Below are 46,200 nucleotides of genomic sequence, written 5' to 3' on the forward strand. Positions count from 1 at the left end.
ATTTAACAAGATTATCAAAAAAATCAAGAGAATACTTGCAATATGACGGGGAATTTCTCGCCGAAATTGATATTTCCTCTTCGGTGCCATATTTCTTATATTTATCTATGAATTGCTATCTAAATAACAATCTAACTTTTCTTAATAAATTCCAATATACTAATCTATACACTTATATGTTCGATGAAGTTGTGGGAGATATTGATAAATTAGAGCTTCAGCAGTTTGGGAGTTCTATTTTAAAAGGGCGATTATATGAGCAAATTAGCGAAATTATTTTTAGTCAAGCATTCTACGAATCTAAAGGTGTTGATTTTAATAAAGTAATAAAATATTACCAGCACGAATTTAAAGATATGTTTGGTTATTATTTTGATGGAGAAATGGAAGATTTGAAGAAATTCTCAAAGAAAAGAGTTCTTGCAATGCTATTTGCAAATACATCTTTGTATAAGTTTGAACAATTAGTTTTTAAAGAGCTATTTCCTTCTGTATTAAAATTCATTAATGAGTTTAAAGACGTTCAGCAATATAAAGATTGCGAGGACATAATATGGACAAAAAAAGAAAGTCATAAAAAATTATCTTATTTCTGTTTTCAGTTTGAGGCAAAAGTTATGATTGATAATATTGCTAGAGATTTTGATAAATTACACAAAGGTAAAGCTCCAGTGTTTACTATACACGATTGTATTTTAACAACTTCAAGTTATGCTGACGAACTTAGAGAATTTATGAAAAGTAGATTTGTTCAGTTGTTTGGTGTGGCGCCAAATTTAACTTTAAAACATTCTGAGTTTAATAATGCATATAGAAATGTGTCTTAATAACAAACCCTCCTTTTGGAGGGTAAGTATTTTAATTAGTTATTAAGATTAATTTTGAGCGTCTTGTCGCATTTCTTCACATATTTCACATGCTTCTTTGTAAGTATAATCTTTTTCATCTACGTATTCTTCAATACATTTGTCCATGTTTGATTTACAGGAACTTAATAGAGTTAAGATTAAAAATAATTTAAGAAATTTCATAAGTATCTTTTAAGTTGTGTTTTTATTTAGTTAAGTTAAGTAAATGGCAGTTGTTTTTTATTAAAAAATCGTTTGACCAAAATTCTTGATAATTTTCTGTAAATGCATAAAATTTATAGTTGCCATCAGGTAAATAAAAAGTGTAAACTCCGTATTTTGTATCGCAGTTTGGTTTAATCGTAGAGTTGTAGTTTGTTATAAACCTTGTGTCTTCGTGTTTTTTTTCGCTATCAAAAATTCTAAATACAATTCTATTTGTAAAATTAGCATTAGAATAAACTGTAAAACATTTTGGGTATTTATATTCAGGTATAATACTTAAAGGTTGGTTATTCAATATTGTTATTTCATAAGTTCCCAAATCACTAGTTTTCGAATCAGGATATAAAAAAGATAAAAAGTAAGTTGATTTTTCTTCATTATAATCAATTTTATTTTGGTAATTAATTTTATAGATTAAATTTAAATCTCCAATATAATATTCAATTTTGCCGTTATTTATTAAAACAAATCTTTTAACAACTATTTTGCCTTTTTCTTTTTTTGAAAAATCATAATTAAAACTTGAAAATGCTTCATACCAACCATTTTTTAAAGAATCTATATCGTAATTTTTAAACTTTTTAATATATTTAATATTTCTTGCTGTTTCTTTTTTTAATTCACTGTTAGTTTTATTTGTAATTTTTTCAGAAATTTTCATAAAACGAAAACCACTATTTAAAACAAATGTTTCAGTGTTTTTAAATTTTATTAATTCAAGCTCTTTACTTGTGTAGTTTCTGTTGTAATTATAGTTTTGAGTTTGTTGAAATGAATCATTTTGATTATAATATGTTACTGGCTCCCCGTAATCTATTAATTTCGATTGTAAATCATTTGAGTAATTTTTATTTATGTTATTCATATAATTAGAAAATTCATCTGAATACTTATTGAATTTATCTGTATTTTTATCAGAATTAGAATAATCAATATTTTCATTATTTGTGTTGATTTTTATATCACTACCAAATGTTTTATTTTGAAGTCTTTGTTGTAAAATTGGAATTATTTTAGTTGCTTGTTCTACTCCGCATCTGTAACCTCTTCCATATTCTTTTTCATGTTTTTTATTGTCATTTGGTGTGTAGGCTGGTGAGATTGTGCATTTTTGTTGGTCAGGGCTTCCTGCTTTATAAATATCTATATTTTTAGCCTCTTTTAATGTTTCGTTCCAACCGTCTTTTAATCCTTTTGAAAAAGATGACTCTTGGGTTTGGCTTAATATTAGGTTACTGAATAATAATGCAAAAAGTTTTATAAAATTTTTCATAAATGGTTTTTTTATTTTGTGTAAATTTCAAATATTTATTTTGAGTTTTTTTACGGTTTTCCGTAATATTCTAAAATACTTTAGCAATAATAGTAAAAATATCAAAATAACACAAATATGTGTCTGTTTTTATTTCTTTGAATGCGCAATTTTATTGCGTGTTAAATGAAAAGGAAATAAAGTTAATAAAGTCAGTCGGGCAAAAAATCAGAGAAAGAAGAAATGAACTCAATCTTTCTCAAGAGATTCTTTCGTTTGATGCCAATATCCCTAAAAACCAAATTGGTAGAATTGAACGTGGTGAGATTAATACAAGTATTGCCACATTATATAAAATTAGTGAAGCCTTAAAAATAGATATTACATATTTCTTTATCTAACCACTTTACTGAGTATATTTATAATTACTCTATTAAAACTATTTTTATCTTCTTCATTTTTAGCTAGAAGTAGTAATGGTTTTAATATATACGTACTACCTTTGATAGGGTCTAACTGTTGTTAGTCTAGTTATAAAAGTTTTTTTTAGTGTCCCCCGTTATAAAATAGGATTGTTTAAATTAGATTAAATTGAGTTAAATAAAATAAAGTTTTCTTAAAGTAATTTTAAAAGCACCCTGTTAAACACCCTAAAAACAAAAAACCCTTAAAATCATAATGAAATTAAGGGTTAAAAGTGGTACCTCCAGGGATCGAACCAGGGACACATGGATTTTCAGTCCATTGCTCTACCATCTGAGCTAAGGTACCTTGAATAATTCTGTAATATTACTTCCTTATTGCGGGTGCAAATATAGAACGATTTTTATATATTCCAAAATAAAAAATAAAAAAAATCAATTTCGTACATTTGCAATTCTAATATTTAGATATGATACTTACTATTGATGTAGGAAATACAAACATTAAAGTGGCTGTTTTTAAACAGGTTAACTTGGTTGAAAAGTTTGTTTTTCAAAAAAAAGAATTTAAAAATAATTTTGAAAATATTTTAAAAAAATATTCAAATTGTACAAAAGCAGTGCTTTCTTCGGTCGGAAAACTAGATGAAAATGATTTTTTGTGGCTAAAAAACCATTTAAATTTACTTGAAATTAGTCATGTTTCTGCTTTTCCCTTCAAAAATTTATATGGAACTCCAAAAACTTTAGGTGTAGATCGAATGGTTTTAGCTGCTGGAGCTGTTTTATTGTATCCAAATCAAAACATATTAATTATAGATGCAGGAACTTGTGTCACGTATGATTTTGTAACAAAAAATAAGGAGTATTTAGGTGGTGCCATTTCTCCAGGTTTGCGTTTGCGATATGAGTCACTTCATAATTTTACGGCAAAACTACCTTTATTAACAAAAAAATATCCTGAAAATTTTATTGGTAACAATACGGAAGAAGCTATTCATTCGGGAGTAGTAAATGCTTTATGTTATGAAATTGAAGGCTTTGTTTCTGAATATTCTGTTAAAAATGAACAATTTACAATAATTTTAACAGGCGGAGACGCTAATTTTTTGGCTAATCGATTAAAAAGTGTCATATTTGCCGATGAAAATTTCTTATTGAAAAGTTTACAACAATTATACACTTATAGTTTACAAAATGATTAAAAAAATTGCCTTAATAGTTACTATACTACTTGCAAATTTCGGTTTCGCTCAAGAAAACACTCCATCACCTTATTCTTTTTACGGAATTGGAAGTACTAAATTTAAAGGTACAAATGATATAATAAACATGGGAGGAATTAGTGTTTATTCAGATAGCACACACATTAATGTGTTGAATCCTGCAACATATTCTAATCAAATGTTAACTAGTTTTCAAGTAGGTGTTACAACTTCGTTTTATAAATTAAATGCTGGATCTCAAACTGAGAAAGCTCAAAAAACTACTTTTGATTATTTGGTAATGGGTTTTCCTGTTTCTAAAAAATTAGGTATCTCTTTAGGTTTGTTGCCTCAAAGTGCTGTTGGGTATAGGTTTGTAAATGATAATGCTTTTAGTAGATATTTAGGGAGTGGTGGAGTAAACAAAGTGTATTTAGGTTCTGGATATAAAATCAATTCTAAATTTAGTATTGGTTTTGATTTTCAATATTTATTTGGTTCAATTAATACAGAATCTCAAAAATTTCAAACTAATATTCAGTTTGGTTCAAGAGAAATAAATGAATCTTCGTTGTCAGGTATTGCTTTTAATGCAGGTTTAACATATAATACAAAACTAAACAGTAAATTAAACTTTATGTCTAGTTTGGTGTATTCTCCAGAAGCAAAATTATCATCAAATAATGTGAGATATGTATCTTTAGTTTCTTTTTTGTCTAATGGAAGTACTGAACAAGCCTCGGCTAATACAGAAGTTAATGTAGCGGATACTAATTTAAATATTCCTTCAAAATTAGCTATTGGTGTGGGTGTTGGAAATAGAAAATGGTTTTTTGGTGGAGATATTACTTTTTCAGGAACTGGAAGTCAAATTAATAGATTCGATAATTATTCAAATGTCTATTTTGAAAATGCAACAAAAATTGCATTTGGAGGTTTTTTTATTCCGAAATTTGATTCATATGATAATTATTTAGAAAGAATTACCTATCGTGGAGGTTTTAAATTTGAAAATACTGGTTTAGTAATTAATAATACTGCAATAAAAGATAAATCATTTACTTTAGGATTTGGATTGCCAATATCTGGAACTTTCTCAAGTTTAAATTTAGGTATGGAATATGGTTCAAGAGGAACGACAAGTAATGGATTAGTAAAAGAAGATTATTTTTCTATTAACCTAGGATTGTTGTTTAACGATAAATGGTTCAGAAAAACATTATACAATTAATTGAAATGAAAAAAATTGTTGAATACATATTTGTTCTTGCTTTCTTTTTGTTTTTACAAAGTTGTGAAAGTAATTTAAAAGACGTTCAACGAATTTATAAAACTTCATTTGTACCAACTGGTGAAGCCGATTCAATTAATTTGAAATATACTGATTCTGGTAAAGTAAAGTCAACGGTGCAAAGTTTGAAAATGGTTGATTATTCTACAGCTAAGAATCCGTTTGTGGAGTTTCCAAATGCTGTTTTGGTTACCCTGTATGATAATAAAAACAATAGAACAACTGTAGTAGCTGATAAAGCTGTTTCTTACAAAAGAACAGAAGTTATTGATTTAATTGGTAATGTGAAAATCACTACTTTCGATGGGAAAATACTAGAAACCAATCAGTTGTACTTTGATCAAAAAAACGAGTGGTTTTTTACTGAAGAATCATTTAAGTTTAAAGATGCTGATGGAAGTTTTTTGCAAGGTGTTGGAATAGATTTTAGTAAAGATTTTAAAATATTCAACATGCAAAACAATAACGGTGAAGTTAATAATATGAAATAAAATAAAAATGAAGTACTACAAATATTCTCAATATTTATATTTAGTTGCAGCCATTGTGTTTTCAATATCTGTAATATATAAAGTTTTCAATAAACAAGATTATGGATTGCAAGCAATTATTGCTGTTGGATTCCTAATTATGTACTTCGTTAGAAGAAGTTTTTTAAAGAAAATGGAAAACAATCAAGAAAACAAGTAAAAAAAATTAGCAATACTATTTTATTATTAAATAGATAATTGTATTTTCGCCCACTGAACAAAAAAATAACTCAATATAAAAATGGCAATTTTATCAAAAATTAGACAACGTTCTATCTTATTAGTCCTAATCATAGCATTAGCATTATTTTCATTTGTATTAGCGGATGTAATTAAAAGCGGTGGATTTAGTGGAGGTTCAAATAATATTGGTTCTATCAATGGAACAAAATTTGAATACCAAGAATTCATGAGTAAAGTAGCTAATGTTGAAAAACAACAACAAGGAATTAGCAATACACAAGCTTTAAATTCAGTTTGGGAACAAGAAGTGAGAAAAGCTTTATTATCTGAACAATATGATAAAATTGGTTTATTACTTGGGAAAGAACAATTAATGGCGGTTATCAAAAGTGACCCACAATTGTCTCAATCTCCTCAGTTTTTAAATGCGGCTGGTAAATTTGACGATAAAAAATTCGCTGAATATATTAATTCTTTGCAAAGTGCTCCAGACCAAACACAGTGGAATCAATGGAAAGCATACGAAATTCAAATCGAAGATTTTGCTAAAGAGCAAATGTATAATACTTTAATTAAATCAAGTGTTTATACAACTAAAGCTGAAGGAAAATTAAAGTACGAAAGAGATAATAATAAAGTTGATTTTGATTACGTAGCATTAGCTTTCTCTACAGTAAGTGACGAACAAGTTAAGGTAACTGACGAGGAGATTATTGCTTACATGAAGAAAAATCCTAAGAAATACAAATCAGATAATACAAGATCAGTAGAGTATGTATTAGTTGAAAACAAACCATCTGCAGCTGATGAAGCGGCAATGAAATCTAAAATTGATGGTTTTGTAAATGGTAAAACTGAAATGGTAAATGGTGTGAACGAAACAGTTCCTTCATTTGCTTCTGCAACTAACCTTGCTGATTACGTTAATAAGTATTCAGAAATTAAATTTGATTCAACTTACGTAGCTAAAAAAGATATTAATCCACAATTTGCGGAACAATTATATGCTTTAGCTCCAGGTCAAGTTTACGGACCATATACAGATAATGGATATTCAAAACTTTCTAGAATTGCTGCAAGAAAATCTGGTGCATCTGCAAAAGTAAGTCATATCTTAATTGCTTACAAAGGTGCGATGCAAGCTGCGCCTTCAGTTAAGTTAACTAAAGAAGAAGCAAAAGCGAAAGCTGAAGGTTTATTAGCGCAAGTCAATGCAAATCCTTCAAGTATCGGAATGTTAGCAATGATGAACTCTGATGATCAAGGTTCAAAACAAAATGGTGGTGTTTACGATAACGTTGCTCCAAAACAAATGGTGAAACCTTTCGATGATTTCTTATTCGGTAATCCTGTTGGAAAAACTGGAGTTGTTGAAACTGATTTTGGTTTCCATGTTATGAAAGTTGATGGTAAAAATGATGCAGTATTATTGGCTACAGTTGCATTAAAAGTACAGCCTTCAGAACAAACTGAAGATGCTAATTATAATAAAGCTTTAAAAGTTGAAGCTGATGCTTTGGCAAATGGATTAGAAAAAGCAGCTAAAACTTCTGGCTTAACAATTGCTCCAGCAGCAAGTGTAAAAGCTTTCGATGAAAACGTTGCAAACTTAGGTTTACAAAGACAAATTGTAACTTGGGCTTTCAATGAAGATACTAATGTTAATGATGTAAAACGTTTTGATATTGTTAGTCTTGGATTTGCAATTGTGAAATTAAAATCTAAAAATGATGATGGACTTTTGCCTTTAGATCAAGCAAAACAATCTGTTGAGCCATTAATTAAAAATGAGAAAAAAGCAGCTATACTTAAAAAGAAAATGACTGGAGCAACTTTAGAAGCTATTTCTAAAGCTACAGGTTCTACAATTTCTCCAGCTGTTGGTGCTTCAATGGCATCGCCAGTAATTCCTAACTTAGGTTATGAACCAAAAGTAGTTGGTGCTGCATTAGGTTTAAGTGCTGGGAAAACATCAAAAGTAATTGAAGGTAATTCAGGATTATTTATGGTAAGAACTAAAGCTATGGTAAAAGCTCCTGCTGTAAAAGATTATAAATCACAAATAGATCAATTGAATCAACAAACTAAAGGTTCTGCTCCTTTTAGAGTAGTTCAAGGTTTAAAAGATAAAGCCGATATTGTTGATAATAGAGGTAAATTCTAAAACTTAAATTGAAAAATAAAAAAAGGGCTGAGTTTTTCAGCCCTTTTTTTATTTTTGTAAATGAAATAAAAAATGAGTACAATACATACACTTCTTAGTTTTTTTAGATTAACTTCCAAATCTAAGCTAGAAGAGGTTAAATTAGAAGATAATCTAGAGATGAAAAAATTTTTAATTGTTGGTTTAGGAAACATTGGTGCCGAATATGTAAATACTAGGCACAATATTGGTTTTAAAATATTAGACTATTTCGCAAATCAAGAAAATATTTCTTTTCAAACTCAAAAGTTAGGTGAAGTAGCTGAGTTCAAAGTAAAAGGGAGAACTGTTTTGTTGTTAAAGCCAAATACCTATATGAATTTAAGTGGTAAGGCTGTAAAATATTGGTTAGATAAAGAAAATATCGACAAAGATAATATGCTTGTTATTACGGACGATTTAAATTTGTCTTTCGGAAGTGTTAGAATTAAAACAAAGGGCTCTGACGGAGGTCATAATGGGCTCAAAAACATGCAGCTTTTGTTGAATTCAACAGAATACCCGCGTTTTAGATTCGGAATTAGCGATGCTTTTAAAAAAGGTAAACAAGTTGATTATGTTTTAGGAGAATGGTCATTAGAAGAAAAAGAAGCTCTTAAAGAAAGATTAATTATTTCATCTGAAATAATTAAATCATTTGCTCTTGCCGGGTTAAACAATACTATGAATTTATTTAACGGGAAATAAGTCTTTTCTGTTTTTGCTATTGACTCCATTTTTCTTAAATAAGAAAACTAATTATCTGTAATTTAGACAAGAAAGTTAAGGTAAAATAAATTAGTTATTTACACTCTTTTTTTTTTTCAATAATATATAAAAAAAATGAGCTCGATAATTAAATATCGAGCTCATTTGTGTGAACTCTATTAGAAAGCATATCTGTTTTCTAATAGAGTTTTTTTATTGAATAATAGCTTATTCTTTAATGATTTTTTTCATTGTTTTCTTCTCACCATCTTGAATTGTTAAAATGTAAACTCCAGATTGAGATTGGTTTAATTGAATTGCTTCGTTAAAAAACCCATTGTTTGTGAATGATTTAGTATAAACTTCACGACCTCTAATATCATGTACATTTATTTTAATTTCATTTGTTGAATCAGAAGTAAATTGTACGTTAAATACACCATTACTTGGATTTGGGTAAATTGTTATTGAATTTTCAAAGTCAACAGATGGGTTTGACAATAATGTTGCATCTGTACCAAAATAGTAAACTCCGTTAATACCATTTGCAAAAGTTCCAGTTAAGGTATAAAAAGTACCAAAAGTTCCAGTTGTTGTTGCTAATGTTGTAGCTGTTCCTTGTTTAATAACTTTTAAGGCTGTTCTACTGTTACCAGTTGCAGTTTCCCATCCAGCAATTTCAGCTTCAGTGAAGTAGAATTTAGCTGTACCAGTACCTGAAGTATTATTGTTTGCAGTTGCTACAGTTAAAGATTTAGCCATTACTTTTAAGTTATTAGCAGTATTTGAACCATAATTAACAGCTGCTGCTCCAGCAGTTGTAATACTTCTGTTTACTTCTACTGAAGTACAGCCATGGTCGAAATTATTTACAGTAGCATCTAGCATTAATTTTCTAGATGTTAAATCTGAAGCATAAAATGTTCCTGCAGCAGGAATTAAAGCTTGGTATTTAGTTGCAGTATTAACTTCTGTTTGAACTGAAGCTGCATTCAAAGTTGTAATAGAAATATCATCTAACATGATCCAGTTTTGATCAAAAGTGTTATGATGTCTGAATACTAAATAAACTGTTTGTCCTGCGTAAGAAGATACATTTGCAGTAATAGTGTTTCTTTGCGCTGGACCAGCTAAAATAGAATTGTTTATTACAGGAGTTTGTGCGTTTAATGTTGCTACAGTGAATGTTGATGGATTTACTGTTGTAAGGTACACTGAATAACGCTCTTGATAAAACGCTCCTGTTTGTGATGTACCAATTCCAAAACTTAATGTTGAAGTTCCTGTTGGAATAGTAAATGCAGTACCTGAATATATAATATTATCAGGATTTAAACCTGTGCTAGGCGAAAGCCATGAACGAGAAAAAGCAAAATTACTATTAAAACCAACTGCGGTTGTACCAGCTGAACTAGCAGCAATTCCCCAGTTGTTACCATCAGCGTCTAAATCTTTAATAGATCCTATTGATGAAGCGCTTGGGTCAAAAGTCTCTGATATAACAGTTGTGTTTGAATTTAAAACAGGGGCAACATCGTTATCGTTAATTGTGAATTTTAGAGTGTTGTAATCTGCAATAAGTACTGCGTCTCCACCACCTGCATTAACAGTAGCTCCAATAACTACAGTTTCTAATGATTCTGCAATTCCGTCATGAAATACTCTTACTGTTAAAATTTGATCTGCAGCTGATCCTGTAGGGAAAGTCACAGTTGGATTTACAATTTGGAAATCTTTTAAATTTGTTGCCGTTGTTGCAGCATTTACATTGAAAGTAACAATAGTACTTGCAGTAGGAGCTTTTGTTGTTCCTATATTAAAAGTATAGTCAGTAAAATTACAATTAGTAGCTTCAGTAATACTACAAGTTGTTATACTTGGTTTGAAATAAATTCCACTTAATGCTGGTGCTGTTGCTCCTAAAGATGCATTTAGTGTAGATCTTCTAGCTGCAGCACTCATAATAGTTTGCATTCTAGCTTTTTGTCCAGCTGTAAAAGTATCCATACAAGCATCTGGTGTATAGTCCATGTAGTTTTGAACTTGATCATTACCAGGTGCAGGACAAGAATTTACAACTCCACACGCATAATTTGGAGCAGCAGATGCAGGAGTATCTGCTACGTAATCTTCATTTGTTGCAACATTTGTTGCAACAGCAGGACAACCGTCATCACCCCAAATATGTCTTAATCCTAACCAGTGACCAACTTCGTGCGTCATAGTTCTTCCTTCGTCGTAACCAGGGTTTAATATGAAAGTACCGTCGTTAAGGTTTTTTGTTCCCATAGAATCAAAAGCACATACTACTCCGTCGGTATTTGCTGCTCCGCCCGAAGCATTTAAACCACCTAAGCCAGTTGCGTCAGGAAATTGAGCATAACCTAATAAACCACCTAGACCAGGAACTGTAGGAGGGGCGGCATCTAAGGCTTGACCTCCTGGGCGAATAATCCACATGTTTAAGTATTTAGTAGGGTCCCATTGTGTTACTGCTTTCATTGCTTCAACATCAGATCTTAGTTCCCAGTCTGGACCACCTGATCCATTTGCAACATTATTTGTATATGGAGCAATTTCTCTTCTGATTATACCAGTAGTTGGTTGACCACTTGGATCTCTTTTTGCTAAAATAAAATTAATTTCAGTATCAACAGCAAGACCTGTAGTATTGGCACCTCCTGGAGTACTAGCTAATCTTCTATAGTCATTATTCATAACTGTTAACTGAGAGATGGCTTGCGCATCCGTAATGTTTTCTCCAGTTCCTACACAATCACCGTTGTGAACAATATGAATTACAACAGGAATATTGTAAACAGCAGTAATGCTCTTGTTATTTCTTATTCTTTCTGTTTTTTGTTTTTCAACTTCAGTAGCTAACCATGACTCAAATTGTTGCGTATTTAAACGATTTGGATATTTTTTTTGTAGCTCTATTTCGTTTATTTCAGTTAAACATCTATGGATGTTGGTGTTTATCTTGTTTTCGGAAGATAAGGATTTTTTACCAAACTGGACAGGATCCACTTGGGTTTTGGTTTGAGCATTTAAACTTACAGATGTTGCACCCATAAGTAAAAGAGACCAAACTAGATTAGTAGTCTTTTTCATGTATTTGTTGATTTAATTAAAAATTATTGTAAAATTAATGGTTTTTTTTTTTAAAATAAAATATTTTAAAATTTTATTTTAAATTTTAACTTTTGAATGCCTTGATTTTGAGTATTTTGAGTGTTTTTAACTTTTTTGTTCATTTTAGTAAAGTTTTTGACATTGTAATTTTAATTAAAAAGTTTACTTGTTTTTATTTTTGAACAAATTTTTATAATTATTTATATTATCCAATTTTGTTGTTTAGAATAATTATTATCAATTAATTTGCATAAAAAATTCAATTGAAAATTTATACTTCTATAAATGATTTTTCCACTTCCAAAAAAACAATTGTTACTTTGGGAACCTTTGATGGTGTTCATATTGGGCACACTGCTATTTTAGATAAAATATGTAAAGTAGCTTATAGTGAAGGTTTAGAAAGTGTTATTCTTACTTTTTTTCCCCATCCAAGATTAATTGTTTCAAATAATTACGATATCAAATTGTTAAATACAATTGAAGAAAAATCTGTTTTATTAGAGAAAAAAGGAATTCAAAATTTCATTATTCACCCTTTTGATAAACTTTTCTCAGAATTATCTCCAAGAGAATTTGTCACCCAAGTTCTAGTAGAAAAATTAAATATTCAAAAAATAATTATTGGTCACGATCATAAATTTGGAAAAGACCGTGCCGCCGATTTTAACGATTTAATCAACTTCGGAAAAGAATTTGGTTTTGAAGTAGAAGAAATTTCAGCGCAACAAATAAACGAGGTTTCTGTAAGCTCTACTAAAATTAGAAATTCACTTTTAGAAGGAAATGTGTCTTTAGCTAACGACTATTTAGGTTATCCATATGTTTTAACCGGAAATGTTGTAAAAGGCAATCAATTAGGAAGAACCATAGGATTTCCAACGGCAAATATTGAAATTCCAGAAGAGTATAAATTGATTCCTAAAAATGGCGTTTATGTTGTTACAGTCAATGTAAACAAACAAACAGTTTTCGGAATGATGAATATTGGAATAAAGCCTACTTTAGGCGAAAATAAATTATCAATTGAAGTGCATTTATTGAATTTTGACAAAAATATTTACAATCAAAAAATTCAAGTAAATATTCTAGAAAGATTAAGAGATGAACATAAATTTGAATCTTTCGAAGCCTTAAAGTTACAATTAGAAGTAGACAAACAAAATACTATTCAATACTTTGAAAATCTAAAATGATCAAAAAATGGCTTTCTGAAAATATCGATAATTCGGGATTAGTAATTTTTAGAATTTTACTAGGATTATTGGTCATGGCAGAAGGATTTGGGGCTATTTTATTAGGTTGGGTAGAAGCCGTTTTCATTCAAAGTAAGTTCACTTTTAATTTTATTGGTTTCGATTTCTTGCAATTCTTACATGGCGAAAAAATGTATACCTACTTTTTCGTTATGGGGATTTTAGGATTACTCATTACTTTAGGTTTTTTTTACAGATTTGCGATGGTTGCTTTTACTATCATGTGGACAACCGTTTACCTTATTCAAAAAGAATCGTACAACAATCATTATTACTTTTTAATTCTCATTTGTATTGTCATGATTTTCTTACCTGCAAATGCTAAGTTAAGTGTTGATGCGAAATTATTTCCTAAAATAAAACAAACAAGAATCCCAAGATGGATGCCATATTTGCTGCTTTTCCAATTGTCGATTTTATATTTTTATGCGGCAATTGCAAAATTATATCCAGATTGGTTAGATGGAACGTTTTCTAGAATTCTTCTAAACGGAATAACTCAACGTCAATTTCTTTTAGATATCTTCAATCAAAAATGGTTTTTATTAACGTATGCTTACGCTGGAATTCTATTCGATTTATTAATTATGCCAGCTTTATTTTGGAAGAAAACTAGAAAATTAGCCATTATCGCTTCTTTCGGATTTCATCTTTTTAATGAATATTCCTTAAAAATCGGAATTTTCCCCTTTTTAGCGTTGAGTTTTATGGTTTTACTTTACGATTCTATTCCGCTTAAGTTTCTTAATAACAAAGAAGAAATTCTTCCAAAAAACAATTTCAATACCAAATTTTTTATGCTCTTTTTTGTGCCGTTTTTTATCGTACAAATCATTTTACCATTACGTCATCATTTCATAAAAGGCGACGTTTTGTTTACTGAAGAAGGGCATAGATTAGCATGGAGAATGATGCTTCGCGAAAGAAAAGGAAACCTAAATATTAAGGTTGTAGATAAAAAAACAGGTTTGTCTCATTATTATAATTACGGAACTGAATTAACATCAAAACAAATCAAAATTTTGAGTAATTCGCCAGATGTAATTTGGCAATATTGTCAGAGAATTAAAAAGGAATCTAAAAAACCCATTTCAATTTTTGTGGAATGTTCTGTTTCCATAAACAGACGTCCTTACTATAAATTAATTGACGAGAAAACAGATATGGCAACGGCAACATTTGATTATTTCGGACATAATCAATGGATTTTACTTCAAGATTTAAATTAATTTTTCTAAAACAATCGTTAAAAATTCAATTGATAATCAGATAGATAAATAATTATTTGTACTTTTATAATAATCAAAAAATTATCTACTATGAAATCGCAACCAAACTTCAGATTACAATGCGATTCTAAAATTCATTTAAAAACAACTAAAATCGTTATTTATGAAAAATCAAGTTGAAATTAAAAACGGAATCTTAATCTTTGTTGGTATTGGTCTTTTCTTCCTACTAATGGATTTATTGGGTTTAGCAAACAAAAATTACCTTAGAATTTTAAATGCTTTTATTGTGCTTTTCGGAATTATGAAAACCATTAAAAGTAATTATGCAAACGGAACAACCGAATATCTAGAAAATTTAGTTTCTGGCTTTAAAACAGGAATTATAGGAGTAATTTTGGGTATAGTTGGATTGATTGTTTTTGTCTACATCAAAGGAGGCGAAAGTTATTTAGCAACCTTGTCGGATACATTCTTTTTTACTGGAAAAACCAACTTAATTATGTACTCAGCCGTACTATTTTTTGAAGGAATTGCCTCTTCATTAATTGGTTCTTTTGTAATTATGCAATATTGGAAAGATGTTCCTGCAATATCAAAAATATAAAATCTTATCACATAAGTTTTTTCTTCAAATGTAAATTAGTACTTTTGAGCCATTAATTTATGATTTTATGAGTGTTACTAAACATAACTGGACGAAAGAAGAAATAATTGACATCTACAACAAACCTTTAATGGAATTGTTATACGATGCAGCATCAATACATAGAGAACACCATGATCCAAATACGGTTCAGGTTTCTACACTTTTATCAATTAAAACTGGCGGATGCCCGGAAGATTGTGGATATTGTCCGCAAGCGGCTCGCTATCACACGGATATTGTAGGAAACGATTTAATGTCGGTTTCTCAAGTAAAAGCACAAGCATTACGTGCGAAATCTTCTGGTTCATCTAGAGTTTGTATGGGTGCAGCTTGGAGAAACGTGAAAGATGGCGCTGAGTTTGATCAGGTTTTAGAAATGGTTCGTACCATTAATAAACTAGATATGGAGGTTTGTTGTACTTTAGGTATGATTACCGAAAATCAAGCACATCGTTTAGCAGAAGCTGGATTATATGCTTACAATCACAATTTAGATTCTTCTGAAGAATATTATAAAGAAGTCATTTCAACTCGTGGTTTTGAAGACCGTTTAGAAACTATCGAAAACGTTCGTAAAACTAACGTAACAGTTTGTAGTGGTGGAATTATCGGAATGGGTGAAAGTATTTCAGACAGAGCAGGAATGTTAGTCGCGCTTTCTACATTAAATCCACAACCAGAATCGGTTCCAATTAACGCCTTAGTTGCTGTGGAAGGAACGCCATTAGAAGATGAAAAACCAGTTGAAATTTGGGAAATGATTCGTATGGTAGCGACTACAAGAATTGTTATGCCAGAAACGCAAGTTCGTTTATCAGCAGGAAGAACAAATATGAGTAGAGAAGGACAAGCGATGTGTTTCTTTGCTGGTGCGAATTCTATTTTTGCTGGAGATAAATTACTAACTACGCCAAATCCGGATGTAGATGAAGACATGAAAATGTTTGAAATGTTAGGTTTAAATCCGCAAAAACCATTCATCAAAAAGATGCAACCAGAAACGGTTGAAGCAGCAGATTCAAAATTTGAAGCTTTAGGTGAAAAACCAAAATGGACTAGACCAGACCATAAAATTGAAAGAAATTTAGAAGCTTCTGGAAAGAAGTAATTTTAAAATAAGTCATAAAAAATCCCAAACCAACGTTTGGGATTTTTTTATTCTGGTAAAGAGCAACTACTTACTAACCACAAATAAATATTGAAAAAACTACTACTATTTTTTTTGCTACTCTTTTTTCCAGTTTATATGAATAGAAATTCCGTGTCAAACGAAGTGTTTTCTAATACAATTTCTTCTATGATTTTTTCAATATTGTTATGGTAATTTACAGGAATAATTCTATTCGATAACGTCCACATTTCAATTAAATTAAAATCAAGTTTTTTAGAAGTTAATACGCCCATTTCTTTCAAAGCCAATGCATTACATTCTTGTTCGATTTGTTTTTTGATAGGAATTACGAACAATTTCTTTTTTAAATATAACGCTTCTGAAGGCAATTCGAAACCGGCATTACATAAAACGCCTGGGCAATTGGCAAAGGAATTTAAAAATTCGTTTTCATCAATTGGAAAAACGGTGCAATTATGCGCTGTGTAAGAAGTTTCCGCATGTTTAGAAAATATCGTCCAATTCGCAGAAGTTCGTTTTAATTCTTTAATAATTTTTATATCAGAATACGATGGCAAATACACTACATAGTTTCCTGAAGTAGAAGTTTTTAAGTTTCTAACTTTTTTTCGAATCACCGGATTAAAGATGTTTTCATTATATTCATCAAAATGAAATCCATATTTTTTTATAACGGGTGCGTAATTTTTAAAAATCTTCCAACTTAACCATTTTAATTTTTTAGGTTTTGGAGTTTCTTCAAAAAACAATGACGATTGATGTGATAAAGAAATGATATTTCCACCTTTTAATTTGCAAGCCCAAGCAGAAATAGGTTCATAATCGTTAATGATTAAATCATACTTATAAACGTTGAGTTTTAAAATTTGATATAGAAATTTCAAGTAATTGTTCTTGAAAAAAGTTTTCAAAAAAGAAACATTTCCATTGCTTCCATAAAACAAAGAAATACCTTTAAAATCGTGTGTAACAGGAAAGCCCAAATTTATTTGCGATTGACTTCCACTTGTTAAAATATCCACATCTCCATAAATTTGTAAAATCGGAATGATTTCTTGCGCTCTGGCTAAATGACCATTTCCTGTTTTTTGTACGGCGTATAAAATTTTCATAATTTATTTAGTTAAATCCAACAACTTCTTTTATCAATTCATCTATATTTTTCATTTCAATATCGTTCATTTCGTGCTCTAACTCGTCTCGAAAATCATTTTTATCGAAAGTGTAAATTTTCCATTCGGCATTGTGATATTCTAAAGCGGTCAGATTTTCAATCCAATCTCCACTATTCAAATACATGCAACTTCCTTTTTTGTTTTCCACTTTTCTAATTTGTGGCTGATGAATGTGTCCGCAAATCACATAATCGAATTCATTTTCAATGGCTAATTCCGTAGCTGCATCTTCAAAATTTCCTATAAATTTTACGGCTTTCTTTACGTTGTTTTTAATTTTTTTAGAAAACGAATATTTTTCTCTTCCTAATTGAGTTAAAAACCAATTCGATAACACATTCAAACGAATTAAGAAATCGTAACCCCAACCGCCTAATTTGGCAATCCATTTGGAATGTTGCACAGAAGCATCAAAAACATCACCATGAAAAAACCAGGCTTTTTTCCCGTCAAGATTCATGATTTTTTTATTCGTCAATTCAATATTTCCGAAATTCGTATCAGCAAATCGGCGTAAAAATTCATCGTGATTTCCCAAAATGTAAACCACTTCGGTTCCTTTTGTAGCTAAATCGATAATTTTTTTAATAACCTTTAAATGAGGTTTCGGGAAGTAACTTTTTTTAAACTGCCAAATATCAATGAAATCACCATTAATAATTAGTGTTTTTGGAGCAACAGATTTTAAATAAGAAAGTAGTTCTTTCGCCTGACAACCATAAGTTCCCAAATGCGTGTCGGAAATTACTACAACATCAACTATTCTTGCCATAATACGTTCTGTATTGTTTCGGCAAAGTAAAAGCTTGTTTGTTAAGTGAATAACATCTGAAAATTAAATAATTGAAGTAAATTAAAACTCTTAATTAAATTTATGTTAATTAGGTGTCTAGTTTTTTTTCCACGAATTTTCGAATTGACGCTTGGTAAGTTTATTTAAAATGTTTTAATTTGAAAATTCGTGGCTAAAAGAATGTTACAGGCAAATTTTATCATGCCCAAAGCATCTATTTTGTTTTAAGAAATAGTATTAAAAGTGACAGTTTCAATTTACAAAATCTATCACTTTCAACTTATTTCTTTTTACTTTTTCCTTGGCTTTTTCAAAAATTTAAAGCGTTACAATTTGCAACGTTTCTCTACTAATTTGTTTTACCAATACTTTTTTGTCTTTTTCTACAACTTCCGCAGAAATAGCATCAAAATGGCGAATCGTATATAAGGAAACATTCTCATTATAGGAAACTTTGAATTTTTTTGATAAGATGGTTTTTAACTCTTGAAATTTGTCAAATTTGTCTTCCACACAAACAGAAAAACTAATCGCCGAATTCTGAATCAAACTTACTTTGATTTTATATTTATGAAACAAAGCAAAAATTTCACTAATGTTTTCTTCCATAATGAAAGAGAAATCAATAGAAGAAAGGGAAATTAAAACCTGATTTTTCTTAACAATAAAACAAGATGTTTTTGGTTCTAAATCCACGCCTTTGCTAACTTTTGTTCCAGGTAAAGTCGGATTAATAAAAGATTTTACGAATAAAGGAATTTCTTTTTTCTGTAAAGGTTGTAAGGTTTTCGGGTGAATTACACTTGCACCATAAAAAGCCAATTCTATCGCTTCTCTGTACGAAATTTGATTTAATAAAACGGCATTCTCAAAATACCTTGGATCGGCATTTAAAACTCCAGGAACGTCTTTCCAAATCGTTACACTTTCTGCGCCTAAACAATACGCGAAAATCGCAGCCGTATAATCAGAACCTTCACGACCTAAAGTAGTAGTAAAGTTATTTTCATCCGCACCAATAAATCCTTGAGTCACAAATAAAGATTTCTTTCTGTTGATTTTCGAAATTAATTTCTGAGTATGTTCCCAATCTACATTCGCATCACGGTAATTATTGTCTGTTTTTATGTATTGACGTACATCTAACCATTGATTAGAAATACCAGCAAAATTTAAATAATGACTTACAATTGTGGTTGAAACTAATTCTCCAATACTAATAATTTGATCGTATACAAAAGGATAATTTGGCGATTTATTACTTCTTACAAAATATTCTAAATCGTCAAAATGAGCATTGATATCAAAAAACACTTCATGTTCTTCATCTTCAAATAAATCTAAAAGAATTTGATTGTGGTATTTTCTAATATCTTGAAGCGAAGCATATAATTCGTTAGACTTGTCAAAGTAATTTTTAATCACAATTTCTAACGCGTTTGTGGTTTTACCCATCGCTGAAATTACCAATAACACATTTTCATGTCCTACTGTTTTTAATACTTCCAATACATTTTTTACTCCAGCCGCATCTTTTACTGATGCACCACCAAATTTGAAAATTTCCATGCTATTATCTTAAGTTGTGTTTGTTAGTTGTTTAAAAAAGCTTCAATTCCGTTTTCGTCCATGTGAACTACTCGCCAATCTGATAAAACTTTTGCGCCACTTTTTTCATAAAAGTCAATGGCTGGTGTATTCCAATCTAAAACATTCCATTCTATTCTGCGAACATTGTCTTTTTTACCTTGTTTGATAATTTCAGAATATAACGCATAACCAGCGCCAGTTCCTCGATTGTTTTCTTTAACAATTAAATCTTCTAAATGAATGGTTTTTCCTTTCCATGTTGAAAATCGGTAATAATATAAAGCTACGCCAATAATTTCCTCGTTGACTTCCGCTACAAAAGTATGAAATAAAGGGTTTTCAGAAAAGCCATCTCGTACTAAATCTTCCGTTGAAATCACAACGGCATCAGGTTCTTTTTCATAAACGGCTAATTCTGTAATCAATGCTAAAACATCGTGCATGTCTTCTGGTGTTCCTTTTCTAATTTGTAACATATATTTTGATATAATTGTACAGTTTGTAAAGTTGAAAATGTTATAAAACTATGCAAATGTACTTAATAGCTTTTGTTTTGAAAAAAGAATTTAAAAATATAACAAAAATTTATATTTTTAAATTAAATTTTAATTTTTCGTTGTTTTAGGGCTTTTTTTAAAATTTTTAAACACCTTAAGGATTTCATATAAATTTGTGTAAATTTGCGAAACAATTCAACTCAATCGATTTCGTAATGGAAGAAAGAAATAAAACCTTAGGTGAGTTTATCATCGAAAATCAAAATGCATTTCAATATTCGTCTGGCGAATTATCCCGAATTATCAATTCTATTCGTTTGGCTGCGAAAGTGGTAAACTATAAAGTAAATAAAGCAGGTTTAGTAGATATTGTAGGCGCAGCAGGTGATCAAAATATTCAAGGGGAAGACCAACAAAAACTGGATGTGTATGCGAATGAGGTTTTTATTCAAACGTTAATCAACCGAGAAATTGTTTGCGGAATTGCTTCTGAAGAAAACGACGATTTTATTACTGTGGAAGGTTCAGATAAAAGTCATAACAACAAATATGTCGTATTAATGGATCCGCTTGACGGTTCTTCAAATATTGATGTAAACGTTTCTGTGGGAACTATTTTTTCTGTGTATCGTAGAGTTTCACCAATTGGAACGCCAGTAACTTTAGAAGATTTCTTACAACCTGGTACGGCTCAAGTAGCTGCCGGTTATGTAATTTATGGAACTTCAACCATGTTAGTGTATACAACGGGTCACGGAGTAAACGGATTTACTTTAAATCCAGCTATCGGAACGTTTTATTTGTCACATCCCAATATGAAATTTCCAGAAAACGGAAATATTTATTCTGTGAATGAAGGAAATTATATTCAGTTTCCTCAAGGTGTAAAAGATTATATCAAATATTGCCAAGCGGAAGAAGAAGACCGACCATATACTTCACGTTATATTGGAAGTTTGGTGTCCGATTTTCATAGAAATATGATTAAAGGCGGAATTTACATTTATCCAACAAGCTCAAAAGCACCAAAAGGTAAATTACGTTTGTTATACGAATGTAATCCAATGGCATTCATCGCCGAACAAGCTGGTGGAAAATCTTCAGACGGTTTCGGAAGAACAATGGAAATTGTCCCAACAGAATTGCACCAACGTGTGCCGTTTTTCTGCGGTGTAAAAAACATGGTAGAAAAAGCAGAAGAATTTATGGAGCAGGCGAAATAAGTTATTGTTTTTTTTTTTTTTGAAAACTAGTATAAAAAGTTAAAAGTAGAGAGCGACAGTAATGTCGCTTTTTTATTTCCCTAAAATTCTGTAAGTTTGAAAAACCATTTTAACCTACAAATATGCAAGAATTTTTAATATACTTCAATATGGGATTAAAGCACGTGCTAGACATTGGTGCCTATGATCATATTTTGTTTCTAATTGCTCTAATGGTTCCGTACGCCTTTAAAGATTGGCAACGTGTATTGCTTTTAGTTTCTCTGTTTACTATCGGACATACTTTAGCGTTGTTTTTATCTGTTTTCGGAATTGTAAAAATTCAAGTGAATGTGGTAGAATTTCTTATTCCAATAACCATTCTAATTACCGCTATTTTTCATTTGTTCACCGCAGGAAAATCGGGTAAAAAAGAAAGCATCACTTTTGTGGCCTTGGTAACGGTGTTTTTTGGATTAATTCACGGTTTAGGATTCTCTAATTATTTCAATACGATAATGGTTGGAACCAGAGCTGAAAAGCTTGTCCCGTTATTAGAATTCGCCCTAGGAATCGAAGCTGCTCAAATAATCGTGGTCATAATTGTTTTAATAATCGCCTATATTGTACAAACTGTTTTTAGATTTTCAAAAAGAGATTGGGCTTTGGTTATGTCAGCATTTGTAATTGGTGTAGTTTTGCCAATGATTATTCAAAGTGAAATTTTTAATTAAAATTATTTCACAGAGCTACACATGGATTACACAGAGTTCACAAAATTATTTTTAATTCAACATATTGTGTTCAAAAAGTATTTAAAATAAAAACTTTGCGAACCTTTGCGAAGAACTTTGCGTTTCTTTGCGGTAAAATTTAACATGAAAGAAAAGAAAAAATTAAAATACGATCAAGCCTATTTGCGCATCGCAACCGAATGGGGAAAATTATCTTATTGCAAACGCAAACAAGTTGGCGCAATTATTGTTAGAGATAGAATGATTATTTCTGATGGATACAACGGAACACCAAGCGGATTTGAAAACTGTTGTGAAGATGAAGAGCATTTAACGAAATGGTATGTGCTTCACGCAGAGGCAAATGCGATTTTAAAAGTAGCACGTTCCACACAATCTTGTGAAGGTGCTACTTTATATATAACACTTTCACCATGTAAAGATTGTAGCAAATTAATTCACCAATCAGGAATTAAACGAGTGGTGTATTTAGAAGAATATAAAGACACTTCTGGTGTCGATTTTTTAAGAAAAGCCGGTGTAGAAGCCGAACATTTACAAGTAATAAATGAATAAACCGCAAAACAAATATTATGTTTTTATTCCTGTAATTATCGCCTTGTCTTTTGCAGGTGGTTTGCTATTGGGGAATAAAATCGATGTTTTGAAAAATGCCAGAATAGGAACAAAAACGGAAGGAAAATTAAAACTAAACAAGTTAATCGACTTCATCGATAACGAATATGTAGATAAAGTCAATACCGATTCAATTGTCGATTTAACCGTTACTGGAATTTTAGAAAATTTAGATCCACATTCCACTTATATTCCAAAAGAACAATTGGCTTCCGTAGCAGAAAGTATGGAAGGGAATTTTGTGGGAATTGGCGTGAATTTCTATATGTACAAAGATACATTGACTGTCATTAAACCTATTCCAAACGGACCTTCAGCCAAAGTTGGCATCAAACCTGGCGACAGAATTTTGTTCGCCAACAACAAACAACTTTTCAAGAAAAAATACCAATCCGAAAATTTATTTCCCATCCTTAAAGGAGAAGTAGGTAGTCCAATTAATTTAACTATTTATAGAAAATCGGAAAATAAAAAATTTAAAGTTACTGTTACACGAGATTTAATTCCTGTGAAAAGTATTGATGTGGCGACAAAAATCAACGACAAAACAGGATATATTAAAGTCAACCGATTTGCTGAAACCACTTATGATGAATTTCACAAAGCTTTAGTTTCCTTAAAAAAACAAGGCGCAAAAGAATTAATCGTCGATTTAAGAGAAAATGGTGGTGGGTATTTAGAAATGGCGGTCGCAATGGCCGATGAGTTTTTAAAAGACAAGCAATTAATCGTTAAAACAAAAAATAAAAAAGGAACAGAAGATTTATCGTATGCGACCGAAAAGGGTGTTTTTGAAACCGGAAGATTATATGTTTTAATTGATGAAAATAGTGCTTCCGCTAGTGAAATTTTTGCGGGTGCGATTCAAGATAACGATAGAGGAACTATAGTGGGTCGTCGTTCTTTTGGAAAAGGTTTGGTGCAACGTGAAATGAAAATGAATGACGGTTCTGCGGTGCGATTAACCATTGCCAGATATTACACACCTTCAGGAAGAAGCATTCAAAAACCTTATGAAGACAAAGGCGAAAAATACTTCAACGAATTTGAAAAACGTTTCTTAAGCGGTGAATTATACGAAGCCGATAGTATAAAAGTGGCTGATAGTTTAAAATTTAAAACGAAAAAAGGCAGAATTGTATACGGCGGTGGCGGAATTATTCCAGATGTTTTCGTACCAATAGAAAAAAATCACAATAAAGAAGGTTTAGAATTATTGCTTCAATCCGAGATTATGAGTTATTACGCATTTGAAAAGTTAGATCAAAATAGAGGGTTTTTCAGTAAAATGAATAAGCAAGAACTTAAAAAGGAATTGTTTAAAAATGATAAATACTTCAATCAGTTTAAAGAATATGTGACTTCAAACGGTTTGCTTTTTAACTTATCGGACCAAAAAGAACAAGTGCTAACGTATTTGTTTGCCGAATTTTCTAAGCAATTGTTTAACGATACTTCTTATTATCAAATTGTACTTCCAAGAGACAAAATGATTACTAAAGTTTTAGACAAACAGAAATAATTTAAGAAAATATTTATATACTTTGTCTTTTGCTTAACTTTTAGGCATTATTTAAGGTTTAATTTTGAATTTCTAAACTTAATGTATGAAAATTAAAATTACGCTATTTCTTTTCTGTTGTTTTCAAATTTGTTTTTCTCAAAATATAAATGGAAATGTTCGAGCTACTAATTTACCAATCAGTAATGTTGAGGTAATAAATAGCAGTAAAAAAGAAGTTGTAACTACTAATTCCGAAGGAGTTTTCGAAATCAAAGCTGCAACAGGAAATTGGATTACATTTTACCATAAAAATTACGATGTCGTAAAAATATATGTGGATTCGTTATTTGATTTTTCTAAAACTTTAGAAATTAAATTATCCGAAAAATCAACACAAATTGAAGAAGTAATTGTAGAAAAAAAACAGCCTTTTCTGAAAGGATTAAAAACAGGAATGCCTGTAATTCCTTATAATAAGCCAAGTGTGAATTTTTCTGACGGAACAGTTTATACACCCTTCGATATTATAGCTATTGGGAAATTAATTGGAGGAATATTCAAAAACAAGAATAAAGTTTCATTTAAGCCAAAAGAACCAGTTCAATTCAGAACTTTTACCGCTCAAAGTTATAGTGCGGATTTTTTAATCAATAGTTTGAAATTGAAACCAGAAGATGTAGAAGGATTTCTGAATTTTTGTAGTTTCGATTCAAAATCAAAAGAAGCGGTTGAAAATTCCGATAAATTAGTTTTGTTACAATTTCTAATTGCAAAATCTGAAGAATACAAAAAAGTAAATCAAAAAGAATAGCTTATTCTTTTACAGTATCATGAACCTGAACAGGTTTGTTATCATTCCATAAAGTTAAAATGTCGGTAGCTGCACTGGCGCCACTTCCAGCTGCAATAACTAACTGACTTCTGTGTCCAGCTAAAGTTCCAATTGCATAAATGCCTTCGGTTACCAAATGATCGTTATTTTCTAATTGAATTCTGTTTTTCTCTGGAGCTGCTTTTTTATGCGGAATAATGTAGTTTTCCAAACCTTCAATCGTAAACGGATTTCCAGCGCCAATTCCAATCATAATTATTTTTGATTGATAGCTGTTTTTGTTTGTAGTAATTGTGAAATTTCCAGATTCTCCAGAAATAGTTAAGACTTTCTCGTTTTCAATTTGAGAAATATGTGGATAACTTTCAGATAAATGAGCTAAACTTTCCTCTAGCAATTCACTACCTAATTTTTCTGAAGCGATTCCGTAAGCGTTATTAAAAACAGCTTTCTGTAATGAGGAAGTTTTCTGATGTGCAATAAGTCCAATTTTTCTATCAGCCATAAAAGGTTTCTCTTTTGCCGATCCAAAAATTAAAGCGGCAGAAACACCTGAAACGCCGCCACCAATGATTAAAACGTCAAACATGTTATTTGGTTTGGTCAACTACTTTTTTGGCAACCATAAAAAGGGTTACGATTAGTATTGCGCAAAAAGAAGCCACAATTCCAATGATAGCAATTGTACTTTCTCCTTCAAAAGGTTTTTCGAAATTAATTTTTGTAGCATTAAAAACAATAGTAATTAATGATAATGCGATAATAATGTAGGTAAATATTTTCATTCTATTTTTGTTTTTTAAACTTATATAAATAATCCTTTAACGTTTGCGGCAAATAATTTTATCGAAATGGCTAATAAAATTACACCAAAAACTTTTCTAATAATTCCTAAACCGTTTACGCCTAATAATTTTTCAATTTTTCCGGACGATTTTAAAACGCCATACACTAATATGACATTAATTAAAATGGCAATAATAATGTTTATTTTGTCATAAGCTGCACGCAAAGATAATAATGTAGTCATGGTTCCAGCTCCAGCAATTAATGGAAAAGCAATCGGAACAATTGAAGCTGTTGTTGGATTGTCTTCTTTGTATAATCGCACACCTAAAATCATTTCTAAGGCTAAGAAAAACAACACGAACGAACCTGCGACAGCGAATGAATTGGCGTCAATACCAATTAATTTTAAAATTTCTTCACCTACAAACAAAAAGGCAATCATAATAATTGCGGAAACAATGGTTGCTTTCTCTGATTGGATGTGTCCAATCTTACTTCGTAAATCGACAATAATAGGAATACTTCCTAAAATATCAATTACAGCAAATAAAATCATCGAAATTGTAAAAACTTCTTTCCAGTCGATACTCATAGTTGTGGTGTAAATATTTTTGCAAATATAGGTATATTGTTTAAAAATGCATTTGAATTTAACGCTTCATTATAAAACTTCTAATTTTTGGTTTCCTTTTTCTAACTTCAAATTACTATCTTTGTTGACTAAATTAATAAGAATGTTTCAACTTCAAAAAACCATAGTTTCCGAAGAAATTTTAGAAAAAGACTTCGTATGTAACTTATCTGCTTGTAAAGGAGCGTGTTGTGTAGATGGCGATGCTGGTGCACCATTAACTAAAGAAGAAACGCAAATATTAGCTGATATTTATCCGAAAGTAAAACCATTTTTACGCAAAGAAGGTATTGCTGCTATTGAAGCGCAAGGTACACACGTTATTGGGACAGATGGAGAATTAGAAACGACATTAATTGGTGGAAAAGATTGCGCTTATGTAATTTTTGATAAGAAAACGGCACTTTGCGGTATTGAGCAAGCTTATAATCAAGGCGAAGTAGATTGGAAAAAACCAGTTTCTTGTCATTTATATCCCATTCGTGTTAAAGAATATTCCGATTTTTCAGCCGTGAATTATCATAAATGGCACATTTGTTCAGATGCGTGTGCTTTAGGTGCAGAATTGCAAGTTCCAGTTTATAAATTTGTGAAAGAAGCCTTGGTGAGAAAATTTGGAATGGAATGGTATGAAGAATTAGAAAAAGTCGCTCAAGATTTAAAAAAATAAAGGCTAAAAAAATACCTCAAAAATCGTCTTAGCAAGTGTAATATCAGCTGGTTAAGACGATTTTTTTGTTTTGTTTATTGAAATATAATTTATTGATAATTAAATAGTTATGAAAATAATTTTTAATTTTACAAAACTTTCGGATTGTTAAAAACTTAGTCGGATTGTGAATAAGTTTGACTTTCATAATTCAATTGATTTCTTCAAATTTGTAAAGTCAAAAAAACAGAGAAAGCATCTCGTTAAATATAAAAAAATCAATTACTTATGTCAAACGTTGAACCAATTTTACAAGAAAACAAAAACAGATTCGTGATTTTCCCAATCAAACACCACGATATATGGGAATTTTATAAATCAATGGAAGCTAGTTTTTGGACAGCGGAAGAAATTGATTTGTCTCAAGATTTAAATGATTGGAATAATAAATTGAATGCTGATGAGAAGTATTTTATCAAACATATTTTAGCTTTTTTCGCCGCTTCTGACGGAATTGTAAATGAAAACTTAGCTGAAAACTTCGTAAATGAAGTGCAATATGCGGAAGCCAAATTCTTTTATGGTTTCCAAATTATGATGGAAAATATCCATTCAGAGACGTATTCGCTATTAATTGACACTTATGTAAAAGATGAAGCTGAAAAAGCTGATTTGTTCAACGCTTTAGAAGTTTTTCCTGCGATTAAGAAAAAAGCGGATTGGGCTTTAAAATGGATTGAATCAGATTCTTTTGCAGAACGTTTAATCGCGTTTGCAGCCGTAGAAGGAATTTTCTTCTCTGGTGCATTTTGTTCTATTTATTGGTTGAAAAAACGTGGTTTAATGCCAGGTTTAACCTTTTCAAACGAATTGATTTCTCGTGATGAAGGTGTACATTGTGATTTTGCAGTGCATTTACATAATCATCACTTAGTTAATAAAGTATCTAAAGAACGCATCAGAACAATTATTGTAGATGCTTTAAATATCGAAAGAGAATTTATTACAGAAAGTTTACCTGTTTCTTTAATTGGGATGAATGCCGGATTAATGACACAATATTTAGAATTCGTAGCAGATAGATTATTAGTAGAATTAGGTTGCGAAAGAGAATACAATACCACAAATCCATTTGATTTTATGGACATGATTTCTTTACAAGGAAAAACAAATTTCTTTGAGAAAAAAGTAGCCGAATATCAAAAAGCAGGTGTAATGAACACAGATTCTGACGCGCAAAAAATTACTTTTGACGCAGATTTTTAATCTGAACTAGTTTCAGATTCTTTAATAAATAATACAGAATTCCCTCAAATCCTGCTATTAATTTTTCCTAAAATGTAAGTCTTTTGTTGTTTCGATAAAAGGCAAGCCTTAATTTCTGGCCAAAAATAATTAATACAAATAACCCGAAGCAGTAAAGGGATTTGCTGGTTCACAAAACAAAAACTATGTACGTAATAAAAAGAGATGGCCATAAAGAGCCAGTAAGTTTTGACAAAATCACAGACAGAATAAAAAAACTGTGTTATGGTTTAAACGATTTAGTAGATGCTGTAAAAGTAGCTATGAGAGTTATTGAAGGATTATATGATGGCGTAACCACTTCAGAATTAGATAACTTGGCAGCAGAAACAGCAGCTTCAATGACCATTGCTCATCCAGATTACGCACAACTAGCAGCTCGTATTGCCATTTCAAATTTACATAAAAATACCAACAAATCTTTCTCGGAAACGATGAACGAAATGTATCATTATGTAAATCCAAGAAACAATCAGGCAGCGCCGCTTTTATCAGAAGAAGTTCATAATGTAATTCAAGAAAATGCAGAATTTTTAAATTCTCATATCATATATAACAGAGATTTTAACTACGATTATTTCGGATTTAAAACTCTAGAACGTTCCTATTTATTAAAAATTAATGGTAAAATTGTTGAACGTCCTCAACACATGTTAATGCGTGTTTCTGTTGGGATTCACTTAAACGATTTACCTGCTGTGTTAGAAACTTACGACTTAATGTCGAAAAAATTCTTCACACATGCTACGCCAACTTTATTTAATGCAGGAACACCAAAACCTCAAATGTCATCTTGTTTCCTTTTAGCGATGCAAGACGATAGTATTGATGGAATTTACGACACGTTAAAACAAACGGCAAAAATTTCTCAATCCGCTGGTGGAATTGGATTGTCTATTCACAATGTTCGTGCAACAGGTTCATACATTCGTGGTACAAACGGAACTTCTAATGGAATTGTTCCAATGTTACGTGTGTTTAACGACACGGCTCGTTATGTAGATCAAGGTGGTGGAAAACGTAAAGGTAGTTTTGCGATTTACATCGAAACTTGGCATGCCGATATTTTCGATTTCTTAGATTTGAAAAAGAATACTGGTAAAGAAGAAATGCGTGCGCGTGATTTATTTTTCGCGATGTGGACGTCAGATTTATTCATGAAACGTGTGCAAGAAGACGGATTATGGACGTTAATGTGTCCAAATGAATGTCCAGGTTTATACGATGTGTATGGTGAAGAATTCGAAGCACTTTATACTTCTTATGAAGCTGCTGGAAAAGGTAGAAAAACCATCAAAGCGCACGAATTATGGGAAAAAATTCTAGAATCGCAAATTGAAACTGGAACGCCATATATGTTGTACAAAGATGCAGCCAACAGAAAATCAAATCAGAAAAATTTAGGTACGATTCGTTCTTCGAATTTATGTACTGAAATTATGGAATATACTTCGAAAGATGAAATTGCAGTTTGTAATTTAGCCTCTCTTTCGTTACCAATGTTCGTAGAAAATGGAACGTTTAATCATGAGTTGTTTTACACGGTTACAAAACGTGTGACTAAAAACTTAAATAAAGTAATTGATAGAAATTATTATCCTGTAATTGAAGGAGAAAATTCTAACAAACGTCACCGTCCAATTGGATTAGGCGTACAAGGTTTAGCAGATGCTTTCATTATGTTAAGAATGCCTTTTACAAGTGATGAAGCTAAAAAATTAAACCAAGAAATCTTCGAAACGATGTACTTTGCAGCTGTAACAGCTTCAATGGAAATGGCTAAAGAAGAAGGACCGTATTCAACTTTTAAAGGTTCACCAATTTCACAAGGAGAATTCCAATACAACCTTTGGGGCTTACAAGATTCAGATTTATCGGGTCGATGGGATTGGACTAATTTAAGAAAAGAAGTGATGGAGTTTGGAGTGCGTAACTCGTTATTAGTGGCGCCAATGCCAACCGCTTCAACTTCTCAAATTTTAGGAAACAACGAAGCATTTGAACCTTATACTTCTAACATTTATACACGTCGTGTTTTATCTGGAGAATTTATCGTGGTAAACAAACATTTACTAGAAGATTTAGTAAAATTAGGCTTGTGGACAGAAGAGTTAAAACAAGAATTAATGCGTGAAAATGGATCGGTTCAAAACTTAAATATTCCTCAAGATTTAAAAGAATTATACAAAACCGTTTGGGAAATGTCTATGAAAGATATTATCGATATGTCGCGTCACCGTGGGTATTTCGTAGATCAATCGCAGTCGTTAAACTTGTTCATGCAAAATGCAAATTATGCGAAATTAACATCAATGCACTTTTACGCTTGGCAATCAGGTTTAAAAACTGGAATGTATTATTTACGTACGAAAGCAGCTGTTGATGCGATTAAGTTTACCTTAAATAACGACAAAAAAACAGAACCAATTGTATCCACGCAACCTAAAGAACAATTAGAAGTGGTACAGGCTGTAGAACCAGTTGCAGCATCTGTAATGTCTGCTGAAGAATACCGCGCCATGATTGAATTAGCAAAAAATGCTGGTCCAGATGATTGCGAAATGTGTGGTTCTTAATTAGAAAAACATAATAAACAGATTATATAAAACAGCCATTATTTTTAATGGCTGTTTTTATGTAAATAAAAACCTATAAAAACCTTGTTATTTCGTTTTTTTTTTTTTTTCTTTGCGGCGGGCGTCCAAAAAACTAATAAAATCAATTTAGAAAAAAAAATGAAAAAAAAAATTAATTTAAAAGTATTGTCTTTTGCGGTTATCTTTTTTGCAGTGATTATGTTGTCATGTTCAACAGAAGAAAATTCAAATAGTAATGAGACTAAATTCAGTTCGATGAATGAAATGATTTTAGTAAAAAGTAGTACAAAACGAGTAACTTCACAATTCGCAGATTTGGGGGTTTCTAAGATTAACATAAAAAAAGATGATAGTTTTTTGTCAAGAATAGGAAACGAATCCACAGAAGTAACATTTGAAGATGTGAAACCTTTTTATATTGACAAAAATTTAATTCATTTCAGTGATTATACATTTGTAATATCTGGAGATAAATTTATATTAAATGAAAATAATTCATTTTATTTGTCTGTTGAGAATGGTGATTTGTATTTAAATACGCCTGATAAAAAACTAAATGTTATGTTAGAAAATGATTATAGTTTTGAAAAAGAGTCTTCTTTGCTTATTTTAGCATTTAATGAATTAACTTCTAAAGAGTCAAGATTGAATGGAGTTAGTGGAAATGGAAGAAGATACCCTGCGCCATGTGGATTTTGGGATAAATATGAAGTTGTTTCTTTGGGGTTTACAGGTTATGAATCTCAAATGAATAACTATAATGCGACTCATGGTTCAGGTGCTTTGGGTGCTGGATGTAGAAGTATGGGGCCTACGACTACATCTTGTATGTTTGATAATCATGTTTGTGCTACAACCAAAAGCTTTTGTTGCGATTAAATTTATTTATTATGACTTTTATATTATCACCAATAGGAAAAATTGTACTTTTTATTTTGCTAACTATATTAATAGTTTCAGCACTTTACAAAATAAACAAATTAGAGACAGGATTAGTAAAAATAATATGGATTATTGCTTGTGTAGTTTTATTTCCAATTGTACCAATTATTTATCTTTTAATCAATTTTAAAAGGAAACAAATTTAATTTAAAGATGGCGGGTTTTTTGTGAAAAATAAAATTATGACATTAGAAAAATATTAATAAGCAAATACAAAAAACAGTCATTATTTTTAATGGCTGTTTTTTTATACCTTTGTTAAAAATAAAATCATGGCAAAAGAAAAAGGAGTTTATACAGGAATAATTGAACAAGACGCTGACGGAAATTTTTTCTGCGGTCCATATATGTTAGATTACAAATTAGTCGTTTCAAAATTTAAATTGGGCGATGAAGTAAATCTGAAAACAGTTATTGAAAATCCTAGCGATAAAAGTTATGAAAAATATCCGAAAAAATCGAGTTTATTTTTCTTATCAAACTTAAAAGAGTAAATTTTAAAAGCCTTCAATTCGAAGGCTTTTTTCGTATAAATTATTATCTTCGTGCTTCAAACTTCAAACTTCAAGCTTTTATGATGCAATGGGAACAACTTTTGTCTTTAAAAAGACAAGGCGACACAAGTAAAAGATTACGAAAAGAACAAGACGACACGCGTTTAGGTTTTGAAGTGGATTATGATCGAATTATTTTCTCTTCAGAATTTCGTTTGCTTCAAGATAAAACACAAGTGATTCCGCTTTCAAAAACGGATTTTGTACATACACGTTTAACGCACAGTTTGGAAGTTTCGGTTGTGGGTCGTTCTATTGGAAGATTAGTTGGAAAAAAAGTATTAGAAAAATATCCGCATTTACAAGAAATTCACGGGTATCAATTAAATGATTTTGGTGCCATTGTAGCCGCAGCATGTTTGTCGCACGATATTGGAAATCCACCTTTCGGACATTCAGGTGAAAAAGCCATTGGAGAATATTTTTCTTCAGGAAGTGGACAAAAATATAAATCGGAACTATCTCCAAAAGAGTGGCAAGATATTATTGATTTTGAAGGAAATGCGAACGGATTTTCTATCTTAACTTCAAGTAGAGAAGGCGTAGAAGGAGCCTTGCGATTATCATACGCGACTTTAGGAACTTTCATGAAATATCCAAAAGAAAGTTTACCTAAAAAGCCAACATCAAACATTTGCGATAAAAAATACGGATTCTTTCAACAAGACAAAAAATTCTTTCAAGAAGTCGCAACCGAATTAGGGATGATTTCTAATAAAACAAATCCTGATGTGGGGTATTTTCGTCATCCATTAGCTTTTTTAGTGGAAGCTGCGGATGATATTTGTTATACAATAATTGATTTCGAAGACGGCATAAAACTCGGATTAATCAACGAAGATTTTGCTTTAGAATATCTTATCAAATTGGTGCAAAAATCTATCGATTCCAAAAAATATAACGAACTAAAAACCAAAGAAGATCGTATCAGTTATTTGCGTGCTTTGGCTATTGGAAGTTTAATTAATGATGCTGTTTCTGTCTTTATGGAAAACGAGTCAGACATTTTAAAAGGTGCGTTTTCAGTTTCCTTGATGGATAAAAGTCAGTACAAAGCACAAATATCAGACATTATAAATATTAGTGTAAAAAACATTTATCAGTCAAAAGAAGTAATCGAAAAAGAAATTATCGGCTATAAAGTAATTCATACTTTGCTAGATGTTTTTACTAATGCTTACATCAATATGGCTAATAATTCGGCAACAAATCATGATAAATTGATCATAAATATTTTGCCGGAAAAATACAAAAGTAATAAAAAAACCATGTATGATAAATTGTTAAACATCTGTCAATTTGTTTCTTTGTTAACCGATGGGAAAGCTATTGAGATTTATAAAATCATAAATGCTACTAAAATATAATTAATTAAATGCGAGGAAAAAGTTAAATAACTGTAAAAAATTTGGTTTTGAATGATAATATGTTAATTTTGAAAACTTAACAAATTAACAACCTACTTAATTATGAAAAAACAGTTACTTTTTGTTTTTGCATTTTTTGTATCCTTAGGGTTTTCGCAAAGTCCTAATCAAAAAATTCAAAGTTATATTAATGAAAATTATAACAAATTAAATATTAGCACTTCAGATGTGTCTAATTGGATTATTGAATCAGAAACAAGTTCTGAAACAACAGGTATTACTAATTATTTAGTAATGCAAACTTATAATAATGTGAAAATTGATAATTCGTATATCTATTTTTGGATTAAAAATGGAGCGGTGATTAATTCACCAGAAGGATTTATTACAAACGTTTCTTCAAAAATAAATACTGCAAATACTACATTAGGAGTAGTTGAAGGTTTTTCAAGTGCTTTGACTAAATTAAATGAAAGTAATTTTGCATCAAGTATCATTTCTTCTGATAAAAATAAATATAAGTTAACTAATGGTGCTTTAACAGAAGATCTTGTTAGTGCTGAATTAGTTTATTTCCCAAATCAAGACGGTAGTTTAATTCTTTCATGGAGTTACGAATTCTATACTCAAAATGGAGACCATTTATGGAAAGTAAAGATTGACGCTACAAATGGAAATTTATTAGAGAAAATAGATTTAGTTCATAATTGTAGTTTTGGACCAAAACATGATCATTTTAATTGTACTAATAAAATGAAAAGTTTCGATTCAAATACATTATTTAAAGATCAAACAGTAAATGCTTTATTGACACCAGGAACAACTAATTATAGAGTTATTCCTTGGAATTATGAAAGTCCAAATCATTCTGCAAGACAATTGATTACAAATCCTGAAGCTGCTACAGCTTTAGCGCCATTAGTAGTTGCTGCTTCTCCAAATGGATGGCATAATTCAAGTGCTACAGTAGGTGGGTCTACGTCAACACTTTTATATGGTTACACTAGAGGAAATAATGTTTTTGCATATTCAGATTATAATAATACAAATCCTGCAGCACCAACAACATATGCAAATGCTTCATCAGGAACTTATCCTAATTTAACATTTGATCATGTGTACGGTGGAACGAGTGTAGCTGCAACATCTTATATTAATGCGGCAACTACAAATTTGTTTTATCAAAACAATATCATGCATGATTTATGGTATCAGTATGGGTTTAATGAGTTGAATAGAAATTTTCAAGTATCTAATTATGGAAGAGGTGGTTCGCAAAATGATGCAGTAAATGCAGAAGCTCAAGATGCTTCTCAGGGAACTACTCCAACGCTAAATAATGCCAATTTTTCTACACCTACTGATGGTGGTAAACCAAGAATGCAAATGTATTTATGGGATATTGGGCCAACACCAAGATATTTAACAATAAACTCTCCAGCATCAATTGCTGGTGAATATTTAGCTTCTAATAATGTTTTTTCTCCAGGTAATGTTGCTATAATGCCATCTCCAGGGATTGTTCAGGATTTAGTTTTATACCAAGATGGAACTCCAGATGCTTCAGATGGTTGTGAAGTGGCTGTAAATGCAGCAGCACTTAGTGGAAAAATTGCTGTTATTAGAAGAGGGATTTGTCCTTTTGTGAATAAAGTTAAAAACGCTCAAATTGCTGGGGCTGTTGCGGTAATTATTGTGAATAATGATAATGCAAATCCTAATCAATTACTAAATATGGGTGGTGCGGATGCAACAATTACTATTCCAGCAATCTTTGTCTCTTACAATGTTGGAGAAGCAATTATTGCGCAAATGTTACTTGGAACGGTAAATGGTAAAATTAAAAATGATCCTACTGGTTTTATAAATTCTGATGGAGATTTTGATAATGGTGTAATTGCTCATGAATACGGGCATGGGATTTCAACAAGATTAGTTGGAGGTGGTGCTGGAATGAGTGGTTCTGCTGAACAACCTGGTGAAGGATGGTCAGATTGGTTGTGGTTAATGATGCAGATAAAATCTGGAGATACTAGAAATGACGCTAGAGGAATAGGTACATTTGTAGAGAATCAAGCTACAAATGGACCTGGAATTAGACAATATAGATATTCTACAGATATGGCTGTTAATCCACATACATTTGCAAGTACAAATGCTATGTGGTATAATGATGCTACATCTGGTCTTGATAGAGTTGATGTGCATTCAGTTGGTTCAGTATGGTGTGTGATGTTATGGGATTTGGCATGGAATTATATTGAAAAATATGGTTATGATGCTAATATTTATAATGGTACTGGAGGTAATAATAAAGTAATGCGTTTAGTAATTGATGCTATGAAAATAACTCCAGCAAATCCTTCTTTAATTCAATGTAGAAATGCAATCATTCAGGCAGATGTAAATACAACGACTGGCCAAAATTATTGTTTAATATGGGAAACTTTTGCTAGAAGAGGTTTAGGTGTAAATGCAACATCTGGCTCAACTACAGGTGTACCAGGGATTCAAGACCAAGTACAAGACTTCACAGAGCCAGTTCCAGGAGCAACTCCAGCTACAGGTTCAAATTGTACTTTAGGAAATGATTATTTCCAAAATAGTAATTTGTTTAAAATTTACCCTAATCCTACAAACGGATTACTTAATATAAATATCAATAATTATATTGGTGAACTTCAAATTAAAGTATATGATCTTAATGGAAGACAAGTTTACAATCAAAATGTAACTAACTTTAATAATACAAATGCAATTAATTTAGAGTCTTTATCAACAGGAATTTATGTTTTAAAACTTCAAGGTGAAAATTTAAATTATTCTGAGAAAATTATTTTAGATTAAGTAAAATAGAATAAGCATAAAAAAACCTGTTACTTCAAGTAACAGGTTTTTTTTATTTTTATGATTTATATTTTAAAGGCAAATACACCACTTTTTTGGTTTCGAAGAATTCTTCTTCAAAAAAGTCTGGTAAGTCAAACAATTGTACCGTTTGATAAATGGCTAATTCTTCAGTTAAATCTCCACCTTTCAAATATAAAATTCCATTCTTTAATTCGTGTGTAGAGTTCTTTTTCGTTTTATCTTTAATCCATTTTACAAAATCTGGCATATTCGTCACAGCTCGACTCACAATAAAATCGAATTCTTCTTTCACTAATTCAGCTCTTTTTTGTTCGGCTTTTACATTTTTCAATCCTAAACCTTGTGCGACTTCATTTACCACTTTTATTTTCTTAGCAATAATGTCAATCAAATAAAATTGTGTTTCGGGAAACATAATAGCTAATGGTATTCCAGGAAATCCACCGCCTGTTCCCACGTCTAAAACTTTAGCGCCAGGATTAAATTGTATTACTTTTGCAATTCCTAAAGAATGCAACACGTGTCTAGAATAAAGCTCATCAATGTCTTTTCTAGAAATTACATTAATTTTCGAATTCCAATCATTATATAAATCATATAATTTTGTAAATTGTTCAATCTGTAAAGGTGTTAAATCGGGGAAATATTTTAAAATCAGTTCCAAATTCTTATTTATTTTTTGCAAAAATACAATTTTTATGTGATATGATATTTATCATAATTATTTTTAGAGAAATATTAGTACATTTGTGAATTAAATTATACTATGTATGGAAATTAAAGCTCCAACTTTTTCAAGGACAGATAAAAATCAATTTTTTAAAACGCTTAATAAGAGAGTTAACGAATATTTTAAAGAACACAATATCGATAAAACAGGAAACTGGAAATTGCATTTGAAAGCAATAATTATGTTTGCTTTGTTTTTTGTGCCATTTTTCGTTATTTTCTTTATTAAAGTACCGGTTTTGGTATATATTTTAGCTTCAGTCGTTATTGGGATTGGTATGGCCGGTGTTGGAATGAATGTAATGCATGATGGAAATCATGGTTCGTATTCTTCTAAAACTTGGTTAAATAAAATTATGGGTGGAAGTATCTATATTTTAGCCGGTAATGTATACAATTGGCAAGTACAACACAACGTACTTCATCATACCTATACAAATATACCTGGTCACGATGAAGATTTAGATGCGGGTCGTGTAATCCGTTTTACAAAAGAAGCAACTTGGTATAAATTCCACGCTTTTCAACATTATTATTCTATCTTTTTATATGGTTTATTAACTATAAACTGGTGTTTAACAACCGATTTTAAACAAATGGGTGTGTATTTAAAAAGAAAGTTATCTTACGGAAGTGAGCCAAATCCTGCAAATTTATGGACAGGTTTAGTTATTTCTAAAATTGTATATTTCGGTTTCTGGATTGTATTACCTTTAATTTTTGGAGCTGCAAGCTGGTGGGTAATTTTACTTGGATTTTTTGCGATGCATTACACTGCAGGTATGATTTTAAGTATAGTTTTCCAATTAGCACATATCACAGAAGATACAATTAATCCGCATCCAAATGAAGATGGTGAAATTGAAAACACTTGGGCGATTCACCAATTATTAACAACAGTAAATTTTGCTCCAAAAAACTGGATCGTAAACTGGTATACTGGTGGATTAAATCACCAAATTGAACATCATATTTTTCCTAATATTAGTCATATTCATTACGGTAAAATTGCAGAATTTGTAAAACAAACTGCAGCAGAATGTGATTTACCTTATTTCGAATACGAAACTATGAGAAGTGCTGTTGTAGCACATTTTAGACATTTGAAAGAATTAGGTCAAAAACCTCAATTAGCATAATATGTAGAAACGCAATTTATTGCGTTTCTTTATTTATATAAATTTTTTAACTACAAAGCATGAACAACATTTTATCTGAAAGAATTAACAATCTTGCGGTTTCTCAAACTTTAGCAATGGCAGCATTGGCCAGAGAATTAAAACAACAAGGAAAAGACATTATCAGTTTAAGTTTGGGTGAACCCGATTTCAATACGCCGGATTTTATTAAAGAAGCTGCTAAACAAGCTATTGATGACAACTATTCTACATATCCGCCAGTAGATGGATATTTAGATTTGAAAGAAGCGATTTGTGCGAAATTTAAACGAGATAATAATTTAAATTATACACCTAATCAAATTGTTGTTTCAACAGGAGCAAAACAATCTTTATACAACATCGCGCAAGTTATGCTTAATGATGGTGACGAAGTAATTCTTCCAGCACCATTTTGGGTTTCTTATTTCGAAATTATCAAACTTTCTGGCGGAATTCCAGTAGAAGTTCCAACTTCAGTAGAAACGAATTTCAAAATTACAGCTGAGCAATTAGAAGCAGCCATCACACCAAAAACAAAAATGATGTGGTTTAGCTCGCCTTGTAATCCTTCAGGTTCAGTTTATAGCAAAGAAGAATTAACGGCTTTAGTAGCAGTTCTTAAAAAATATCCAAATGTATATGTAGTTTCAGATGAAATTTACGAACACATTAATTATACGGGTGATTATTGCTCAATTGGTTCCATTGAAGGAATGGAAAACAATACCATTACTGTAAACGGTGTAGCAAAAGCATTTGCTATGACTGGTTGGAGAATCGGTTATATGGGTGCGCCAGAATTCATCGCGAAAGCGTGTACAAAAATGCAAGGTCAAGTAACAAGTGGTGCGAATTCTATCGCACAACGCGCAACAAAAGCAGCCGTGGAAGCTGATCCTTCTCAAATTAAATATATGGTTGACGCGTTTCATAAACGTCGCGATTTAGTTTTTGGATTAATGCAAGAAATTCCAGGTTTCAAATTAAATAATCCTGATGGTGCATTTTACGTTTTCCCAGATGTATCTTTCTATTTCGGAAAAACGTTAAGAGGAACTGAAATTAAAGATGCCACAGATTTCGCTATGTATTTATTAGCAGAAGCTAACGTTGCAACTGTAACTGGTGATGCTTTCGGAAGCCCAAATTGTTTACGACTTTCATACGCAACCAGCGAAGAGCAACTAATTGAAGCTATCAAAAGAATCAAAGACGCATTGTCTTAATATATTTGCCCCTTGGAAACTTGGGGCTTTTTTAATTTTAATATTTTGGGCGTTACCCTTCGGGTCGGGCTTTCCGTTACAATCTTTTATGAAAAATAAAAGGATTTTCACTACACTCCCTAACGCACATCCGTTTTCAAAATACAATACAAAATGAACAAAAAAATACTACTATTAGGTTCTGGTGAACTAGGAAAAGAATTTGCAATCGCCGCTCAACGTATCGGACAAACCGTTATTGCTGTAGATAGTTACGAAAATGCACCAGCCATGCAAGTCGCACACGGTTTTGAAGTTATCAATATGCTTGATGGCGCCGAATTAGATCGAATCGTAGCCAAACATCAACCGGATTTTATCGTTCCAGAAATTGAAGCCATTCGTACCGAACGTTTTTATGAGTTTGAAAAACAAGGAATTACGGTTGTACCTTCTGCAAAAGCAGCCAATTTCACCATGAACAGAAAAGCAATTCGTGATTTAGCCGCCAAAGACTTAGGTTTAAAAACAGCCAATTATCGTTACGCCACTTCCTACGAAGAATTACAAAAATCGGTGGAAGAAGTTGGAATGCCTTGCGTGGTTAAACCCTTAATGAGTTCGTCTGGAAAAGGACAATCGACTATAAAATCTCAAGAAGATATCGAAAAAGCATGGAAGTATGCAGTTGAAGGTTCTCGCGGCGATATCGTAGAAGTTATTGTAGAAGCTTTCGTAAATTTTCATTCAGAAATTACACTTTTAACAGTGACTCAAAATAATAATTTACCAACATTGTTTTGCGCTCCAATTGGTCACCGACAAGAACGTGGTGATTACCAAGAAAGTTGGCAACCAGCTCGAGTTTCAAACGCAGATATTTTAGAAGCTCAAGAAATGGCCAAAAAAGTAACTGAAGCTTTAGGTGGTGCAGGACTTTTTGGGGTAGAATTTTTCTTAACTAACGAAGGGGTTTATTTTTCGGAATTATCACCAAGACCACATGATACTGGAATGGTAACGTTAGCCAATACACAAAATTTCAACGAATTTGAATTGCATTTACGTGCGATTTTAAGTTTGCCTATTTTCGAAATCACTCAAGAAAGAGCAGGTGCAAGTGCTGTAATTTTAGCATCTGGTGATTCGAATAATCCAACGTTTACAGGAATTGAAAATGTAGCTTTTCAACCAAAAACCGATTTCAGGCTTTTCGGAAAACCAACTTCTCGACCATACAGAAGAATGGGTGTAGTGTTAAATTATGATACTTTAGATACTCCAATTGAAGATATTGTAGAAAAAGCAAAAAAAATGGCTACCTTAGTCACAGTAAATATTTAATAAGATGAAAAAAATTGTATTGCTTGTTTTTGGTTGCCTGTTCTTAGTTTCTTGCGGACCAAAGCGTATGGGTTGCGGTCCATACAGAAGATGTGAAGTAAAAGTACCAACATCTGTTGATTCAGAAATAAATAAATCTCAGGTTTCTTAAATGCAAAAATGGTTTTCAATAGTCGCTTTTTTGTTTTTTTGTACAACTTTTGCACAAGAAAATAAAAAGGCCGATAGTAAAGTAGTTGAAGTGTCTTGCGGACAATGTAAATTCGCCATGATCGACAAAAAAGGTTGCGATTTAGCCGTTCGTATTGATGGAAAATTTTATTTCGTAGAAGGTACAACTATTGACGATCACGGAGATGCACACGCCACTGATGGATTTTGTTCTGCCATAAGAAAAGCAGAAGTTGTAGGCGAAATTAAAGACAATAAATTCGTGGTTACTTATTTTAAATTGCTTCCAATCGACAAGAAGTAATGACTTCCATTTTACAAAATATTGCCAAACATGTTTCACTAACTTCTGAAGAAGAAACTTTGTTTTTGTCTAAAACTGAAACCAAATTTGTAAAAGCTAAAACAATTTTGTTAAGCTCTAACGAAATTGCCAAACATACTTATTTTGTCAATTCTGGAATTTTACGAAGTTTCAATATTAATGATAATATTATAGAACACGTATTACATTTTGCTTGTGAAGGTTGGTGGATTGGCGATATGTATAGTTATATTTCTGAAAAACCTGGAAATCTTTTCATAGAAGTTTTAGAAGATGCTGAAATCGTTTCTATATCTAAAGAAAACCATCAACTATTATATCACGAAATTCCAAAATTAGAACGCTTTTTCAGAATCTTAGCCGAAAATTCCTTAGTGTCTCATCAAGAAAGATTAATGGATAATTTAAGTCTAACCGCCGAAGAACGTTTTGAAAAATTCTGCACAAAATATCCTACGTTAATTCAAAAAGTACCCCAAAAACAAATTGCTTCATACATTGGAGTCACACCGGAGTTTTTTAGTAAATTAAAGAAAAGACTATTATTGAAATAAAAACTTCAACGCGATTAAAATTATTTCAATATTTTATACTTATGTATGAAATCTTTATACTTTTCACTTAAAGTAACCTTAAAGTTTCCTTCTAGAATAATTAAATTTTCAGAAAGAATTATTTCATTAATTTTATTCGTATTCACTATATAATTACGATGCGTTTTAGCAAAAGTATTGGTGTCTAAAAATTCAGTTATTTTTGTAAGTGAAAGTGCCACTAAATAATTCTCATTAGACGTGATTATATTGGAATAGCGTTCTTCTACTTCAATGTAAATGATATCTTGAAGAGCAACTTTTTTTAGTGCATTTTTCTTTTTTATGAATAAATGACTATTTCCAATAACCGTATCTTGTTCTTCACTAACAAATACATTGGTTTGCTCGTAAAATTTTTCAATAGCCATTTCAATAGCATATAAAACTTCTAACTCATTAAAAGGTTTTAATAAAAAGCTAAATGGTTTTGTGAGTTTTGCTCTTTCAAAAATTTGACGGTCTTTTGAACTGGTTAAAAACACAAATGGTTTGGCAACATTTGGAGTTATGGTTATGGTTTCAGCAAAAGTAATTCCTTCAGGTTGACCATTTAAGAAAACATCAATAATTACTAAATCTACTTTGTGTTGATAGAATAGGGTTAAGGCTTCCGTATAATTGGTGGCTACTCCAACAATATTATAATCATTTTCTAGAAGTACACTTGTTAAGGCTTCTTCTTCAGATTTCGTATCTTCAATTAATAAAATATTAATTTTATCCATTAGTAACTTCTTTTGGTAAAAATAAAATAAACTTTGTTCCTAAACCAATTTTACTTTCGATATTTAATTTCCCACCATTTTTTAATAGCATAGATTTGCAGAGTTGCATGCCTAAACCTGTTCCTATAATTTCTTTATTGTTTTTTTTAGATAATTTTGTGGATTCTAGTAATAATTCCTCAACAACTTCGTAACTCATACCAATACCAGTATCTTCAATGATTAATGGAATAAAATCAGAATTTGGTTTTTCTGAATAAATAGAAATCGTTCCTTTTTCATTTGTAAATTTTATGGCATTGTCCAACATATTTCTCAGAATAATTTTGAACGAATCTAAATCCATAAAAACAAAAATACTTTTATCAATATTGATGTTTAATTCAATATTTTTTTCGGCAACTATCGGCTTGTAATTATATTCTATTTGTTGAATAATGGAAAATAAGTGTAAGGATTCTTGTTGGAAAAATAATTGGTTGGTTTGTTGCTGAGACCAATTAAGTAAATTATCTAATAAGTTGTATGAACTATTAGCAATAGCATTATTTTTGTGAAGAAGAACGTCAAGTTGTTCGTAGTTCTTGGTTTGTAAATGGTTTAATAATTTTGTGTTACTGGTTTTTAAAGCATTTACTGAGGAACGTAAATCATGACTAACAATAGAAAATAGTTTATCTTTTGTGGCGTTTAATTCATCTAAATTTTCTTTCTGAGCCAGAATGATTTTGTTCTTTTTAATTTTTTGTAAGTAAAAATAAACACCAATGCCAAAAATACTTAATAATAATATGGCAATTATGAAAAGCCCATTTCTTTGGGTTTCTCGTATTTCATTTTTTACTTCAAGAACTTCAATTTCTTCTTGTTTTTGTTTTATGGCAAATTTCTTTTCTACTTCTGCAACGGCCCAAATTTTATTTTGATCTGTTATGGAATCATTCCATTTTTCAGCTTCTTTTCTATAAATAAGCGCTTTTTCAAAGTTTTTTCTGTTTTCTTCAACTACAGCCATATTTTTAGTAGCAACTTGTTTTAAATCATACCTTTTTACTTTCTTAGAAAATTCATAAGCTTTTTCAAAAAAGGGTATAGCCAAGTTGTCTTTATATTGCTCGTAATACATGGTTGCCACATTACCATAAGCGCCAACTAGTGCTATTGTGTCATTTGCTGATTCTTGCAATTTGGTGCTTTTTAATAAATACATTTCAGCTTTGTTAAAATCGCTTAATTGTAAATAACAAACTCCTAAATTATGATATGTAAAACTTTTGTTAATATTGAAATAATTGTTTTCTGAAATATTTTCAAATTCTTTAAAATAACTAATAGCTTTTTTAAATTCCGATTGTTCGAGTGAAATTTGCCCTAAAATATTATGTATACTTTTGTAAAAATAAAATGTTTTCGAAATAGTGTAAAATTCTTTTTTAGCTTCATTTAACATTTTTTTTTGTTTGAAACTAATACCTCTGAAGAAATGACAATAATTTGAAAGTTCTAATGATGTTTTATTAGAACTTAACTGTTTCATGGAGTAAACTAAAGTAGAATCCCATTTTTTCTTCATAAAAAATAATTGTGCCTTTTTAAAATTTACTTCTTGAGTAAATTTTTGACACTTTTTTTGAATTTCTAATTCAAAAAATTTTTCATTATCTTTTTGAGAATAAAGGGAATGCGAAATGCTAAAGAGCATTAAAAATACTACTATAACTATTTTATTTTTTGTTGGCGTCAAATTAACTTTTTTTTGTAAATATAGTTGAATTTAACAAAATAAAAAATAGAGGAATACGTTCCTCTATTTTTATTTCTAATTAGTATTTTAATGTATTACGGCTGAACAGTTGTAGTTGTTCCTCTAGACATTCTAGGGTCTTCGTCCCATACAAAAGTTTCAATTTCTTCTGGTTTGTTAGATAATTCAATTGTAAAATTCACTTGATATCCCATGAATTCAGAAGCTTTTGTTTCAGGTGCTGTATACGTAATATAAAAAGCTGGTTTCTTTTGTGAATCATCGTAAAAAACACTGATTTGTTTGATATTTTGACTTGCGTCAATAAATGCAACAGCGCTCACTTCTAAAATGCCATTTTCATAATAGGCTTGAACTAAAGGTTGTAACGGTTCCGTTGGTCTTGGTCTTTTAAATTGAATTACACTATTTAGTGTCATGAAATTAGAAGTAATTTCTACTCCTGGAGGCGTAACTATTGGACCTGTTGTATTTGTTGTGCTCATAATTAAAGTGTTTTTTGTTAAACAATGTCTTACAAATAAAATTAATATTTTTCTATTTGTAAGACTGTTATATGTTAAATTATTGTTTTAAAATTTTAATCGTTTTTGATTTTCCTTCCGAATTTATAGTGATGAAATAAGTTCCTGTTGGAAGAGTTGATAAATTTAGCTGAATCTCTTTACTATTAAATTTAGTAGAAATCATCTGTTGTCCGATCAAATTAATCACATTAACTTCTTCAATTAAATTACCATTAGTAATATGTAAAATATCTGAAGTAGGGTTAGGGTAATAAACAAAATTAGTGCTATCAAAACTAGTAGTTTCTAAAGTCGTTACTGTTACGCAAGATGATGTATTAGTACATCCACCAAGTGTAATTTCTACTTTATAGTCACCTACAACAGTTGGAGTAAATGTTTGACTAGTTTCTCCAGTAAGAAGTGTGTTTGGACATTGATACCATTGATAAGTTGCACCAGTTTGTGTAGCTAGTAATATTCCAGAAGTTAAAGTTACAGAAGTATTTACAGCAACTGGCTGTGTAATTGTAAAGTTACGAGTTGTAATACAACTGTTAGCATCAGTAACTGTTACAGTATAAGTTCCTGCAGAAAGTCCAGTTGCAGTAGCAGCTGTTCCTCCAGAAGGCGACCAAGAATAAGTATATCCGCCAGCTCCACCAGAAGGAGTCACCGAAGCCGAACCATTCGAACCACCATTACAAGATACGTTTGTTTGAGAACCAGCTGTTAAAGCTAAAACAGTAGGTTCAGTAA

The 46,200-nt window shown here is 30.9% G+C and carries 45 protein-coding genes and 1 tRNA gene (1 of these 46 only partly in view); 30 read left to right on the forward strand and 16 right to left on the reverse strand.

Annotated elements, in window-relative coordinates:
* On the forward strand, positions 1-827 hold the 3' portion of the coding sequence (locus tag UEQ13_RS15140) for a hypothetical protein (protein ID WP_329807187.1). 601 nt of this gene lie to the left of the window's left edge; 827 of the gene's 1,428 nt are visible here — the last part of the coding sequence; its start codon lies off the left edge, out of view; the stop codon is at positions 825-827.
* Between the two features lie 48 nt (positions 828-875).
* Here UEQ13_RS15140 and UEQ13_RS15145 read toward each other — a convergent pair whose 3' ends face one another.
* Together UEQ13_RS15145 and UEQ13_RS15150 are read right to left on the reverse strand one after the other, a co-directional pair.
* On the reverse strand, positions 876-1,031 hold the full coding sequence (locus UEQ13_RS15145) for a hypothetical protein (protein WP_329807188.1): 156 nt from the start codon (positions 1,029-1,031) through the stop codon (positions 876-878).
* Between the two features lie 22 nt (positions 1,032-1,053).
* Positions 1,054-2,346 carry a hypothetical protein gene (locus UEQ13_RS15150; RefSeq protein ID WP_329807190.1) on the reverse strand — a complete coding sequence of 431 codons (1,293 nt, stop codon included), beginning with the start codon at positions 2,344-2,346 and terminating at the stop codon, positions 1,054-1,056.
* Between the two features lie 119 nt (positions 2,347-2,465).
* Here UEQ13_RS15150 and UEQ13_RS15155 point away from each other — a divergent pair, with 119 nt between their 5' ends.
* Positions 2,466-2,726: a helix-turn-helix domain-containing protein gene (locus tag UEQ13_RS15155; protein ID WP_329807192.1), complete on the forward strand. Its 261-nt coding sequence runs from the start codon at positions 2,466-2,468 to the stop codon at positions 2,724-2,726.
* A 297-nt stretch (positions 2,727-3,023) separates the two neighbouring features.
* Here UEQ13_RS15155 and UEQ13_RS15160 read toward each other — a convergent pair.
* Positions 3,024-3,096, reverse strand: a tRNA-Phe gene (locus tag UEQ13_RS15160).
* 121 nt (positions 3,097-3,217) lie between these two features.
* Between UEQ13_RS15160 and UEQ13_RS15165 the strand changes: the two genes are divergently transcribed.
* The 6 genes from UEQ13_RS15165 (at position 3,218) to pth (ending at position 8,846) form a co-directional block, all read left to right on the forward strand.
* Positions 3,218-3,952: a type III pantothenate kinase gene (locus tag UEQ13_RS15165; protein WP_329807194.1), complete on the forward strand. Its 735-nt coding sequence runs from the start codon at positions 3,218-3,220 to the stop codon at positions 3,950-3,952.
* Complete coding sequence (locus UEQ13_RS15170) at positions 3,945-5,183, forward strand: hypothetical protein (protein ID WP_329807196.1); 1,239 nt, start codon at positions 3,945-3,947, stop codon at positions 5,181-5,183. The genes UEQ13_RS15165 and UEQ13_RS15170 overlap by 8 nt, the downstream gene beginning before the upstream one ends.
* A 5-nt stretch (positions 5,184-5,188) precedes the next feature.
* Positions 5,189-5,734, forward strand: a complete 546-nt coding sequence (gene lptC / locus UEQ13_RS15175) for an LPS export ABC transporter periplasmic protein LptC (RefSeq protein ID WP_329807197.1) — start codon at positions 5,189-5,191, stop codon at positions 5,732-5,734.
* Positions 5,735-5,741: 7 nt separating this feature from the next.
* Positions 5,742-5,933: a hypothetical protein gene (locus UEQ13_RS15180; protein WP_329807198.1), complete on the forward strand. Its 192-nt coding sequence runs from the start codon at positions 5,742-5,744 to the stop codon at positions 5,931-5,933.
* An 81-nt stretch (positions 5,934-6,014) separates the two neighbouring features.
* Positions 6,015-8,120, forward strand: a complete 2,106-nt coding sequence (locus UEQ13_RS15185) for a peptidylprolyl isomerase (protein WP_329807199.1) — start codon at positions 6,015-6,017, stop codon at positions 8,118-8,120.
* Between the two features lie 159 nt (positions 8,121-8,279).
* Positions 8,280-8,846 (forward strand): aminoacyl-tRNA hydrolase, encoded by a 567-nt coding sequence (pth, locus tag UEQ13_RS15190; RefSeq protein ID WP_329807255.1) that lies wholly within the window; start codon positions 8,280-8,282, stop codon positions 8,844-8,846.
* Between the two features lie 228 nt (positions 8,847-9,074).
* Here the strand turns inward: pth and UEQ13_RS15195 are convergent, their stop codons facing one another.
* Complete coding sequence (locus tag UEQ13_RS15195) at positions 9,075-11,960, reverse strand: T9SS type A sorting domain-containing protein (protein ID WP_329807201.1); 2,886 nt, start codon at positions 11,958-11,960, stop codon at positions 9,075-9,077.
* A 284-nt stretch (positions 11,961-12,244) separates the two neighbouring features.
* On the opposite strand from UEQ13_RS15195, the gene UEQ13_RS15200 reads away from it, so the two are divergent.
* The 4 genes from UEQ13_RS15200 (at position 12,245) to bioB (ending at position 16,223) form a co-directional block, all read left to right on the forward strand.
* Complete coding sequence (locus UEQ13_RS15200; RefSeq protein ID WP_329807202.1) at positions 12,245-13,177, forward strand: bifunctional riboflavin kinase/FAD synthetase; 933 nt, start codon at positions 12,245-12,247, stop codon at positions 13,175-13,177.
* The gene (locus tag UEQ13_RS15205) at positions 13,174-14,466 is read left to right on the forward strand and encodes an HTTM domain-containing protein (protein ID WP_329807203.1); all 1,293 of its coding nucleotides are present in this window, start codon (positions 13,174-13,176) and stop codon (positions 14,464-14,466) included. Before UEQ13_RS15200 ends, UEQ13_RS15205 begins: the two co-directional genes overlap by 4 nt.
* Positions 14,467-14,629: 163 nt before the next feature.
* Positions 14,630-15,073: a hypothetical protein gene (locus tag UEQ13_RS15210; RefSeq protein ID WP_329807204.1), complete on the forward strand. Its 444-nt coding sequence runs from the start codon at positions 14,630-14,632 to the stop codon at positions 15,071-15,073.
* 67 nt (positions 15,074-15,140) lie between these two features.
* Positions 15,141-16,223, forward strand: coding sequence for a biotin synthase BioB (gene bioB, locus UEQ13_RS15215; RefSeq protein WP_329807206.1), 1,083 nt, complete (start codon positions 15,141-15,143; stop codon positions 16,221-16,223).
* Positions 16,224-16,357: 134 nt separating this feature from the next.
* Here bioB and UEQ13_RS15220 read toward each other — a convergent pair whose 3' ends face one another.
* From UEQ13_RS15220 to UEQ13_RS15235, 4 genes are all read right to left on the reverse strand, one after another.
* A complete protein-coding gene (locus UEQ13_RS15220) occupies positions 16,358-17,359 on the reverse strand; it encodes a glycosyltransferase family protein (RefSeq protein WP_329807207.1) in 1,002 nt (333 codons plus the stop codon).
* A 7-nt stretch (positions 17,360-17,366) separates the two neighbouring features.
* On the reverse strand, positions 17,367-18,194 hold the full coding sequence (locus tag UEQ13_RS15225; RefSeq protein WP_329807208.1) for a UDP-2,3-diacylglucosamine diphosphatase: 828 nt from the start codon (positions 18,192-18,194) through the stop codon (positions 17,367-17,369).
* Between the two features lie 339 nt (positions 18,195-18,533).
* Positions 18,534-19,784, reverse strand: a complete 1,251-nt coding sequence (locus tag UEQ13_RS15230; protein ID WP_329807210.1) for an aspartate kinase — start codon at positions 19,782-19,784, stop codon at positions 18,534-18,536.
* Positions 19,785-19,807: 23 nt separating this feature from the next.
* A complete protein-coding gene (locus UEQ13_RS15235; protein WP_329807212.1) occupies positions 19,808-20,281 on the reverse strand; it encodes a GNAT family N-acetyltransferase in 474 nt (157 codons plus the stop codon).
* A 236-nt stretch (positions 20,282-20,517) separates the two neighbouring features.
* Here UEQ13_RS15235 and fbp point away from each other — a divergent pair, with 236 nt between their 5' ends.
* The 5 genes from fbp to UEQ13_RS15260 all read left to right on the forward strand — a co-directional run bounded on the left by fbp (position 20,518) and on the right by UEQ13_RS15260 (position 25,189).
* Positions 20,518-21,525, forward strand: a complete 1,008-nt coding sequence (fbp, locus tag UEQ13_RS15240) for a class 1 fructose-bisphosphatase (RefSeq protein ID WP_329807213.1) — start codon at positions 20,518-20,520, stop codon at positions 21,523-21,525.
* A 122-nt stretch (positions 21,526-21,647) separates the two neighbouring features.
* The gene (locus UEQ13_RS15245) at positions 21,648-22,238 is read left to right on the forward strand and encodes a HupE/UreJ family protein (RefSeq protein WP_329807214.1); all 591 of its coding nucleotides are present in this window, start codon (positions 21,648-21,650) and stop codon (positions 22,236-22,238) included.
* Positions 22,239-22,382: 144 nt separating this feature from the next.
* On the forward strand, positions 22,383-22,814 hold the full coding sequence (locus UEQ13_RS15250) for a deoxycytidylate deaminase (RefSeq protein WP_329807215.1): 432 nt from the start codon (positions 22,383-22,385) through the stop codon (positions 22,812-22,814).
* Positions 22,807-24,396 carry a S41 family peptidase gene (locus UEQ13_RS15255; RefSeq protein WP_329807216.1) on the forward strand — a complete coding sequence of 530 codons (1,590 nt, stop codon included), beginning with the start codon at positions 22,807-22,809 and terminating at the stop codon, positions 24,394-24,396. The genes UEQ13_RS15250 and UEQ13_RS15255 overlap by 8 nt, the downstream gene beginning before the upstream one ends.
* Before the next feature lie 85 nt (positions 24,397-24,481).
* Positions 24,482-25,189 (forward strand): peptidase associated/transthyretin-like domain-containing protein, encoded by a 708-nt coding sequence (locus UEQ13_RS15260; protein ID WP_329807217.1) that lies wholly within the window; start codon positions 24,482-24,484, stop codon positions 25,187-25,189.
* Position 25,190: 1 nt separating this feature from the next.
* Here the strand turns inward: UEQ13_RS15260 and UEQ13_RS15265 are convergent, their stop codons facing one another.
* From UEQ13_RS15265 to UEQ13_RS15275, 3 genes are read right to left on the reverse strand one after another with little or no spacing between them, the layout of a single operon-like run.
* The gene (locus UEQ13_RS15265; protein WP_329807218.1) at positions 25,191-25,799 is read right to left on the reverse strand and encodes an FAD-dependent oxidoreductase; all 609 of its coding nucleotides are present in this window, start codon (positions 25,797-25,799) and stop codon (positions 25,191-25,193) included.
* Between the two features lies 1 nt (position 25,800).
* Entirely contained in the window at positions 25,801-25,995 is a 195-nt protein-coding gene (locus tag UEQ13_RS15270) for a hypothetical protein (RefSeq protein WP_166125601.1), read from the reverse strand.
* A 20-nt stretch (positions 25,996-26,015) separates the two neighbouring features.
* Positions 26,016-26,591 (reverse strand): MarC family protein, encoded by a 576-nt coding sequence (locus UEQ13_RS15275; protein ID WP_329807219.1) that lies wholly within the window; start codon positions 26,589-26,591, stop codon positions 26,016-26,018.
* A 142-nt stretch (positions 26,592-26,733) separates the two neighbouring features.
* Between UEQ13_RS15275 and UEQ13_RS15280 the strand changes: the two genes are divergently transcribed.
* The 7 genes from UEQ13_RS15280 to UEQ13_RS15310 all read left to right on the forward strand — a co-directional run bounded on the left by UEQ13_RS15280 (position 26,734) and on the right by UEQ13_RS15310 (position 36,891).
* On the forward strand, positions 26,734-27,300 hold the full coding sequence (locus UEQ13_RS15280) for a DUF3109 family protein (protein ID WP_329807221.1): 567 nt from the start codon (positions 26,734-26,736) through the stop codon (positions 27,298-27,300).
* 267 nt (positions 27,301-27,567) lie between these two features.
* A complete protein-coding gene (locus UEQ13_RS15285) occupies positions 27,568-28,545 on the forward strand; it encodes a ribonucleotide-diphosphate reductase subunit beta (RefSeq protein ID WP_329807222.1) in 978 nt (325 codons plus the stop codon).
* Positions 28,546-28,730: 185 nt separating this feature from the next.
* A complete protein-coding gene (locus UEQ13_RS15290; RefSeq protein ID WP_329807223.1) occupies positions 28,731-31,160 on the forward strand; it encodes a ribonucleoside-diphosphate reductase subunit alpha in 2,430 nt (809 codons plus the stop codon).
* Positions 31,161-31,319: 159 nt separating this feature from the next.
* Positions 31,320-32,060, forward strand: coding sequence for a hypothetical protein (locus UEQ13_RS15295; protein WP_329807224.1), 741 nt, complete (start codon positions 31,320-31,322; stop codon positions 32,058-32,060).
* A gap of 335 nt (positions 32,061-32,395) precedes the next feature.
* Positions 32,396-32,617, forward strand: a complete 222-nt coding sequence (locus UEQ13_RS15300; RefSeq protein ID WP_166125608.1) for a hypothetical protein — start codon at positions 32,396-32,398, stop codon at positions 32,615-32,617.
* Positions 32,618-32,700: 83 nt separating this feature from the next.
* The gene (locus UEQ13_RS15305; RefSeq protein WP_329807256.1) at positions 32,701-34,044 is read left to right on the forward strand and encodes a deoxyguanosinetriphosphate triphosphohydrolase; all 1,344 of its coding nucleotides are present in this window, start codon (positions 32,701-32,703) and stop codon (positions 34,042-34,044) included.
* Between the two features lie 102 nt (positions 34,045-34,146).
* Positions 34,147-36,891 (forward strand): T9SS-dependent M36 family metallopeptidase, encoded by a 2,745-nt coding sequence (locus tag UEQ13_RS15310; RefSeq protein WP_329807226.1) that lies wholly within the window; start codon positions 34,147-34,149, stop codon positions 36,889-36,891.
* 58 nt (positions 36,892-36,949) lie between these two features.
* Here the strand turns inward: UEQ13_RS15310 and rsmG are convergent, their stop codons facing one another.
* On the reverse strand, positions 36,950-37,579 hold the full coding sequence (gene rsmG, locus UEQ13_RS15315) for a 16S rRNA (guanine(527)-N(7))-methyltransferase RsmG (RefSeq protein WP_329807259.1): 630 nt from the start codon (positions 37,577-37,579) through the stop codon (positions 36,950-36,952).
* Between the two features lie 106 nt (positions 37,580-37,685).
* Between rsmG and UEQ13_RS15320 the strand changes: the two genes are divergently transcribed.
* The 6 genes from UEQ13_RS15320 to UEQ13_RS15345 all read left to right on the forward strand — a co-directional run bounded on the left by UEQ13_RS15320 (position 37,686) and on the right by UEQ13_RS15345 (position 42,403).
* Positions 37,686-38,783 carry a fatty acid desaturase family protein gene (locus UEQ13_RS15320; protein WP_329807227.1) on the forward strand — a complete coding sequence of 366 codons (1,098 nt, stop codon included), beginning with the start codon at positions 37,686-37,688 and terminating at the stop codon, positions 38,781-38,783.
* A 59-nt stretch (positions 38,784-38,842) separates the two neighbouring features.
* On the forward strand, positions 38,843-40,030 hold the full coding sequence (locus tag UEQ13_RS15325; protein WP_329807228.1) for a pyridoxal phosphate-dependent aminotransferase: 1,188 nt from the start codon (positions 38,843-38,845) through the stop codon (positions 40,028-40,030).
* Between the two features lie 153 nt (positions 40,031-40,183).
* Positions 40,184-41,353, forward strand: coding sequence for a formate-dependent phosphoribosylglycinamide formyltransferase (purT, locus tag UEQ13_RS15330; protein ID WP_329807229.1), 1,170 nt, complete (start codon positions 40,184-40,186; stop codon positions 41,351-41,353).
* A 4-nt stretch (positions 41,354-41,357) separates the two neighbouring features.
* The gene (locus tag UEQ13_RS15335) at positions 41,358-41,504 is read left to right on the forward strand and encodes a hypothetical protein (RefSeq protein ID WP_329807230.1); all 147 of its coding nucleotides are present in this window, start codon (positions 41,358-41,360) and stop codon (positions 41,502-41,504) included.
* The gene (locus UEQ13_RS15340; RefSeq protein WP_329807231.1) at positions 41,505-41,828 is read left to right on the forward strand and encodes a DUF6370 family protein; all 324 of its coding nucleotides are present in this window, start codon (positions 41,505-41,507) and stop codon (positions 41,826-41,828) included.
* On the forward strand, positions 41,828-42,403 hold the full coding sequence (locus UEQ13_RS15345; protein WP_329807232.1) for a Crp/Fnr family transcriptional regulator: 576 nt from the start codon (positions 41,828-41,830) through the stop codon (positions 42,401-42,403). Before UEQ13_RS15340 ends, UEQ13_RS15345 begins: the two co-directional genes overlap by 1 nt.
* 20 nt (positions 42,404-42,423) lie before the next feature.
* Here UEQ13_RS15345 and UEQ13_RS15350 read toward each other — a convergent pair whose 3' ends face one another.
* From UEQ13_RS15350 to UEQ13_RS15365, 4 genes are all read right to left on the reverse strand, one after another.
* Entirely contained in the window at positions 42,424-43,170 is a 747-nt protein-coding gene (locus UEQ13_RS15350; protein WP_329807234.1) for a LytR/AlgR family response regulator transcription factor, read from the reverse strand.
* A complete protein-coding gene (locus UEQ13_RS15355; RefSeq protein WP_329807235.1) occupies positions 43,163-44,743 on the reverse strand; it encodes an ATP-binding protein in 1,581 nt (526 codons plus the stop codon). The genes UEQ13_RS15350 and UEQ13_RS15355 overlap by 8 nt, the downstream gene beginning before the upstream one ends.
* 266 nt (positions 44,744-45,009) lie before the next feature.
* Complete coding sequence (locus tag UEQ13_RS15360) at positions 45,010-45,420, reverse strand: hypothetical protein (RefSeq protein ID WP_329807236.1); 411 nt, start codon at positions 45,418-45,420, stop codon at positions 45,010-45,012.
* Positions 45,421-45,499: 79 nt separating this feature from the next.
* The coding region (locus UEQ13_RS15365) for a T9SS type A sorting domain-containing protein (RefSeq protein ID WP_329807237.1) at positions 45,500-46,200 on the reverse strand (701 nt) is incomplete at its 5' end.

The sequence above is a fragment of the Flavobacterium facile genome (genome assembly GCF_036321945.1).
GTDB lineage: Bacteria > Bacteroidota > Bacteroidia > Flavobacteriales > Flavobacteriaceae > Flavobacterium > Flavobacterium facile.

Coding starts and splice junctions, on each gene's coding strand:
- UEQ13_RS15145 (WP_329807188.1), bottom strand. CDS start 1,031: ATGAAATTTCTTAAATTATTTTTAATCTTAACTCTATTAAGTTCCTGT.
- UEQ13_RS15150 (WP_329807190.1), bottom strand. CDS start 2,346: ATGAAAAATTTTATAAAACTTTTTGCATTATTATTCAGTAACCTAATA.
- UEQ13_RS15165 (WP_329807194.1), top strand. CDS start 3,218: ATGATACTTACTATTGATGTAGGAAATACAAACATTAAAGTGGCTGTT.
- UEQ13_RS15170 (WP_329807196.1), top strand. CDS start 3,945: ATGATTAAAAAAATTGCCTTAATAGTTACTATACTACTTGCAAATTTC.
- lptC (WP_329807197.1), top strand. CDS start 5,189: ATGAAAAAAATTGTTGAATACATATTTGTTCTTGCTTTCTTTTTGTTT.
- UEQ13_RS15180 (WP_329807198.1), top strand. CDS start 5,742: ATGAAGTACTACAAATATTCTCAATATTTATATTTAGTTGCAGCCATT.
- UEQ13_RS15185 (WP_329807199.1), top strand. CDS start 6,015: ATGGCAATTTTATCAAAAATTAGACAACGTTCTATCTTATTAGTCCTA.
- pth (WP_329807255.1), top strand. CDS start 8,280: ATGAAAAAATTTTTAATTGTTGGTTTAGGAAACATTGGTGCCGAATAT.
- UEQ13_RS15195 (WP_329807201.1), bottom strand. CDS start 11,960: ATGAAAAAGACTACTAATCTAGTTTGGTCTCTTTTACTTATGGGTGCA.
- UEQ13_RS15205 (WP_329807203.1), top strand. CDS start 13,174: ATGATCAAAAAATGGCTTTCTGAAAATATCGATAATTCGGGATTAGTA.
- UEQ13_RS15210 (WP_329807204.1), top strand. CDS start 14,630: ATGAAAAATCAAGTTGAAATTAAAAACGGAATCTTAATCTTTGTTGGT.
- bioB (WP_329807206.1), top strand. CDS start 15,141: ATGAGTGTTACTAAACATAACTGGACGAAAGAAGAAATAATTGACATC.
- UEQ13_RS15220 (WP_329807207.1), bottom strand. CDS start 17,359: ATGAAAATTTTATACGCCGTACAAAAAACAGGAAATGGTCATTTAGCC.
- UEQ13_RS15225 (WP_329807208.1), bottom strand. CDS start 18,194: ATGGCAAGAATAGTTGATGTTGTAGTAATTTCCGACACGCATTTGGGA.
- UEQ13_RS15230 (WP_329807210.1), bottom strand. CDS start 19,784: ATGGAAATTTTCAAATTTGGTGGTGCATCAGTAAAAGATGCGGCTGGA.
- UEQ13_RS15235 (WP_329807212.1), bottom strand. CDS start 20,281: ATGTTACAAATTAGAAAAGGAACACCAGAAGACATGCACGATGTTTTA.
- fbp (WP_329807213.1), top strand. CDS start 20,518: ATGGAAGAAAGAAATAAAACCTTAGGTGAGTTTATCATCGAAAATCAA.
- UEQ13_RS15245 (WP_329807214.1), top strand. CDS start 21,648: ATGCAAGAATTTTTAATATACTTCAATATGGGATTAAAGCACGTGCTA.
- UEQ13_RS15250 (WP_329807215.1), top strand. CDS start 22,383: ATGAAAGAAAAGAAAAAATTAAAATACGATCAAGCCTATTTGCGCATC.
- UEQ13_RS15255 (WP_329807216.1), top strand. CDS start 22,807: ATGAATAAACCGCAAAACAAATATTATGTTTTTATTCCTGTAATTATC.
- UEQ13_RS15260 (WP_329807217.1), top strand. CDS start 24,482: ATGAAAATTAAAATTACGCTATTTCTTTTCTGTTGTTTTCAAATTTGT.
- UEQ13_RS15265 (WP_329807218.1), bottom strand. CDS start 25,799: ATGTTTGACGTTTTAATCATTGGTGGCGGCGTTTCAGGTGTTTCTGCC.
- UEQ13_RS15270 (WP_166125601.1), bottom strand. CDS start 25,995: ATGAAAATATTTACCTACATTATTATCGCATTATCATTAATTACTATT.
- UEQ13_RS15275 (WP_329807219.1), bottom strand. CDS start 26,591: ATGAGTATCGACTGGAAAGAAGTTTTTACAATTTCGATGATTTTATTT.
- UEQ13_RS15280 (WP_329807221.1), top strand. CDS start 26,734: ATGTTTCAACTTCAAAAAACCATAGTTTCCGAAGAAATTTTAGAAAAA.
- UEQ13_RS15285 (WP_329807222.1), top strand. CDS start 27,568: ATGTCAAACGTTGAACCAATTTTACAAGAAAACAAAAACAGATTCGTG.
- UEQ13_RS15290 (WP_329807223.1), top strand. CDS start 28,731: ATGTACGTAATAAAAAGAGATGGCCATAAAGAGCCAGTAAGTTTTGAC.
- UEQ13_RS15295 (WP_329807224.1), top strand. CDS start 31,320: ATGAAAAAAAAAATTAATTTAAAAGTATTGTCTTTTGCGGTTATCTTT.
- UEQ13_RS15300 (WP_166125608.1), top strand. CDS start 32,396: ATGGCAAAAGAAAAAGGAGTTTATACAGGAATAATTGAACAAGACGCT.
- UEQ13_RS15305 (WP_329807256.1), top strand. CDS start 32,701: ATGCAATGGGAACAACTTTTGTCTTTAAAAAGACAAGGCGACACAAGT.
- UEQ13_RS15310 (WP_329807226.1), top strand. CDS start 34,147: ATGAAAAAACAGTTACTTTTTGTTTTTGCATTTTTTGTATCCTTAGGG.
- UEQ13_RS15320 (WP_329807227.1), top strand. CDS start 37,686: ATGGAAATTAAAGCTCCAACTTTTTCAAGGACAGATAAAAATCAATTT.
- UEQ13_RS15325 (WP_329807228.1), top strand. CDS start 38,843: ATGAACAACATTTTATCTGAAAGAATTAACAATCTTGCGGTTTCTCAA.
- purT (WP_329807229.1), top strand. CDS start 40,184: ATGAACAAAAAAATACTACTATTAGGTTCTGGTGAACTAGGAAAAGAA.
- UEQ13_RS15335 (WP_329807230.1), top strand. CDS start 41,358: ATGAAAAAAATTGTATTGCTTGTTTTTGGTTGCCTGTTCTTAGTTTCT.
- UEQ13_RS15340 (WP_329807231.1), top strand. CDS start 41,505: ATGCAAAAATGGTTTTCAATAGTCGCTTTTTTGTTTTTTTGTACAACT.
- UEQ13_RS15345 (WP_329807232.1), top strand. CDS start 41,828: ATGACTTCCATTTTACAAAATATTGCCAAACATGTTTCACTAACTTCT.
- UEQ13_RS15350 (WP_329807234.1), bottom strand. CDS start 43,170: ATGGATAAAATTAATATTTTATTAATTGAAGATACGAAATCTGAAGAA.
- UEQ13_RS15355 (WP_329807235.1), bottom strand. CDS start 44,743: ATGAAGAAAAAATGGGATTCTACTTTAGTTTACTCCATGAAACAGTTA.
- UEQ13_RS15360 (WP_329807236.1), bottom strand. CDS start 45,420: ATGAGCACAACAAATACAACAGGTCCAATAGTTACGCCTCCAGGAGTA.